The sequence below is a fragment of the Acetobacter sp. DsW_059 genome, from assembly GCF_002153695.1.
Classification (GTDB): domain Bacteria; phylum Pseudomonadota; class Alphaproteobacteria; order Acetobacterales; family Acetobacteraceae; genus Acetobacter; species Acetobacter thailandicus.
Map to the genome: position 1 here is coordinate 1 of NZ_JOPI01000009.1, position 56,939 is coordinate 56,939.

Annotated in this window: 54 protein-coding genes (1 of these 54 running past the window's edge); 18 read left to right on the top strand and 36 right to left on the bottom strand. The window is 52.3% G+C overall.

Annotation, left to right across the window (positions count from 1 at the left end; genetic code table 11):
• Positions 1–310: 310 nt before the first annotated feature.
• The 7 genes from HK25_RS01870 to HK25_RS01900 are packed head-to-tail and all read right to left on the bottom strand — an operon-like array spanning position 311 to position 7,700.
• Positions 311–799, bottom strand: a complete 489-nt coding sequence (locus HK25_RS01870; RefSeq protein WP_198943202.1) for a flavin reductase — start codon at positions 797–799, stop codon at positions 311–313.
• Positions 790–1,686 carry a bifunctional 5,10-methylenetetrahydrofolate dehydrogenase/5,10-methenyltetrahydrofolate cyclohydrolase gene (locus HK25_RS01875; protein ID WP_233127593.1) on the bottom strand — a complete coding sequence of 299 codons (897 nt, stop codon included), beginning with the start codon at positions 1,684–1,686 and terminating at the stop codon, positions 790–792. The genes HK25_RS01870 and HK25_RS01875 overlap by 10 nt, the downstream gene beginning before the upstream one ends.
• Positions 1,686–2,564, bottom strand: a complete 879-nt coding sequence (gene purU / locus HK25_RS01880) for a formyltetrahydrofolate deformylase (protein ID WP_086553465.1) — start codon at positions 2,562–2,564, stop codon at positions 1,686–1,688. Before purU ends, HK25_RS01875 begins: the two co-directional genes overlap by 1 nt.
• Complete coding sequence (locus HK25_RS01885) at positions 2,561–3,148, bottom strand: sarcosine oxidase subunit gamma (RefSeq protein WP_086553464.1); 588 nt, start codon at positions 3,146–3,148, stop codon at positions 2,561–2,563. The genes purU and HK25_RS01885 overlap by 4 nt, the downstream gene beginning before the upstream one ends.
• Entirely contained in the window at positions 3,141–6,155 is a 3,015-nt protein-coding gene (locus HK25_RS01890) for a sarcosine oxidase subunit alpha family protein (RefSeq protein ID WP_086635125.1), read from the bottom strand. The genes HK25_RS01885 and HK25_RS01890 overlap by 8 nt, the downstream gene beginning before the upstream one ends.
• A complete protein-coding gene (locus HK25_RS01895; protein WP_086553462.1) occupies positions 6,152–6,430 on the bottom strand; it encodes a sarcosine oxidase subunit delta in 279 nt (92 codons plus the stop codon). Before HK25_RS01895 ends, HK25_RS01890 begins: the two co-directional genes overlap by 4 nt.
• A gap of 10 nt (positions 6,431–6,440) precedes the next feature.
• Positions 6,441–7,700 carry a sarcosine oxidase subunit beta family protein gene (locus HK25_RS01900; RefSeq protein ID WP_086553461.1) on the bottom strand — a complete coding sequence of 420 codons (1,260 nt, stop codon included), beginning with the start codon at positions 7,698–7,700 and terminating at the stop codon, positions 6,441–6,443.
• Between the two features lie 81 nt (positions 7,701–7,781).
• Here HK25_RS01900 and HK25_RS01905 point away from each other — a divergent pair, with 81 nt between their 5' ends.
• The 6 genes from HK25_RS01905 (at position 7,782) to glnT (ending at position 13,928) form a co-directional block, all read left to right on the top strand.
• Positions 7,782–8,750 carry a LysR family transcriptional regulator gene (locus tag HK25_RS01905; protein WP_086553493.1) on the top strand — a complete coding sequence of 323 codons (969 nt, stop codon included), beginning with the start codon at positions 7,782–7,784 and terminating at the stop codon, positions 8,748–8,750.
• 59 nt (positions 8,751–8,809) lie between these two features.
• Positions 8,810–9,478, top strand: coding sequence for an XRE family transcriptional regulator (locus tag HK25_RS01910; RefSeq protein WP_086635126.1), 669 nt, complete (start codon positions 8,810–8,812; stop codon positions 9,476–9,478).
• A gap of 124 nt (positions 9,479–9,602) precedes the next feature.
• The gene (locus HK25_RS01915) at positions 9,603–10,499 is read left to right on the top strand and encodes a glutamine amidotransferase family protein (protein ID WP_086635127.1); all 897 of its coding nucleotides are present in this window, start codon (positions 9,603–9,605) and stop codon (positions 10,497–10,499) included.
• The gene (locus HK25_RS01920; protein ID WP_086635128.1) at positions 10,496–11,191 is read left to right on the top strand and encodes a protein glxC; all 696 of its coding nucleotides are present in this window, start codon (positions 10,496–10,498) and stop codon (positions 11,189–11,191) included. The genes HK25_RS01915 and HK25_RS01920 overlap by 4 nt, the downstream gene beginning before the upstream one ends.
• Before the next feature lie 7 nt (positions 11,192–11,198).
• The gene (locus tag HK25_RS01925) at positions 11,199–12,536 is read left to right on the top strand and encodes an FMN-binding glutamate synthase family protein (RefSeq protein WP_086553457.1); all 1,338 of its coding nucleotides are present in this window, start codon (positions 11,199–11,201) and stop codon (positions 12,534–12,536) included.
• Between the two features lie 75 nt (positions 12,537–12,611).
• On the top strand, positions 12,612–13,928 hold the full coding sequence (gene glnT / locus HK25_RS01930) for a type III glutamate--ammonia ligase (protein ID WP_086553456.1): 1,317 nt from the start codon (positions 12,612–12,614) through the stop codon (positions 13,926–13,928).
• A gap of 88 nt (positions 13,929–14,016) precedes the next feature.
• Here the strand turns inward: glnT and HK25_RS01935 are convergent, their stop codons facing one another.
• Positions 14,017–14,757: a GntR family transcriptional regulator gene (locus HK25_RS01935; RefSeq protein WP_158092771.1), complete on the bottom strand. Its 741-nt coding sequence runs from the start codon at positions 14,755–14,757 to the stop codon at positions 14,017–14,019.
• Between the two features lie 199 nt (positions 14,758–14,956).
• On the opposite strand from HK25_RS01935, the gene HK25_RS01940 reads away from it, so the two are divergent.
• The 7 genes from HK25_RS01940 (at position 14,957) to HK25_RS01970 (ending at position 22,340) form a co-directional block, all read left to right on the top strand.
• A complete protein-coding gene (locus tag HK25_RS01940) occupies positions 14,957–15,544 on the top strand; it encodes an amino acid synthesis family protein (RefSeq protein WP_086635166.1) in 588 nt (195 codons plus the stop codon).
• Complete coding sequence (locus HK25_RS01945) at positions 15,537–16,361, top strand: alpha/beta fold hydrolase (RefSeq protein WP_086553454.1); 825 nt, start codon at positions 15,537–15,539, stop codon at positions 16,359–16,361. Before HK25_RS01940 ends, HK25_RS01945 begins: the two co-directional genes overlap by 8 nt.
• A 66-nt stretch (positions 16,362–16,427) precedes the next feature.
• The gene (locus HK25_RS01950; RefSeq protein WP_086553453.1) at positions 16,428–17,465 is read left to right on the top strand and encodes an LLM class flavin-dependent oxidoreductase; all 1,038 of its coding nucleotides are present in this window, start codon (positions 16,428–16,430) and stop codon (positions 17,463–17,465) included.
• Positions 17,466–17,476: 11 nt separating this feature from the next.
• Positions 17,477–18,949 (top strand): aldehyde dehydrogenase, encoded by a 1,473-nt coding sequence (locus HK25_RS01955; protein ID WP_198945931.1) that lies wholly within the window; start codon positions 17,477–17,479, stop codon positions 18,947–18,949.
• 8 nt (positions 18,950–18,957) lie between these two features.
• Positions 18,958–19,281: an NIPSNAP family protein gene (locus tag HK25_RS01960; protein ID WP_086553451.1), complete on the top strand. Its 324-nt coding sequence runs from the start codon at positions 18,958–18,960 to the stop codon at positions 19,279–19,281.
• Positions 19,278–20,693: a cytosine permease gene (locus HK25_RS01965; RefSeq protein ID WP_086553450.1), complete on the top strand. Its 1,416-nt coding sequence runs from the start codon at positions 19,278–19,280 to the stop codon at positions 20,691–20,693. The genes HK25_RS01960 and HK25_RS01965 overlap by 4 nt, the downstream gene beginning before the upstream one ends.
• Positions 20,694–21,125: 432 nt before the next feature.
• On the top strand, positions 21,126–22,340 hold the full coding sequence (locus HK25_RS01970) for an acetyl-CoA C-acyltransferase (protein WP_233127597.1): 1,215 nt from the start codon (positions 21,126–21,128) through the stop codon (positions 22,338–22,340).
• Positions 22,341–22,441: 101 nt separating this feature from the next.
• Here the strand turns inward: HK25_RS01970 and HK25_RS01975 are convergent, their stop codons facing one another.
• From HK25_RS01975 to HK25_RS02035, 13 genes are all read right to left on the bottom strand, one after another.
• Positions 22,442–23,377, bottom strand: coding sequence for an AEC family transporter (locus HK25_RS01975; RefSeq protein ID WP_086553449.1), 936 nt, complete (start codon positions 23,375–23,377; stop codon positions 22,442–22,444).
• Entirely contained in the window at positions 23,371–24,270 is a 900-nt protein-coding gene (gene citG, locus HK25_RS01980) for a triphosphoribosyl-dephospho-CoA synthase CitG (RefSeq protein WP_086635130.1), read from the bottom strand. Before citG ends, HK25_RS01975 begins: the two co-directional genes overlap by 7 nt.
• Positions 24,267–24,800 (bottom strand): citrate lyase holo-[acyl-carrier protein] synthase, encoded by a 534-nt coding sequence (gene citX / locus HK25_RS01985; protein ID WP_086635131.1) that lies wholly within the window; start codon positions 24,798–24,800, stop codon positions 24,267–24,269. Before citX ends, citG begins: the two co-directional genes overlap by 4 nt.
• A 24-nt stretch (positions 24,801–24,824) precedes the next feature.
• Entirely contained in the window at positions 24,825–26,342 is a 1,518-nt protein-coding gene (gene citF, locus HK25_RS01990; RefSeq protein WP_086553446.1) for a citrate lyase subunit alpha, read from the bottom strand.
• A gap of 11 nt (positions 26,343–26,353) precedes the next feature.
• Positions 26,354–27,220 carry an aldolase/citrate lyase family protein gene (locus tag HK25_RS01995; protein ID WP_086553445.1) on the bottom strand — a complete coding sequence of 289 codons (867 nt, stop codon included), beginning with the start codon at positions 27,218–27,220 and terminating at the stop codon, positions 26,354–26,356.
• Positions 27,217–27,513 carry a citrate lyase acyl carrier protein gene (gene citD, locus HK25_RS02000; RefSeq protein WP_086635132.1) on the bottom strand — a complete coding sequence of 99 codons (297 nt, stop codon included), beginning with the start codon at positions 27,511–27,513 and terminating at the stop codon, positions 27,217–27,219. The genes HK25_RS01995 and citD overlap by 4 nt, the downstream gene beginning before the upstream one ends.
• Positions 27,514–27,533: 20 nt before the next feature.
• The gene (citC, locus tag HK25_RS02005; protein ID WP_086635133.1) at positions 27,534–28,571 is read right to left on the bottom strand and encodes a [citrate (pro-3S)-lyase] ligase; all 1,038 of its coding nucleotides are present in this window, start codon (positions 28,569–28,571) and stop codon (positions 27,534–27,536) included.
• 17 nt (positions 28,572–28,588) lie between these two features.
• Positions 28,589–29,014 carry a lipocalin-like domain-containing protein gene (locus HK25_RS02010; RefSeq protein WP_233127598.1) on the bottom strand — a complete coding sequence of 142 codons (426 nt, stop codon included), beginning with the start codon at positions 29,012–29,014 and terminating at the stop codon, positions 28,589–28,591.
• A gap of 270 nt (positions 29,015–29,284) precedes the next feature.
• Complete coding sequence (locus tag HK25_RS02015; protein ID WP_086635134.1) at positions 29,285–30,718, bottom strand: FAD-binding oxidoreductase; 1,434 nt, start codon at positions 30,716–30,718, stop codon at positions 29,285–29,287.
• Positions 30,719–30,804: 86 nt separating this feature from the next.
• Entirely contained in the window at positions 30,805–31,338 is a 534-nt protein-coding gene (locus tag HK25_RS02020; RefSeq protein ID WP_086553441.1) for a hypothetical protein, read from the bottom strand.
• On the bottom strand, positions 31,335–32,324 hold the full coding sequence (locus HK25_RS02025; RefSeq protein ID WP_086635135.1) for an L-threonylcarbamoyladenylate synthase: 990 nt from the start codon (positions 32,322–32,324) through the stop codon (positions 31,335–31,337). The genes HK25_RS02020 and HK25_RS02025 overlap by 4 nt, the downstream gene beginning before the upstream one ends.
• A 40-nt stretch (positions 32,325–32,364) precedes the next feature.
• Complete coding sequence (locus tag HK25_RS02030) at positions 32,365–33,144, bottom strand: 3'(2'),5'-bisphosphate nucleotidase CysQ (protein WP_086635168.1); 780 nt, start codon at positions 33,142–33,144, stop codon at positions 32,365–32,367.
• Between the two features lie 65 nt (positions 33,145–33,209).
• Complete coding sequence (locus HK25_RS02035; RefSeq protein ID WP_086635136.1) at positions 33,210–33,452, bottom strand: hypothetical protein; 243 nt, start codon at positions 33,450–33,452, stop codon at positions 33,210–33,212.
• A gap of 39 nt (positions 33,453–33,491) precedes the next feature.
• Here HK25_RS02035 and HK25_RS02040 point away from each other — a divergent pair, with 39 nt between their 5' ends.
• A complete protein-coding gene (locus tag HK25_RS02040; RefSeq protein WP_086553438.1) occupies positions 33,492–34,955 on the top strand; it encodes a leucyl aminopeptidase in 1,464 nt (487 codons plus the stop codon).
• 40 nt (positions 34,956–34,995) lie between these two features.
• On the opposite strand, the gene HK25_RS02045 is transcribed toward HK25_RS02040, so the two are convergent.
• The gene (locus HK25_RS02045; protein WP_086635137.1) at positions 34,996–35,442 is read right to left on the bottom strand and encodes a DNA polymerase III subunit chi; all 447 of its coding nucleotides are present in this window, start codon (positions 35,440–35,442) and stop codon (positions 34,996–34,998) included.
• 197 nt (positions 35,443–35,639) lie between these two features.
• Here HK25_RS02045 and HK25_RS02050 point away from each other — a divergent pair, with 197 nt between their 5' ends.
• The 4 genes from HK25_RS02050 to HK25_RS02065 all read left to right on the top strand — a co-directional run bounded on the left by HK25_RS02050 (position 35,640) and on the right by HK25_RS02065 (position 39,855).
• Complete coding sequence (locus HK25_RS02050) at positions 35,640–36,569, top strand: DMT family transporter (RefSeq protein WP_233127600.1); 930 nt, start codon at positions 35,640–35,642, stop codon at positions 36,567–36,569.
• 164 nt (positions 36,570–36,733) lie between these two features.
• The gene (locus HK25_RS02055) at positions 36,734–37,591 is read left to right on the top strand and encodes an aldo/keto reductase (RefSeq protein ID WP_086635138.1); all 858 of its coding nucleotides are present in this window, start codon (positions 36,734–36,736) and stop codon (positions 37,589–37,591) included.
• A gap of 318 nt (positions 37,592–37,909) precedes the next feature.
• Complete coding sequence (locus HK25_RS02060) at positions 37,910–39,244, top strand: lytic transglycosylase domain-containing protein (RefSeq protein ID WP_086635169.1); 1,335 nt, start codon at positions 37,910–37,912, stop codon at positions 39,242–39,244.
• Between the two features lie 185 nt (positions 39,245–39,429).
• Positions 39,430–39,855 (top strand): organic hydroperoxide resistance protein, encoded by a 426-nt coding sequence (locus tag HK25_RS02065; RefSeq protein WP_086553486.1) that lies wholly within the window; start codon positions 39,430–39,432, stop codon positions 39,853–39,855.
• A 36-nt stretch (positions 39,856–39,891) separates the two neighbouring features.
• On the opposite strand, the gene HK25_RS02070 is transcribed toward HK25_RS02065, so the two are convergent.
• From HK25_RS02070 to pqqA, 14 genes are all read right to left on the bottom strand, one after another.
• A complete protein-coding gene (locus HK25_RS02070) occupies positions 39,892–41,577 on the bottom strand; it encodes a Na+/H+ antiporter (protein WP_086553435.1) in 1,686 nt (561 codons plus the stop codon).
• Positions 41,578–41,606: 29 nt separating this feature from the next.
• A complete protein-coding gene (glsA, locus tag HK25_RS02075; protein WP_086635139.1) occupies positions 41,607–42,671 on the bottom strand; it encodes a glutaminase A in 1,065 nt (354 codons plus the stop codon).
• 96 nt (positions 42,672–42,767) lie between these two features.
• A complete protein-coding gene (locus HK25_RS02080; RefSeq protein ID WP_086635140.1) occupies positions 42,768–44,330 on the bottom strand; it encodes a TolC family protein in 1,563 nt (520 codons plus the stop codon).
• A complete protein-coding gene (locus HK25_RS02085) occupies positions 44,327–46,135 on the bottom strand; it encodes an FUSC family protein (protein ID WP_233127601.1) in 1,809 nt (602 codons plus the stop codon). Before HK25_RS02085 ends, HK25_RS02080 begins: the two co-directional genes overlap by 4 nt.
• Complete coding sequence (gene mdtN / locus HK25_RS02090; protein WP_086635141.1) at positions 46,116–47,174, bottom strand: multidrug transporter subunit MdtN; 1,059 nt, start codon at positions 47,172–47,174, stop codon at positions 46,116–46,118. The genes HK25_RS02085 and mdtN overlap by 20 nt, the downstream gene beginning before the upstream one ends.
• Entirely contained in the window at positions 47,171–47,494 is a 324-nt protein-coding gene (locus HK25_RS02095) for a YtcA family lipoprotein (protein WP_086635142.1), read from the bottom strand. Before HK25_RS02095 ends, mdtN begins: the two co-directional genes overlap by 4 nt.
• Positions 47,495–47,745: 251 nt before the next feature.
• Complete coding sequence (gene aspT, locus HK25_RS02100; protein WP_086635143.1) at positions 47,746–49,434, bottom strand: aspartate-alanine antiporter; 1,689 nt, start codon at positions 49,432–49,434, stop codon at positions 47,746–47,748.
• 101 nt (positions 49,435–49,535) lie between these two features.
• Positions 49,536–52,262 carry a decarboxylase gene (locus HK25_RS02105; RefSeq protein ID WP_086635144.1) on the bottom strand — a complete coding sequence of 909 codons (2,727 nt, stop codon included), beginning with the start codon at positions 52,260–52,262 and terminating at the stop codon, positions 49,536–49,538.
• 84 nt (positions 52,263–52,346) lie between these two features.
• Complete coding sequence (locus HK25_RS02110) at positions 52,347–53,444, bottom strand: hypothetical protein (RefSeq protein WP_086553428.1); 1,098 nt, start codon at positions 53,442–53,444, stop codon at positions 52,347–52,349.
• A gap of 305 nt (positions 53,445–53,749) precedes the next feature.
• Positions 53,750–54,853, bottom strand: coding sequence for a pyrroloquinoline quinone biosynthesis protein PqqE (gene pqqE, locus HK25_RS02115; RefSeq protein WP_086635145.1), 1,104 nt, complete (start codon positions 54,851–54,853; stop codon positions 53,750–53,752).
• Positions 54,850–55,143 (bottom strand): pyrroloquinoline quinone biosynthesis peptide chaperone PqqD, encoded by a 294-nt coding sequence (gene pqqD / locus HK25_RS02120; RefSeq protein ID WP_086635146.1) that lies wholly within the window; start codon positions 55,141–55,143, stop codon positions 54,850–54,852. The genes pqqE and pqqD overlap by 4 nt, the downstream gene beginning before the upstream one ends.
• Entirely contained in the window at positions 55,140–55,877 is a 738-nt protein-coding gene (gene pqqC / locus HK25_RS02125; protein ID WP_086553425.1) for a pyrroloquinoline-quinone synthase PqqC, read from the bottom strand. Before pqqC ends, pqqD begins: the two co-directional genes overlap by 4 nt.
• Positions 55,874–56,785 carry a pyrroloquinoline quinone biosynthesis protein PqqB gene (pqqB, locus tag HK25_RS02130; protein ID WP_086635147.1) on the bottom strand — a complete coding sequence of 304 codons (912 nt, stop codon included), beginning with the start codon at positions 56,783–56,785 and terminating at the stop codon, positions 55,874–55,876. The genes pqqC and pqqB overlap by 4 nt, the downstream gene beginning before the upstream one ends.
• Before the next feature lie 80 nt (positions 56,786–56,865).
• On the bottom strand, positions 56,866–56,939 hold the 3' portion of the coding sequence (gene pqqA / locus HK25_RS02135) for a pyrroloquinoline quinone precursor peptide PqqA (RefSeq protein ID WP_086553423.1). It continues 7 nt past the right edge of the window; the window shows 74 of its 81 coding nt (coding positions 8–81); its start codon lies off the right edge, out of view; the stop codon is at positions 56,866–56,868.

Genomic DNA, 56,939 nt, shown 5'->3' on the forward strand with positions numbered 1-56,939 from the left:
GTCCGCAATCCATATCGCTGCAAGCTTCATCTTCTATCTCAAAGAATGAGTCCTGAGCCTAGTTATATTTTACAGATGCGTAACTGGCAGACATGAGGTGCTGCGACAATGGCAGAGGTTGCAGTTTTGTTTATTTTAACAAAAAAAAGAGGAACTGTTTCCTGAAAGTCACAACTTAGTGAGGGGAGGTTTTAGAAACACTCTTCTGATTACGTGGTAAAAAATATAAGACCATCAGAAGATTAATGGTGTGCAAATAACGTACAAACATAAAAGCTCCACCAGCTGATGGCGGAGCTTTCAGTGTTGTTCAGGCTGCACCCAGGGCGTGGTATTCCCGGCGGAAATAGACCAGAGCCTTACAGTCAGCTTTGATAGTAATGTCTTTAACTTTGCAGAAAAGAACGCTGTGCGTGCCGATTTCTGAAATACTGTCGATAGTGCAGTCAAAGGAAACAACTGAATCCTCAAGCACCGGTGCGCCAGTTTTACCTGTATGCCAGGTTGTGTGAGCAAAACGGGTTTCCTGATCTGCCTTGCTGGCAAACAGGCCCGAGAGTTCCTGGTGCGTGGTGTTGAGCACATTCACGCAAATGACACCATTCTGAACAAATGTCTGATGCGAGCGGCTGTTGCGGTTAATGCACACCAGCAGAGTGGGGGGTGTGTCAGTGACTGAGCATACGGCAGAGACCGTCATGCCGGCTCTGCCAGCTTCGCCGTCAGTGGTGATAATGCTGACGGCTGCGCCAACATGTGACATAGCTTCACGAAAGAGCGCCTGTTCTGTCATGATGATGCCTCCTTGTCTGTAAGGGCTCTGGCAGCCTGTAAGGTGTTTTTAAGCAGGCAGGCGATGGTCATAGGGCCAACGCCACCTGGTACGGGTGTGATGGCTGCAGCATGCCCGGCTACTTCATCAAAGGCAACATCACCGGTAATTTTAGGGCCATCGGGGGTGTCAATGCGGTTAATGCCCACATCAATTACCACGGCACCAGGTTTTACCCAGTCTTTACGCACCAGATGTGCGTGGCCTGCGGCAACAACCAGAATATCGGCCCGCCTTGCCTCTGCTGCGACATCCCGTGTTTTTAGATGTGTCATGACCACGGTGCACCCTTCATTGAGCAGCAGCCGCCCCATGGGGCGCCCCACAATGTTAGAGCACCCGATAATAACGGCATGCAGCCCGGCAAAAGAGGAGATGACCCGCTTAAGAAGGATGAGGCATCCTGCCGGTGTGCACGGAATAAGCCCGTTTGTGCGGCCAACAGCGAGTTTGCCCGCATTAACGGTGTGAAAGCCGTCTACATCTTTATCAGGAGAGATCGTGTCGAGCACGGCATCGCGGTTAATATGTGCGGGCAGGGGCAGCTGCACCAGAATACCGTGCACTTCAGGGTCAGCATTCAGTTGCCTGATGAGGGTCAGAAGCTCTTCCTCGTTTGTCTCAGCAGGCAGGGTGTGGCTGAAAGACTTCATGCCGGCAGCTTCTGTTTTGCGCACTTTGCTGCGCACATAAATGGCGCTTGCAGGGTCGCTTCCGACAAGAACCACAGCAAGACCGGGAATAACCCCCTGGCTCCGCAGAGCCAGGGTCTCGGCTGCAACCTGCTGCGTCAGCGCAGCGGCTTCGGCTTTACCATCAATGATGGTCGGGGCCAGGGGAGTGATCATGTTCATCAGTCGTTAAAAACGATGGTTTTTTTACCGTTAATGAGCGAACGCCGCTCAATATGTGAACGCACTGCACGGGCCAGCACACGCCGCTCAATATCACGCCCTTTACGAATAAGGTCGTCTGGCGTGTCAGCATGAGAGATACGCTCAACATCCTGCTCAATAATCGGGCCTTCATCGAGGTCACTGGTAACGTAGTGGGCCGTGGCTCCGATCAGCTTCACGCCGCGCTCAAATGCCTGGTGGTAGGGGCGTGCGCCCTTAAAGCCAGGCAGGAAAGAGTGGTGAATGTTAATGCATTTACCCGACAGCTTTGCAGAAAACTCGTTGGAGAGAATTTGCATATAGCGTGCCAGAATAGCCAGCTCAGCGCCGCTTTTCTCGAAAATATCCCAGATGCGTGCTTCCTGCTCCGCCTTGGTGTCTTTTGTGATCGGCAGATGATGGAAAGGCACACCATAAAACTCGATATCTTTATAGGTCTCGAGCGGATGGTTTGAGATAATGCCAACCGGCTCAATGGCCAGCTCCCCGATGCGCCAGCGATACAGCAGGTCAACCAGGCAGTGGTCGAATTTAGAGACGAGGATAAGCACCTTCTGGGGCTTGTCCATATTTGTCAGGGTCCATTCCATTTTGAATGTTTCTGACAAAGGTGCCATTTCGGCTTCAATGCTGTTCTGAATTGTCTCTGACTTTGGAATGTCAAAGACAATACGCATGAAGAACTGCCCGCCTTCAGTATAGTCGAACTGCTGGGCTTCGGTGATATTGCCGCCTATATCAAACAGCTTTTTGCTGATGGCAGCAACAATACCAGGCCGGTTAGGGCAGCTGAGAGTGAGGATGAAGGTGAAGTTGGTATGGGAAAAGCGAATCATGGACACACTCGTTCCGAAGTCGGGATGCCACCGTTCATAGCGGCAAAAATGTCATGGTGAAGGCTCTGTGCCAGGCTGCGAAAAACGGTAAAGTCGTATGCAGTCGCGTCTGTATGACGGGTCAGAATGACCGGCACATGCCCGGCGAGGGTCAGGGCAGTTTGTCCTGGTACGAAAACTGAAGGGTGCAGATCGAGTGCGACCAGTTTGGCCACAATGCTCTCTGCCCCTTTACCTGAGAGGGTCAGGGTAACGCGGCTGTCGCTCTGGTTTGTCAGGGCGGCAAGTGACTGACAGGCCGTGCTGAGCGTGGCCAGCAGGTCTGTCCCCTCAGGGGCGCTGCACAGCCACTGGTTATGGGCTGCGCGGGTAAATAACAGGCCATCAGGGCCGGCAACAGTTATAAAGTCTTCAGGCAGAGTAACCTTAAAGGCTTTTTTCAGGGCGGCGTTCAGCTCACCCAGGCGGCCGGCAAACGGGCCGATGCTGACCGTCACCCGCTGTGGCGCGAGGGAGAGCATCATCCCGTTGACCCTGTAAGCCTCCTGAGGCAGAGCCGAAGTAGCAAGAAGACGATCAGGCATGGAGACGCTTCCCTTCGGGGTCAACAAAAACAGGAGAGACAATTTCCGCTTCTGTGACAGTGCCACTCAGCGGGTTGTGCACGGCAATAATCTCACCATGGCGCGAAGGCCCTTCAGACAGGAAGCCCAGAGCGATCCAGCTGTTGCAGGTGGGCGACCATGCGGAGGAGGAGATCCACCCCTGGTCGTATTCTGCACTGGCAGGGCTGCCTTTTGGCAGCAGGTGCGAGCCTGCTACCAGTGCGTCTGTTGCGACAACAGGGCGCAGGCCAACCAGTGTGGGGCGTCGTGGGTCTGTCAGTGCAGGGCGGGCCGCCATGGCTTTGCCAATAAACTCTTTTTTGGATGAGAGCATACGCCCCATACCAAGGTCATGAGCTGTGGTCTGGCCATTGAGTTCAGGCCCGGCAGGGTGGCCTTTTTCAATACGCATCACACCCAGGGCCTCTGTGCCATAGGGGGCAATGCCATAAGGGGCACCCACTTCCATCAGCCTGCGGGCCAGCGCATCGCCAAAGCGTGCGGGCACTGCCAGCTCATAGGCCAGCTCACCGGAGAAAGAGAGCCTGAACAGCCTGGCCTGCTGCCCGCCGCAGATGGTTATTTCTGCTGCGGCCATATAGCCAAACGCTTCGTTGGAGATGTCAAACGCGGGGTCGACCAGCTGGCGGATAACCTCGCGTGAGTTCGGGCCGGCTATAGCAATCTGTGCCCATTCGTCTGTCACTGAGATAAACTGCACATCCAGCTCAGGCCAGAGCACCTGATGGCAGAACTCAAGGTGCTGCATAGCAGGGCCGGCATTGGCGGTGGTTGTGGTCATGACATAATGGGTGGGGCTGAGGCGTGCAGTTGTGCCGTCATCAAAGGCAAAACCATCTTCCCTGAGCATCAGGCCATAGCGGGCCCGGCCAACGGCCAGTTTCTGCCAGGCATTAACATAAAGCTTCTCAAGGAAGCTGGCTGCATCAGGCCCCTGAATGTCAATTTTACCTAAAGTCGTAACATCACAAAACCCGACGGCATTACGCACAGTGTTGACTTCACGGTTTACCGTTTCAAGCCAGTGCGTTTCCCCCGCGCGTGGATACCACTGCGCACGCTGCCACAGCCCGTTAGAGGTAAAGACAGCATTCTGCTCCGTTGCCCACTGGTGGGTGGGGGGCAGGCGGGTGGGTTTAAAGTGCTTTTCACGGTTGGGGCCGGCAATAGCCCCCAGGGTGACGGGCTGTGCCGGCGGCCTGATGAGGGTTGTGCCGGTTTCAGGAATAGTCCGGTCAGTAAACTCAGCCAGCATTGCCAGGGCGTTTACATTCGAGGTTTTACCCTGATCGGTTGCCATACCCAGTGTGGTGTAACGTTTCAGGTGCTCAACAGAGCGGAACCCTTCCTGCGCGGCCTGTTTAACGTCTTTAGCGGTCACATCATTCTGAAAATCGATGAATGCTTTACCAGCTTTTTGCGGCACGGTCTGATCAATACCTGACCAGGTGGGGTGAATGGCATAGGTCTCATCCACTCCGGCAGAGGGCAGTTCAGTTGTACCCGCACTGTCAAACCCACAGGCAGCAGCAGCCTTGCGGCCAGCTTCGGCCCCTTCATGCAGGGTGTCACGCGTGGTGAGTGTGCCGGCTACCATACCTGCAATATGCAGGTCGTGTGCTTTAATGGAGGGCACAAAAGCAGCGATCTGCTCATTATAGACAGGGCGTGTGCCATGATGCGTTGTCAGCGCCAGGTCGGGGTTCCACCCGCCGGAGACAGCAATCAGGTCACAGGCAAAGCGCTGGTCTTTGCCGGCTTTGTTACCAATAACGGCAGCCGCAACACCAAGGCGACCCAGCGTGTTGCTGATGCGCCCGCCAGGGAAGAGGAAAGCCCCTGTTTGCTGTGCCAGGCTTTGTGCGAGAGGTGAGGGCACAGGGCGGGCATCAACAATAGCCACAATGTCAGCACCGGCCTGGTAAAGGTCGGTAACGGTGCGCAGGCCGTCATCATTGTTGGTATAGATTACAGCTTTGCGGCCGGGTGCTACACCATAGCGGTTAATATAGGTGCGGACAGAACCGGCAAGCATCACGCCGGGGCGGTCATTGTTGGGGAACACGACAGGGCGTTCAATAGCCCCGGTGGCCACAACACACTGTTTTGCCACAATGCGCCAGTAGCGCTGGCGGGGCTGGTTTTCTTCTGGCTGAGGCAGGTGGTCTGCAACGCGTTCGATCACACCGAATGTGCCGCCGTCATAGCGGCCAAACACACAGCTGCGGGTCATAAGGCGCACGTTGGGCATAGCGCGCAGACGCGCAGTCACCTCTTCGCCCCACTGCCATGCGGGTTTGTTATCAAGTGTAATATTTTCTGCGCGCAGGCGGCCGCCGGTCAGATAATCCTGCTCGCACAGAATAACCCGTGCACCGGTTTCAGCAGCGCTCAGAGCTGCGGCAAGACCGGCCGGGCCGCTGCCCACAACCAGCACATCGCAAAAAGCATTAGCCTGTTCATAGTGGTCGGGGTCTGCTTCTTTGGCAGCACGGCCAAGACCAGCCGCATTGCGGATCATGGGCTCGTAGACTTTTTCCCAGAAGCAGGCCGGCCACATAAAGGTTTTATAGTAAAACCCTGCGGTGAAAACAGGTGAGAGCAGGCCGTTTACCCCCAGCGCATCAAACGCCAGGCTGGGCCAGCGGTTCTGGCTGGCAGCTGAAAGACCATGAAAAACTTCAGTCACCGTAGCGCGGCTGTTGGGCTCGCGGCGTGCGCCGGTACGCAGTTCCATCAGAGCATTTGGCTCTTCCGGCCCGGCAGAGAGAATGCCACGCGGGCGGTGATATTTAAATGACCGGCCTGTCAGCCTGACATTATTTGCCAGCAGGGCTGAGGCCAGGGTGTCTCCTTCATAAGCCGTATAGGCGCGGCCATCAAACGTGAAGGTGAGCGCTTTGCTCGTATCGACCCCGTTCGCGCGTGTGCGCTTTGGCGGGGAAAGCTTTGAGGGAGTGTTCATGATCCGGACTTCTCTTCTGACAGAGCCTCGGTGGCCAGCCTCGTGCTGTGAATCTCATGCGTGATGGTGTTACGCTCAGCCACAATCCAGGAGCGGCAGCCATTACCATGATACCAGAGCTCTTTGTGCAGGCCGGCGGGGTTGTCGCGCAGGTACACATAGTCAACCCAGGCGTCATGAGGGGCGTCGGGTGCAGGGCGGCGCACGGTGGCATCACCTCGGTAGGTGAATTCTTCCAGACCGCGTGAGCCGCAATGAGGGCAGGTGATACGCATGGCGAGAACCTCAGTGCAGGTTGGGCTGTGCGCCCATACCTTTTTCGTCAATAACCGCGCCACGACCAAAACGGTCGAGACGGAAGGCGGTGGCGACCTCATGCGGTTCATCACGCGCGAGGAGGTGTGCAAAGCACAGCCCTGATGCCGGGGTGGCCTTAAAGCCACCATAGCACCAGCCGGCATTAAGATAGAGCTGTTCGACAGGCGTTTTGTCGATGATGGGGCTGCCATCCATCGACATATCCATCAGTCCGCCCCAGTGGCGCAGCAGGCGCACACGCCCGATGCGGGGCATAAGGGCCATGCCGCCGGAGATAACATCCTCAACCACAGGCAGGTTGCCGCGCTGAGCGTAGGAGTTATAGCCGTCAATATCACCACCAAACACCAGGCCACCTTTGTCAGACTGACTGACATAAAAATGACCGGCACCAAAGGTGACCACACAGTCGATAAAGGGCTTCAGTCCCTCACTGACAAACGCCTGGAGAACGTGGCTTTCGATCGGCAGGCGCAGCCCGGCCATAGCAGCCACGCGTGAGGAGTTACCTGCACAGGCGAGGCCAACCTTACCTGCACCAATAAACCCGCGTGAGGTCTCAACCCCGGTTGTGCGCCCGTTTTCGATGCGGATACCGGTCACTTCGCAGTTTTCAATAATGTCTACACCGAGCTGGTCAGCAGCACGGGCATAGCCCCAGGCGACGGCATCATGCCGCACCGTGCCGCCGCGCTGTTGCAGCAGGCCACCCTGAATGGGAAAGCGTGCATTATCAAAATTGAGAAAAGGCAGTTTCTCTCTGACAGCCGCCGCGTCGAGTATGTCTGCATCAACTCCGTGCAGGCGCATGGAGTTGCCGCGCCGGATATAGGCATTACGCTGCGCATCATTATGGAAGAGGTTGAGGATACCGCGCTGGCTGACCATCGCGTTATAATTGATATCCTGCTCGAGCCCTTCCCACAGCTTCATGGCGCATTCATAGAAAGGCACATTGCCTGGCAGCAGATAGTTCGAGCGCACAATAGTTGTATTGCGCCCTACATTGCCGCCGCCAATCCAGCCTTTCTCCACCACGGCGATACGGCGCATGCCGTAGCGTTTTGCAAGGTAGTAGGCTGTCGCCAGACCATGCCCGCCACCGCCCACGATGACGACATCGTAGGAGGATTGAGGAGATGCTTTGCGCCAGGCCGGTTTCCAGCCTGTATTACCGCGAAGGGTTTCACGCAAAAGAGAAAAAAGTGAGTAATGCTTACTGGACATTTTGACTCTTCATCCGGTTAATGAGGTCAGCATAAGGTGGCCATAGCTGGCGATAGTATAAATATTACTTATGGTGTGAGTATGGCAATCAAACCTCTTCCCTTCGATGTTAATGCGCTTCGGGCGTTTCTTGCTGTTTGTGAAAATGGCAGTATGGCTGCGGCAGGTCGCCATCTTGGTATCACGCAGCCGGCCGTGTCACAAACCATTGCTGACCTTGAGGCCGGCATAGGCTCTGTCCTGTTTGACCGCGCTGTGCGACCACTGGCGCTGACCGCGGCCGGCACAGTGTTACGACAGTTTGCTGAAAATCTTATTTCTGACATGGCACAGATTTCAGGCCGCCTGCGTGAAATGCAGCGCGGGCGTGTGTCGCATCTGCGTATTGGTATTGTCGATTCTCTCTCGCGCGCTGTGATGCAGGAGACGGCGTCTTTTATGCACGGGCGGGTTGAGCATCTTGTGGTGCTGGCCGGGCTGACCGAATCTCATGCAACAGCACTGCTGACGCGTAAAATCGATTTTATCCTGGGTGTTGATGACCTTGAGGATGTCGCAGGGCTTGAGCGCTGGCCCCTGTTTGAGGAGCCTTATTTTCTGGTCTGCCCTGACACAGTTAAAGCGCCAAAAAACCGCGATGAACTTGAAAAAACACTGACATCACTGCCGTTTATTCGTTTTACCCTGCGGTCGCGCTCAGGTGCTGAGATTGAACGGTTTTTGCGGCGTGTGCGTATTGAACTGCCCGCCGGGCAGGAGTTCGATCTGCCACAGGGTGTGCTGGCCGGGTGTCGCAATGGCGGGGTGGCAATTTCGACACCGCTTTGCCTGAGCGAGGCAGGCTACGAGCCTGGTATGGGGCTGGCAGTGCACCCGCTGCCTCTGGGGGCCTTTCGCCGGCGGTTAACGCTTGTGGCGCGTCGTCGTGAATTTGGCCGCCTGCCGCTCGATTTTGCCGAGACTCTGCGTGCTGTGCTGAAAGAGGAGTGCCTGCCCCTGTTAAGGCAGCGTTTTGCCGCGTTTGCTGATGAGATGACTGTACTGACCTGAGAAAATGGCGGAATCTGCTGTTTTATGCAGCATTTTTTATACAATATGGAGTAAGTGTTTTGGCCGGACCGCGCACAGTATTTGCTGCCGAGCAGGATGCAGCATCTGAAGACCTGCAAACAGGGTCTACCGCAGCCCCGATACGGGAGCTGACGCTTGAGGAATCGCTGGGTGCGCAGATCAGGCTGATGCGCCGCAAGCTCGAGCTGACAGGGGCAGACCTGGCCAGTGCTGCGGGCATTTCTCTTGGTATGTTGTCAAAAATTGAAAACGGGCAGATTTCACCCTCTCTGGCAACGCTTCAGGCTGTGTGCCGTGCGCTGAATGTGCAGCTGAGTCAGCTTTTTGCAACGTTTGAGGAGCAGCGTGACTGCTCTTTTGTCAAAGCAGGCCGGGGTGTGGTGATAGAGCGGCGCGGCACAAAAGCCGGGCACGAATATGAGCTGTTAGGTCATTTGCTGGGCGGGCCAAACGTGGTTGAGCCTTATATGATTACCCTGCACGAAGAGGCAAAGCCGTATAGCAGTTTCCGTCATAACGGAGTCGAACTGATTTACATGCTGAGCGGGCGAGTCATCTACCGTCACGGAGATGAACGATATGACATGTCAGCCGGTGATACACTTCTTTTTGATAGTCAGGCACCACATGGACCTGAAGAATTATTAGAAAAACCAATGCGTTACCTGTCTATTATCATTTATCCCCGCGACACAGAAAACGAGTGAGAGGCGGCATATACCGACCTCAGAAGACTTTCCTAAGAAGAAAGTAATATTCTTTTCCGTTGACTTATGGAGAGGATGGTGAGCTTTATAAGGTCATCATTTCCTTTCGTCGCGGAGAAGTACGATGTGCGGCATTGTTGGATTATTTCTTAAAAATCCCAGGCTTCAGCCTCAGCTCGGCGCTCTGACAGCGCAGATGCTTAAAACCATGACAGAACGTGGCCCCGACAGCGCAGGTTTTGCTGTTTATGGTGGTGCACAGCATGGTCAGTCTAAAATTACGGTACGCGGCCTTGAAGAAAGCCAGCGTAAGGATTTTGAGGCTGGTGTTCTTGCAGTTTCACAAAAAGCAACTTTTGTTTTTCGTGACGACCACGCCATTATCACCTGCTCTGACGAGGCTGAGCCAGCTGTGCGCGCCTTTGTTGAAGGTTTTGGCCACGGTGTTGTGTTTGTCTCCAGCGGTGACAGCATTGAGCTGTATAAAGGCGTTGGTCTGCCTGAAGATGTGGCAGCACGCTTCGGTCTTTCAGAAATGACCGGCACTCATGCTATTGGTCACACACGTATGGCAACTGAATCAGCTGTTACAACGGCTGGTGCGCATCCGTTCTCAACCGGCCCTGACCAGTGTCTGGTGCATAATGGCTCACTGTCAAACCACAACACCCTGCGTCGTCAGCTGGTGCGTGATGGCCTGAGCTTTGAAACCGAAAACGACTCAGAAGTTGCAGCCGGTTATCTTTCATGGCGTCTGTCAAAAGGTGAACGCCTTGACGAAGCACTGACAGCTTCTCTTTCTGACCTCGATGGTTTTTACACTTTTGTGGTTGGCACACGTGATGGTTTTGCTGTGCTGCGCGACCCGGTCGCCTGTAAGCCTGCTGTTATGGCTGAGACAGAAGATTACGTTGCTTTTGCCTCTGAATATCGTGCTTTTGCCGGTCTGCCAGGTATTGAAAAAGCAACCGTTTTTGAGCCTGAACCACAGCGCGTTTACCACTGGGAGCATGCAGCATGAGCGCGACCCTGGAAAAACAGGTTATTGACCTGCACACCTCTACCGTTCGTGTCCTGAACTCAACCCTTCAGTCAGAAGATGCAACAGGCGCATGGACTATCCTTCACCCTGAAGGACGCCATTCCCTGGCAGTTGGTCTGACCGCACCGCTTGATGTCACGATTGACGGGCAGGCTGGTTATTATGCAGCCGGTATGAACCAGCGTGCTAATGTTGTCATTAAAGGTAATGCCGGCCCGGGTGTTGCTGAAAACATGATGAGCGGTTCAGTGCATGTTGAAGGCAACGCCAGTATGGCTGCCGGTGCAACGGCACAGGGCGGACTGCTGGTGATCGACGGGGATGCCGGTGCACGTTGCGGTATTTCTATGAAAGGTGTCAGCATCGTTGTTCGCGGTTCTGTCGGGCATATGAGCGGCTTTATGGCGCAGTCTGGCAATCTCGTTGTGTGTGGCGATGCGGGCGAAGCCCTGGGTGACAGCCTGTATGAAGCCCGTCTGTTTGTGCGTGGCACAGTGAAAAGCCTTGGTGCAGACTGCGAAGAAAAGAAAATGACAGATGAAGATCTGGCTATTCTGAAAGACCTGCTGAAAGAAGCCGGCATTACAGACTATCCGGCTGAGAGCTTCCGTCGTTATGGCTCAGCCCGCCGTCTGTATAACTTCAATGTCGATAACGCTTCAGCCTACTGAGGTTATAATGTCACAGAATAAAAACTCTCCTCCGCGCACAGCACCACGCTTTTCAGCAACGTTTGACGTTAACACCATTTCTGAAATCCAGCGCGCTGCTGCCACGGGTATTTATGATATTCGTGGTGCAGGCACAAAGCGTAAGCTGCCTCATTTTGATGATCTGCTGTTTCTGGGTGCGTCTGTTTCACGTTATCCGCTTGAAGGCTACCGTGAGCGCTGTGACACAGATGTTGTGCTTGGCACGCGTTTTGCCAAAAAGCCAATTCGCCTGAAAACACCTGTCACTATTGCGGGTATGTCTTTCGGCGCATTGTCCGCTCAGGCAAAAGAAGCTCTGGGCCGTGGTGCAAGTGCTGTTGGCACATCAACCACCACAGGTGACGGCGGTATGACACCTGAAGAGCGTGGTCATTCCTCAACACTGGTTTATCAGTATCTGCCATCACGTTATGGTATGAACCCTGATGATCTGCGTCGTGCTGATGCGATTGAGGTTGTTGTGGGGCAGGGGGCAAAACCAGGCGGCGGCGGTATGCTGCTGGGGCAGAAAATTTCTCCGCGCGTTGCAAAAATGCGTAACCTGCCAGAAGGTATTGACCAGCGCTCAGCCTGCCGTCACCCTGACTGGACCGGCCCTGATGATCTTGAAATCAAGATCGAAGAGCTGCGTGAAATCACCAACTGGGAAAAGCCGATTTACGTTAAGGTTGGTGCAAGCCGCCCTTATTATGACGTATCTCTGGCTGTTAAAGCCGGTGCAGACGTGATTGTGCTTGACGGTATGCAGGGCGGCACGGCTGCCACGCAGGAAGTCTTTATTGAGCATGTCGGCCTGCCCATTCTCTCTGCTATCCGTTCAGCCGTTCAGGCATTGCAGGACCTCGGCCTGCACCGTCAGGTTCAGCTGATTGTCTCAGGTGGTATCCGCAGCGGTGCTGACATGGCCAAAGCACTGGCCCTGGGGGCTGATGCTGTTGCTATTGGCACGGCAGCTCTTATTGCTCTTGGCGATCAGAGCCCCGATCTTGCTGCTGAATATGCAAAACTGGGCACAGTGCCCGGCGCTTATGACGACTGGCAGGAAGGCCGTGACCCGGCTGGCATCACCACGCAGGACCCGGAGCTTGCCGCACGTCTTGACCCCATTCTGGGCGGGCGTCGTATTGCGAACTATCTGTCAGTGATGACAATGGAAGCACAGGCCATTGCTCGTGCCTGTGGCAAAAGCCACCTTCATAACCTTGAGCCGGAAGACCTCGTCTCTCTGACGATGGAAGCCGCCGCTATGACCAAAATCCCACTGGCAGGCACCGACTGGTACCCTGGCAAAGGCGGTTTTTGATTTAAAGCGTATCCCTGGCGCTGATGCGCGTCAGGGATTTTTTGTTTTCAGGTTATGACTGACAGGATTCAAGACATGTCTCAGACCACTACCGTTCCTGATCTTGCCTCGATCGCTGCTGAGCGTGGAATTAAGTATTTTCTGATTTCCTATACAGACCTTCTGGGTGTGCAGAGAGCAAAGCTGGTGCCGGCTGCAGCTATTGCCGGTATGCAAAAAAACGGCGCAGGTTTTGCCGGGTTTGCTGCGAGCTTTGTGCTCTCCCCCGCTGACCCTGACCTCGTTGCTGTGCCTGATGCTTCAACACTTATTCAGCTGCCATGGAAGCCCGAAGTAGGCTGGCTGGCTTCTGACCTGAAAATGCACGGCGAGTATATTGACCAGGGGCCGCGTAACACCCTTAAACGCATGGTCAAACGCGCTGCCGATGCAGGTTTTTCAGTTAAAACCGGCGTAGAGTGTGAATTCTTTCTGGTTACCCCCGACGGGAAAGCGGTATCTGACGAGCACGATAACGCAGCCAAGTGTTGTTATGATGCTTCAGCACTGATGCGCCGTTATGAGGTCATTAAAGAAATTTGTGACGCGATGCTCGACCTCGGCTGGGAGCCCTACCAGAACGACCATGAGGACGCGAATGGCCAGTTTGAAATGAACTGGATTTTTGACGACGCCCTGATTACGGCTGACCGTCATGTCTTCTTTAAATTTATGGCCCGCTCCATCGCTGAAAAGCATGGTCTGCGCGCAACCTTTATGCCTAAGCCCTTTATGAACCTGACGGGCAGCGGCTGCCACGCCCATATTTCATTGTGGGATGGTAAAACAAACGTCTGTTATGATGCGAATGACAAACTTGGTTTGTCTGATAAAGGATATCACTTTGTTGGTGGCCTGATTCATCATGCGGATGCTCTGTGTGCGTTCCTCAATCCGGTTGTAAACTCCTACAAGCGTATTAACGCACCGCGCACAGTGTCAGGTGCAACGTGGTCTCCTAACTCAGTCACTTATTCGGGCGATAACAGAACGCACATGGTACGCGTACCTGGTAAAGGTCGTTTTGAAATGCGTCTGCCAGATGGTGCAGCTAACCCTTATCTGCTTCAGGCTTCTTTGCTGGCAGCAGGTCTGAATGGCATTGAGCAGAAGATCCACCCCGGCGAGCCGCTCGATATCAACATGTATACCGAAGGCCACCTGGTTAAAGACGCGAAAAAACTGCCTCTGAACCTGCTTGATGCGATGCGCGCACTCGATGCAGATAAAGGTTTGCGCAGTGTTATTGGCGATGGTGTTGTTGACCCTTACCTGCAGCTTAAACAGGGTGAGTGGGATGCACATTGCAGCCATCTCTCTGAGTGGGAGAGAGCTGTAACGCTTGACTGCTAATCTATTTGTTACGTTTTCGTAATTATTGAGATTACAAAAGGCCGTCTCTGTTTGTTTATGCAACAGGGGCGGCTTTTTTTTGTAATTTTCAGGGGTTTTTCTTATTTGCCAGCGGAGAAGACGGGCCGAGTCTGGAGAGGGCAATGCGCCCCGCACTCTGCACATGCCGGGAGGAGGCGAGAGAGGCCGCTGCGGCATCTTTGTTTTTAATAGCCTCTAAAATAGCATGCATTTCTGCCAGGCCCGTTGTCTGCCTGTCGGCTGAAGCAATCGTTATGGCACGATAGACACTGATGCGCCCTTTGAGTTTTTGCACAAGTTCCCAGGCAACATCACATTGTGCGGCAAGAAACATCTGCCGGTAAAAAGAATCGGTTTGCTCAATAACCGAGACGAAATTTTGTTTTTTATAAGAAATTTCTATATTTTTCAGAAATTTTGAAAGTTCTTTTATCTGTGTCGTGCTGGCACGGCTGGCGCAGTGTGCTGCGGCTGTGCCTTCGAGCAGGGCACGCAGTTCATAAATCTGTTCAAGTTCCTCACGGGTGGGCTGTCTGACAATAGGGCCACGATTATCTTTGCTGACCAGCCCCTCTCCCTCAAGCTCACGCAGTACCTCTCGGATAATTGATCTGCTCACATTGAGTTTTTCACAAAGGGTTCTTTCAACAAGCCTGTCACCCGGACGCAGCTCAAGGCGCAGAATGGCTTCGCGCAAATGCTCGGCTGCTATCTCGCGTAATGTGCGCTGAATGCGAGGCACAGGCTTGATAAATGGCTCATCAGGCAAGGGGGGAGGCGCAAATGCGAGGTCTGTTTCTGTATTCATTTCGGGTGCCATGGTTATCATATTTACTTATGAAAAGCATAAATAAATCTGTTGATTATGTGATTTATCAGCTTTCCTAAATTTTAGTCGAATATATCTCAAAGAAGGTTGCTTTTTTATCGTCGATACTATGGTATACCATATTATTGTGAACCAGTAACGAATTCTGGTGCCAGTCATCAAAACACAGGGGAGTGCGATAATGCTGTCATTACGCAAAGTGGTTCGTTATTCAGAGACGACCTTTATCGAAGGCGGGCGTTCTGCCCCAAAGCCACTGCAGATGTTCGGTGCGGCTGCAGTGCTGACCAACCCATGGCATGGCCGTGGTTATGTTGAAGACCTTAAACCTGAAATTCATGCCATTGCCCCTGAGCTTGGCAAGCTGCTGACTGCTGAGATCATTGCTATGGCAGGCAGCGGTGATGCGGTTGAGGCATATGGCAAAGCAGCCATTGTGGGCACTGCCGGTGAAGTTGAACATGCTTCTGCTTTGATCCATACGTTACGATTTGGCAATCATTTCCGCGCAGCTGTTGGTGCTAAGTCATACCTGGCCTTTACCAACACACGTGGCGGGCCAAATGCCCCTATTTCTATTCCGCTGATGGATAAAGCTGATGAGGGCCGCCGCTCACATTATCTGACCCTTCAGTTTGCTATTAACGACAGCCCGGCACCTGACGAGATCGTTGTCGCCCTTGGCGCTTCAATTGGTGGTCGTCCGCATCATCGTATCGGTGACCGTTATGCTGATCTTAAAGAGTTAGGCAGCACAAATGGCTGAAACATTCTTCCTTAAGGATGGTACATGCTGTCAGGCAGAGCGGTCTGAAGTTCAGGGTGCATTGCCTGTGGTGTTCATCCACGGAGTAGGAATGTCTCATCGTTTCTGGGCTCCGCAGATGAAGGCTTTTGCCGGTCAGCGGAGCTGTGTTGCCTATGACATGCTTGGTCATGGGGAAAGTCCTCTGCCGCCTGAGAAGGCAAAGCTGGAGGACTACGCCACTCAGCTCGATCGTGTGCTTGATGCAAACGGGTTTGAGAAGGCGATTATCGTCGGCCATTCTATGGGTGCGCTTGTTACATTGCAGTATGCCCTGACCAAACCAGAGCGTGCTGCGGGTATTGTGCCCATGAATGCAGTTTTTCAGCGCAGTGCAGCCCAGAAAGCGGCTGTGCTGAAACGACTGGCCGAACTCAATAGTGGCGAGGCCCGCCTTGATGTGTCTGTCACCTTAAAGCGCTGGTTTGGTGATGTGCCGGCTCCTGAGGCGACAGAGGCCTTTACGGCACTCAAACAGGCTTTGGAGCAGGTTAATCCGGTTGGCTATTCAAGAAGTTACGCACTTTTTGCGACTTCTGATGAGGTGCATGCCGCTGGTCTTAAACATCTTGCTATGCCGGCCTGTTTTCTGACCGGTGAGTTCGACCCGAATTCTACCCCGGCTATGTCAGAGGCTATGGCACGTCTTGCCCCGCAGGGTTACGCCGTCTCTCTGCCAGGGGAGCGCCATATGATGAGCTTTATCTCTCCGGCTGCGACCGATGCCGTTCTTTCACAATTTTTCGCTCAGGTGGATGCCGCGTCCATGACTGACTGATTGCACATACTCCTCTTTTCATAAGACGGACGAAAATGAGCAATCCCATTAAGGAGATTGGAGTTTATGAAGTTTTCACTCTTTGTGCATATGGAGCGCACGGCTCCTGAAAAGTCGCATAGTGAGCTGTTCAGCGAACTCGAAACGCTGGTGAAAATCGCTGAAGACGGCGGAATGGAAACAGCGTGGATTGGTGAACATCATTGTATGGAGTTCACTATTGCACCCAACCCTTTTATTAATATTGCTTATCTTGGTGCAAAAACGAAGCGTATAAGGCTGGGTACGGGCACGGTTGTTGCGCCTTTCTGGCATCCGCTCCGTCTGGCAGGTGAGGCCGCTCTGGCTGACCTTGCGTGCCAGGGCCGGCTTGACCTTGGCATTGCACGCGGTGCTTACCAGTTTGAATATGAACGCCTCTCTCCCGGTCTTGATGCTATGGAAGCCGGCAAAAAGATGCGCGAAATGGTGCCGCTTCTGCCCGCTTTGTGGAAAGGTGACGTGACGCATGAGGGTGAATTCTGGCGTTTCCCCTCTTCTACGTCAGTGCCAAAACCTGTTCAGTCCGAGCTGCCGGTATGGGTTGCCGCGCGTGACCCCAATTCTCATGCATTTGCCGTGGCCAATGGCTGCAATGTGCAGGTGACCCCGCTTGCCGCAGGTGATGAAGAAGTTGAATCGCTCATGGAGCGTTTTAACCAGGCCTGTCAGAACAGCCCCGATGTGCCCCGCCCTGACATTATGCTGCTGATGCATGGTTATGTGGCTGAAAATGAAAAAGACACAGAAGCAGCTGTCAAAGACCTTGCTAAATTCTATTGTTATTTCGAATCATGGTTTCAGAATAAAGCCCCGATTAAAAATGGTTTTATCGAAGCACTGAGCGAAGAGCATATTGCCTCTCACCCTCGCTATACACCAGAGAATATGAAGAAAAATCTGGTTGTGGGCACCCCTGATGAGGTGATTGAGCGCATTCGCGGATATGAAAAAATGGGCTATGACCAGTTCAGCTTCTGGATTGACAGCCTGATGCCGTTCGAGCGCAAAAAAGCCTCTCTTGAGCGGTTTGTGCGCGACGTGATGCCTGCATTTGCAGCATAAGGGCTGACCTGATGAAGACGTTTCATTATTATATTGACGGGCGGTTTGAAGATGGGGAGGCACGCTTTGACAGTGTTGACCCTTCAACCGGTGAAGTCTGGGCAAATATGCCAGAGGCCCGCACGGCTGATACCGACCGGGCTGTTAAAGCTGCTGACCGTGCGTTAAATGACGCGGCCTGGCGTGGTCTTACCGCTGCGGCACGTGGCAAACTGCTTTATCGCCTTGGTGACCTGATAGAGCAGCATGCTTCTGATCTTGCTGATCTGGAGACGCAGGATACCGGCAAAATTGTGCGCGAGACAAAAGCGCAGATTGCTTATGTTGCTGAATATTACAGATATTTTGCAGGTCTTGCTGATAAAATTGAAGGGCGTGTGGTTCCTGTCGATAAAAAAGACATGGATGCCACAACGCATAATGAGCCTATCGGGGTTGTTGCTGCTATTGTCCCGTGGAACTCGCAGCTTTTTCTCTCAGCTGTTAAAATTGCACCCGCAATTGCAGCAGGCTGCACGGTTGTGCTCAAAGCATCAGAAGAAGCCCCGGCACCGCTTCTGGCTTTTGCAAAGCTGGTGCATGAAGCAGGCTTTCCGCCCGGTGTTATTAACATTATCACCGGCTTTGGTGCAGAGTGCGGGCGTGTTCTGACGTCTCACCCGCTGGTGGCACGCGTAGCTTTTACCGGCGGACCAGAAACAGCCCGTCATGTCGTGCGTAATACAGCAGATAACTTTGCTCACCTGACTCTTGAGCTGGGTGGAAAATCTCCTGTCATGGTCTTTGATGATGCAGACCTGGACAGTGCAGCTAATGCGATTATTGCCAGTATTTTTGCAGCAACCGGGCAAAGCTGTGTAGCGGGTTCACGTCTGCTTATTCAGCGTGGCGTTTATGATGACCTGCTGGCGCGCATTGTCGAAAAAGCAAAGCGTATTCGCATTGGTGTGCCGTCAGATTTTGCGACAGAGATGGGCCCCCTTGCGACACGTCAGCAGCGCGATAAAATTGAGCGCGTGGTGGCAGAAAGCCTCGAAGCCGGTGCCACACTGATTACTGGTGGGGCTGTGCCGCAGGATATGCCACAAAAGGGCAATTACTATCTGCCCACTATTCTTGATTGTCGCAACACGTCAGCACCAGCCCTGACAGAAGAGCTTTTTGGTCCTGTTCTGGCGGTTTCCGTGTTCGATGATGAAGATGATGCAGTTGCACAGGCGAATTCAACTCGTTTCGGTCTCGCATCGGGTTTGTTTACGCGTGATATTGGTCGTACCAGTCGTATGGTCAAACGTATCAGAGCAGGCATTGTCTGGGTCAATACCTACAGGGTTATTGCTCCTTCTATGCCTTTTGGCGGGTACGGCGATACCGGCTACGGCCGGGAGGGAGGCGTTGCCTCCATTTATGACTACCTTCGTACGAAATCAGTGTGGATCTACACATCGGATGAGCCAATCGGTGACCCCTTTGTCATGAGGTGAGGTGTAGCATGTTTTATGAAATTCGGACTTACAGGCTCAGGACCGGATCACTACCAGCTTACATCAAAGATGTAACAGAAGAAGGCATTGCCATTCAGAAGAAACATCTTGGAACACTTATCGGCTATTATTTTTCTGAAATAGGCCAGCTTAATCAGATTGTTCATATATGGGCCTTTACTTCTCTTGATGACCGTGAAAAGCGCCGGGATACCCTGGCGCGAGACCCGCAATGGGCGGCGTTCATACCACGTCTTCAGGCGCATATAGAGACGATGGATAATAAGATTATGAAAGGCATGCCTTTTCTCGAAAGTGAGGTGAAGTCATGACCGAAGCAGCTCATGATCTTTCAGATAACAGTGCGCTTATCGAAGAAAACAGTGCCTCTTATGTGCCACTCAGTGCACGCCATGGCCGGGTTTCAGACCTTTTTACCCTGTGGTTTACAACCAACATTGCCCCTTTGCCGATTGTAACCGGGGCTTCAATCGCAGTGACCTCCCATTTGTCGTTATTCTGGGTCGCCAGTGCTATTTTCAGCGGGCATTTTCTGGGCGGCTGTGTTCTGGCAGCCTGTTCAGCGCAGGGGCCACGTATGGGGCTGCCCCAGATGATTCAGAGCCGTGGCCAGTTTGGGCGCTATGGTGCTTTGCTGATTGTTTTAATTTCTTCTCTTCTCTATCTTGGGTTTTTTACATCCAATACAGCTCTTGGCGGGCGGGCTCTGCATGGTCTGATACCGCAGATTGACCCTGGTTATGGTGCAGCCATTGCAGCGCTTGCTGCGGTTGCTATTGGTATATTTGGTTATAATACCATTCATTTTCTCAACCGTGTTGGTATGTGGTTTATGGGGGCAGCTATCCTCATCGCTTTTGTTGAGGCGGTGCATAGTCTGCCTGATACGGTCTGGACAATCGGGCCATGCAATCTTTTCGGGTGGTTTCTATGCTTTTCCACGGCTTTAGTCTGGAACACATCTTACGCCTGCTATACGTCTGATTACTCACGCTATCTTCCTGAGACAGTCGGGCTGAAACGTCCCTTTATTTCCAGCCTTGCCGGTGCAGCTATTGGTGCATCAGTGACATTTGTTTTCGGGGCAGTGCTGGCAGCAAGCAGTTATGCGTCGTCTGACCCGATGTCAGCCGTGGCTGCTCTTGGCGGTAGTCTTGGTTCAGTTCTGCTGTGTCTGTTTGTGCTTAATATTATCAGTCATAATGCGCTGAATGTGTATGGTGGTGTGCTCACACTGATTACAATTATTCAGACATTCTCTGCCTCGTGGCAGCCTAAGCGTATGGCCCGGGTGATTATGTCAGCTGTTGTGCTGACAGGCTGCCTGACTGTAGCGACTGTGTTTGAAAAAAACATTGTTTCTACTTTTATTAATATCGTGGTTGCTTTGCTCAGTGTGCTGGTCCCCTGGGTGACAGTGAATATTCTCGACTTTTATGTTGTTAAAAAAGGATCATACGATATTGATTCCTTTTTCCGTGCAGATGGCGGCATTTACGGTTTGTTTGATGTGCCTGCCTGTCTGGCTTTTCTTGCGGGCGTCGTTGTGCAGCTGCCAGTGACCAGTAATGCGTTTTTCTCTGGCCCGCTGGCACATCTCTTTAACGGTATTGATATTGGTTGCTTTATCGCACCGCCGGTAACGGCTCTGGTGTTTCTTACATTAAAACGTAAACACATCGGTGAAGCGCGCGAGCGACTGGCAGCAACACAGCTGTCATAATTTTTCAGGTTTTATCCTGAGTTGACGGGTCAGGGAACATGCTGTCTCTGGCCTGTCAGCGTTTCATCAGCCTGGTGCACAGCCGTATATTTTCAGGCTTTCGGCCATCAGGGCCGAGGGTATCAGAGGCCTGAGAGCTTCTCACCTCGCAGCATATCTCTGCATTAAAATCAAACAGACAGAGTGCGTTATTGTTACGCTCCTGATTTTATGCGCAAGAGAAAATAATAAAATGTTCTTGTTTTTAATAATAATTATAAAAAATTATGTTTATACTAACATAAATAATTATATAAATAATACTTATAGTTGTTTTATTTATAATTTTATTTTCGTTATTTATTTTGAAAATTATATTATAGATTTTACTATAGTGCAGGGGCACCGGTAAGGGCTGTTTACACAGCTACGTGCTCCTCTGGTGTAAGTGTGATGGATAATGTGATGGCCCAGGCTTTTATTTGTGACTATGTGCGTACACCTGTCGGATGTTTTGGGGGCGCATTATCCTGTGTCAGAGTTGATGAGCTTGCGTCTGTTCCGCTCGCAGCTCTTACCGCTCGTAATAAGACAGTCGACTGGGCGGCCGTTGATGATGTGATTACAGGCTGTGCCAGTCAGACGGGTGAAAGCAGCCGTAATATTGCCCGCCTGGCTTTGCTGCTGGCAGGTTTACCTGTGGAGGTGAGTGGCACGACAGTGAACCGGCTGTCTGGCTCAGGGATGGAGGCTGTCATGGCTGCAGCCCGGGCGATTAAGGCGGGAGAGGCTGAGCTGATTATTGCCGGTGGTGTTGATAGTATGAGCCGTGCAGCTCTTTTGCTCCCGGAGGCAGATATTATATTTCCGCGCAGCGAAAAACACGACATCAGTCTGGCTTCGCGTTTTCTTAATCCGAAAATCAGGCAGATGTACGGAGATTTTATTTCTTCTGTTACCGCTGATAAAGTTGCTCTTCATTATCATATCCCCCGCGCGGATCAGGACGGCTTTGCTGTCAGAAGCCAGATTAAGGCAGCTGTGGCACAGACAACGGGGCGCCTGCTTAAAGAAACAGTATCTGTCACAGTGCGACAAAAAGGCGGGGGGGCTCATGTCATCGTCAAAGATGAAATGCCGCATCCGGTCAGTCAGGATTTTTTGTCGGGGCTGAAACCTGTTAACAGCTGCGAGGGCGCAACCGTTACCGAAGGGAACTCAGCAGCTTTAAGTGATGGTGCATGTGCTTTACTGATTGCGTCAGAACATGCTGTAGAAAAATATGCTCTTACCCCTCTGGCGCGCATAACCGGAGCTGTTGCTGCGGGTGCTTCTCTCCGGGCGGGAGGAGCCGGCGGCGCTGGTGCCGCAAAAAAACTTCTGAAGCGGCTGGGCTGGAATCCTACCGAGCTTGATCTTTTAGAAATTAATGAAGAATTTGCCTCTCAGGCGCTGGCGATATTGCGCGTTATGGGGATCGCAGATGATGATTTGCGGGTTAACCCCAATGGTGGCGCGATTGCTATGGGGCATTCGCCAGGCATGTCAGGTGCCAGACTTGTCGGCACTGCTGCCTTAGAGCTTTCTTTGATGGCTGGTAAACTGGCTCTGGCAGCGACAGAAACTGATGACGGGCAGGGAATTGCTGTCGGGCTTGAGCGGGTCTGATCAGTTGCTAACTGCGCAATATGACCAGAAGTCAGATAAGATTTTTTATAATCAGGGTAGTTTGGCCCCTGTCACTGGTGTGACAGGGGCTGCACAGCGTTTTACTCCGCTGTCAGTGCGATCAGGGCACCCATCGTAAATACGGACGCGACCGTTGAGAAAAAGACCGTTGAAGCAGCCTCTCTCTCTCCTTTTTTGATCTGGCTTGAGAGCATAACAATGACAGAAGCAGAAGGCATAGCAAATGTCAGGACAACTTCACGCAGATAGAACGGTGACAGATGTGCTGCGATAGCCAGTCCCCATGCGACAACCGGTGCGATAATGTTACGGATGGTAACAGAGGTCAGCACCATAGAGTTCAGAACAGGTTTCATGAGGCAGAGCAGAATACCTGCGGCGAACATGGCTGCACCGCCGGTTGTTTTGCCCAGCATAACAAACGATGTGGTGAGCAGGTGAGGGATATGGAAACCCGAGAGAACCCACACAAAGGCAGCCAGAGGGGCAAGAACCACAGGCTGTTTGCCGGCCTGTACCAGGTGTGACATCCAGTTGTCTGACTGTCCCATGGTTTCGGGATTGTCGCTGGCAAGCAGGAAGTAAAGGATAGGGATGAGCACAACGTTAATTGTCAGGCTGGCCAGTGATACGGCAAGCGCGCTCTGGCCACCAAAGAGAAACCCAAGCACGGCTGAGCCGACAAAAGGCACGGAAGGGTTACCCACAGCCATAGCCTGAAGGGCAGCGAGGGAGACCGAGCGTTTAAAGACAAAGCGTGAGAACCAGTAAGTCAGCAGGAAGCTGAGAATCATCCAGGCAATAATAATGGAGGCAAAACGGCCTGAATTCAGAATCTGGTCACGATTAATGCGGGCAATGCCAACAAAAAGGTCCATAGGCAAGGCAAATTTCAGGACCATACGGTTAATAGCGGTTGCCTGGTCCCGGTTAAACATCCCAAGGTAAGCGCCAAGATATCCGAGCATCATTGACAAAACTACGGGAAAAATTGCCCCGCAAATAGTCTCTAACATACGCTTTCTCTTTCAGCTGATGCGCCCTCTCCTTTAGAGAATGCGACCTGTATATAGTAAAGGAATAACATAACAGACAGAAGGTCGGCACTTCCGCCGGGGCTTATGCCCTGGCTGGTAAAAGCAGCATTAAGAGCTTCTGTCTGATGTCTGAGGTCAAAATCTCCTTCTTCCTTCAGGGCGAACAAAATCTTCTGCGCCTGCTGCTGAACAAATTTCAGGCCAGATAGTCCCGCTCTCGAAATGACATTGGTGTCTTCATTGTATGACATCAACGTGAGCAGGGAAATCAGCTCTGCGTGATCAGCGGGCATTCCCTGTGTTAAAGCCGCGGTATAAGCGGGCAGAGCATAGCGGCGTACTGTCGCAAACCCCCCTTCTGCCTCGCCCCGTGCACCGCTGAGGCCATATGTCAGATAAATTTTTTCACCGGCAGTTAAAGTATTGTTACGTTTTGCCTGCCCCAGATCTTTCTCTGTCAGGTTGTGACAAATGGCTGATACTTCAGCGCATAAGGTAGCAACATTTACAGTGTGGTGTTTTGCTGTAAGGCGGCCTGCGGCCCCGCATAAAAGGCCAAGGGCAAACACTGCGCCCTTATGTGTGTTAACGCCCCCCGTGGCTTTGAACATAGCCTGTTCACAGGCTATGCCGGTTTTGCGTAATGCCTGAAGTGCCAGGGGAGGGGGGAGGTTTGCAGTAACAGAACCCTGCTCATAAAACAGTTTAAAAAAAGGGCTGATAGCATCAATGCTGAGCAGAAACAGGGCGTAATCCATGTCGGTATGGGCACCGTTATTATAACGGTCAACCAGGCCGGGTTTGGGTGAGAGGCTGACCTCTCTTAAAAGGGCATAACGTGCCAGGTCAGATATAGTGGCTGCATTTATCACATGTGCCTCTCTTTTCTGTAGAGTTCGAAAAGACTTTTAATTTTATCTTTAAGCTGGCTCAGTGTATGAGCCCGGCTGCGGGCGCAGCCCAGTGCCTCATTGTTGCATACAAGGCAGCGCCTGGGTGGCAGGCCGAATTGCTGCCGCGAGAGTATGGTCATATCCGGCAGTATAACATCCAGGTCCCATAACCGCCCGATGGGGTGTGTTTCTTCAAGCTGTACAACAGCGTTTTTTATATCGCTGGCAGAAGAGCCGCTGATGACAAAAAAAGCTTCAGGCCCGGCAGGGCTGTGATAAGCCTCTTCGTGCACAATTTTCCAGGGGGGGCTGCTGAAGACCTCGCGCAATGTCTGCTGTGCGACATCAAGAACGTCGCGGTATAAAGCGGTTGATTTATTGGGCCCCGGGGCCACAACCGTTGCAGATATCAGGGGGAGGTTAAACTGGTTTAAAAGCTCATGCTGCCTGCGCACACGGTCCTCCCGTGCGCGCAAAACAGTATGAAAAGTATCAAGGCCCTGTGACATAGCATAAAGGCCCTTTTCTGTTCGTTATGGCGCAACCTGGCGCACAACATCCATCACGCTGCCATCGCGGTAGCGCACGACGGCGACCACTTTGTCAGTATAAGCGATGGGGTCAGGTTTACCGGCCCGTGCAATAGCCAGATCTCTCAGCTCTTCGATAGTTGTTACCGGCAGTTTTGCATCGCGCAGGCGTTTTTCAAGATCAGGGTTGTTGGGGTTCACGGCAATGCCGTGGTCGGTGACAACCACATCAATTGTCTGCCCCGGGGTAACAACCGTGTTCACGCTGTCAACGATACAGGGCATGCGGGCCCGCAGCAGCGGTGTGACAATAACTGTCAGGTTTGCTGCTGCAGCAACGTCACAATGCCCGCCTGAAGCGCCGCGCATTATACCGTCAGAGCCGGTCAGCACGTTGACGTTGAAGTCTGTATCCACTTCAAGTGCGCTGAGCAGCACAACATCAACACGGTCAACAAATGCCCCTTTTGATGTGGCATTTGCATATTCGTTAGCCGAAATCTCTGTATGAGCTGTGTTGTCTCTGAGTGAGTGAGCAGCAACAGTGTCGAACGACTGCACATCGGCAATCGCTTCAATCATGCCCTTATTGAGCAGGTCAACGATCGGCCCGGTAATACCACCAAGGGCGAAGCTTGCCTTGATGTTTTTCTCGACCATCTTTTCACCAAGGAAGATCGTCGTTGCCGTTGCTGCACCGCCTGAACCGGTCTGCAATGAGAAGTTGCTCTTGAAAAAACCTGAGTTTTCAATAACCGAGGCTGCAATACGTGCCAGCATCAGGTCGCGGGGGTTCTTGGTCAGACGGGCCGCACCAACACTGATCAGAGAAGGGTCGCCCACTTCATCAACCGTAACAACTGCATCGACCTGATCCTGCGACAGGCTGGTGGGGTAGTTAGGGTAGTCAATCAGTTCCTGTGTCAGCACCACAACATAGCGGGCAAACTGGGCATCAACCTTGGCATAGCCCAGAGAGCCGCAGCTCAGAGCGCCATGGCTGCCGTTTGCATTGCCAAACTCGTCAGCTGATGCAACCCCAAGGAAAGCCACATCGATCGAGAGCTCGCCTGTCTGCAGCAGATGCACACGGCCACCGTGTGAGTGAATCTGGACCGGAGTGTCCATCACACCATTAGAGATGGCTTCACCCAGCTCACCACGCAGACCAGATGTAAAGATTTTGGTAATGACACCTGAACGGATATACTCAAGCAGCCCGTCATGGCAGTTAAGCAGAGAGCTGGGAGCAATAGTCAGGTTTTTAAAGCCCATTTCAGCAATGGTCTTCATCACCTGCATAACGACCTTGTCACCTTCACGAAAAGCGTGGTGGAAGGAGACGGTGTCACCGTCCTTCAGGCCGGAAGCTTTAATGGCTTCCTCAAGGGAAGGGATCAGCTTGCGGTGATATTTCTGGTTTGTATTCGCCAGCTGAGGGGATTTTGCATACACACCTTCAAATTCGGGAAGGTTGTGCTGTGCGGCATAATCCTGAGCGCGTTTTTTATCGTATGACATAGGATCCTCCCTCAGGCGTTTTCAGCAAGCAGAATAACGCGTTGTGCTTCGTGAATAACGGGCGGGTCAATCATCTTGCCGTTAAGGGAGACAACGCCCAGTCCTTTCTCCTGTGCCTCTTTTGCGGCCTGAAGAACCTGGCGGGCATGGTCGATATCTTTCTGCGCGGGGGCGTAGGCTTTGTGCAGAAGGTCGATCTGTCGTGGGTGAATGAGTGACTTGCCGTTATAGCCAAGGTTTTTGGCAATCTCTACTTCACGCAGAAAGCCTGCATCATCATTGACATCACCATAGGCAACGTCGAAGGCATCAATCTTTGCTGCCCGCGCCGCATGCAGCACGGCTGCACGGGCATAAAACAGTTCAGGCTCGCTGCCTGCACTGCGTGAGGTCTGCATATCAACCAGATAGTCAAACCCGGCCAGGGCAATAGCCACCATACGGGGGGTTGAGCGTGCAATAGCAACCGAGTTTACAACACCACAGGCCGATTCAATAGCGGCCATAATTTTGGTGTCGCCTGCTTTGCGGCCACAGTCTTTTTCGATTTTCTCAATGCGCTGTTCGATTTCTTTAACGTCATCGACACTTTCTGTTTTTGGCAGGCGCACAATCTGCACACCGCCGCGCACAGCCATGTCCAGGTCGTCTTCCCAGAAAGGTGTATCAACGCCGTTGATCCGCACAACGGTTTCAATGCCGTCATACAGGTTCGTCTGTAATGTGTTAAACACCAGGTGGCGGGCTGTGTCTTTTTCGGTCAGACTGACAGCATCCTCAAGGTCAAACATGACAGAGTCAGGTTTGTAAATGTAGGAGTTAGACAGCATCCCGGCATTAGAGCCGGGAATGAACATCATGCTTCGACGCAGCTTCATGACTGCCCCCCGAATTTCACGTTTTTTTCATCAGCTGCACGATAGACAGCCGCTTCAACACGAGCTCTTATAACGCAGTCGAGTGCGCCCTGGTCTCTGACGTCGACTCTGGCACCTGTTACCCCACATTTCGCCAGAGTTTCGCTGATCGCTTTTCTGATGGCGTTGCCATATTGCTTTTCGACCTTGCTCTGTAATGAGAGCTTAATGTCGTCAGCATCGTTGGGGCTCACAACAACAAGGACGTCACTGGACTCCAGAGTGCCGGCCATGCCCTTTTGTATGACTTTCACAACGATATCTCCTTCTCCGTTTAGGATTGAGTGTGTGTACGTCTGATAAATTCAAATGTAGATGGAGGAACCAGTTCTTTGATTGCTTCAAAGTTACCGGCTTTGATAAGCTCTCTGACGCGCGATGCTGAGATAACAGCAGTACCACATGTCTTTCTTTCCAGTTCTTTCAGTTCAACCGGCTTACTGTCGCAGGGGTATGTGCTCAGAAATTTTCTGAGGACAACATTGTACATAGCTGTTGTTTTATCGAGCGGCTCTGTACCGACATAGCGCACACTGACATTAAGAGCAGGGGCGATATAACGACGGAACATAAGAGCATCGACCGCAGAGGCCTGTTCGTTCACTGCGGCGCGGTCTTTAAGAAAATAGCCCGGAAAAGTGGCGTGAGAGATGATGTAGTCTGACCCTTCGTGAACAATCACGTTTTTAAGGTCAGCAACACCCTTGCGCACCAGTGTCAGACGATCCTGGTATGAGAAGAGAGAAACATCTTCCTTCACCAGAAAAATATGCACTATGTCACAGTCTTTACTGGCCTGTTCGACCAGATAACGGTGCCCGTTGGTAAACGGGTTAGCATTAAGCACAATGCTGCCGGTCAGCGCTCCTTCTTTTCTGAAGGCGCGGAGTGCTTCGATATAGTGTTCGAAAGCAGCCTGGTCATAATGCAGAAAGGCTACAGCACCCGGGATTTCTACAAGCGTTGAAAATCCCCATCCACGGAACAGGCGGATGTTACTATATTTGGTATAAAGAAACAGGTCATCATATCCTGCCGTAAGGCCACATTTGATGACTTCGGTTGCAAGCTTCAGACTCAGGCCTGCATCGCGGAACTCTTCGCTGGTGCAGACACATTTTATCACGTTCTGGTCCAGGCCCGCACAGCCCGCAAGCCGGGGGTCTGCGGTAGTGTGTGCCAGAACAAAAGTATCAATATTTTCATCCGTCTGCAGATCACGGGCCGCAAGAAACGGCCTGATTTCTGCCAGGGCAGACTGAAGCCCGGCCCCTTTAACAACTGAGAGTGTGATGTCGTCAGATGAAGTCATAGCGCGTGCTACGAACGTTATTTGGCGCGCTGGAATTTAATGATACTGCGTGACATCTGATCCTTTGCCCAGTTTGGCATTTTACGCCAGGGAGTTACAACCTGAATAGTGTCACCAAGCAGTGTCACGGTGCGGCGCTGTTCGCTGCCCACCCACTCAGGTGCCCATGCTGTCTGCACTTTTGTAACCCACTGATTACCTTCAATCCGGTAACGGCCGATGTAAGCCACCAGTGTGTTCATAAGTTTAGCGCGGTCCTGGTCTGTCTGAGCAGGGGTGCGCCCGGTGCCTTCAAGGTTGAAGGCAACCCAGCCATCATTGGTGAAAATAACACGCCCGCGGGGATGATCTCCCATAGCGTCAATAAACTCACCGGTTGACTGCAGTTCAACCTGGTATGAAACGAGTTCCCACGTTCCAATAATTGATTCGGCTAGCGCCATGGCTGCTTCCTTGTCGGATTTCACTGATGCGCTCATACTAACCTTCAATGTTGTTGAATGTCTGTTTATTTCGTCAACAAACATAGTCACAACAGAGTGTTTTGCTACGCACATCAGAGGTAAATGACCTTTGCGTTAAACGCAACAATGCTGCCATGACCCCATCAGGGGTGAGGGAGACTGCCCGTAGCAGGGCATTTTTCCGGCGTTATTCTCCCTCAGGTCAGGGAGAACAGGCCGGGGAATGTTTGTTTTTATTTATATTTCGCCTCAGGCAGCCGGAAAAATTTTGCCAGGGTTCATCAGGTTGTGCGGGTCCAGAGCGGCTTTAATTTTTTCCATGGTCGCGAGTTCAGCCCCGCCACGCCATGACGGCATCATGTATGTTTTAAGCTGGCCAACGCCGTGCTCTGCTGAGAATGAGCCGTCATATTTGCGTACAATTTCAGCCACTGTGTCCATAATCGCGTGGTCCTGGCTCAGAAAAGCCTGCGAGTCTCCGCCTTCAGGCTGCACCAGGTTAAAGTGAATGTTGCCATCACCAATATGACCAAAGGGTGCAACACGAATACCAGGGATCAGGGCTTCACAGCTCTGCGTGGCTTCGGTGATAAAAGCAGGAATAGCGGAAAGCGGGACAGAAACATCGTTTTTAACCGAAGCCCCTGCGCGTTTTTGTGCTTCAGCATGTTCTTCGCGAATCATCCAGAGTGACTGACGCTGGGTTTCACTTTCAGCAAGCACAGCATCTGAAATCAGCTCTTCTTCAAAAGCCTGTTCAAGCACACTCTCCATCAGGGTGCGCAGGCTGTCATCACTACGTGTGCTGGCCAGTTCAACCAGGACATAAGCCGGTGCAGGTTCAGACAGAGGCAGCGTGCAGTTATCGATCAGTGTTGTTACCAGGTTCATGCTGGTGCCTGACATATACTCAAAAGCCAGAACGGCTGACGGGTCATGTTTACGAAAAGCAGCAAAAAGCGCCAGGGCCTGTTCAGGGCTTTGCACGGCACACAGCGCCGTCTCACGCGAGCGGGGGCTGGGCTGCAGCTGTATAATAGCGGTGGTAATCAGCCCCAGGGTGCCTTCTGCTCCGACAAAAAGCTGACGCAGCGGGTAACCGGTATTATCTTTGCGCAGTCTGCGCATCAGGTTGAGTGTGTTGCCGTCGGGTAAAACAACTTCGAGGCCCAGCGTCAGCTCGCGGGCATTGCCATAGCGCACCGTGTTGTTGCCACCTGCATTTGTGGCGATAACACCACCAATATCAGCTGACCCTTCAGAGGATATAGAGAGTGGCAGCATCAGCCCCTCGCGGGCTGCGGCCTCCTGAGCGGCTTTAAGAGTGACACCGGCTTCAACTGTCATTGTCAGGTCGCCGTGGTCAATGTGGCGAATGCGGTTCATGCGTGTGGTTGATATAATAACGGCTCTGCCACTGTCGTCAGGGGTGGCGCCACCGACCATGCTGGTATTACCGCCCTGAGGCACCATAGGCACACCATGCTCTGCACACAGAGCAACAGCTTTTGCACACTCTTCGGTCGAGGCGGGGCGCAAAACAGCAGCACACCGGCCCTGATAGAGCATCCGCCAGTCTGTGCAGTATGATGCTGTATCATCTGTTCCGGTCAGCAAACCTGCCGGGCCGAGCAGATCTTTCAGGGCGGTATGCAGAGAGGGAGGCAGAGATGAGTCAGACATAGTTTAACCTTGTCGAAGAGCAGTGAATCCAGAGAAATATAAAAAAGCCGGGTCATAATGCGCAAAAGAGGCGTTGCGGCAATCAGTCAGTAGAGATAGCGGGCATTATCTGTGACAACATGCGTTGCTGTATGAAGGAGGACGTGAAGGATCTCGGCTGTGGCGGCTCCGACGATAAGACCAGCACCAAAAAGAGCAAAGATCATCACCCTGCTGGGGTAGTGCCTTCTGGTAATCTGCTCCGCCAGCTCCATCTCAGTTTCTTTTCGCAGGCTTATGGCATATTGCAGCTGCGCGTGCAGCTTGTGCGTATAATTGCGTGTGGCTGTCAGCTCTTCGCTGGTTTCATTGAGCGTGGTGCGCATCTGCCCCAGGCGGGCAAGATACTCTTCTGACTTATCCTGGGTTTGTGCTTTCGTATTTTTAAAACTGCTACGCCATGAAGGATCGTCAGTGATAGTCTGAAACAGGTTTTTAAGTGCTCCGCCCGTAATTTTATTACGTCTTGCCCGCGCCTTAATGGCATCAAGGGCAGAGGCTGACTGCCCCTGTTCCTCATCAAGAATCAGCGCGAGAATGTCAGAGAGCGTTTTAAGCTCCTTTGGGTCAAACGCTGTCATGCCTGGGGTTGTCCGGGGCGGGGGGCTGCTGCGCGGCGCAGGCGGTCCTGTATGGCAAGGCCGATGCCGCTGACCGGAACAGGCTGCACAGCAAGAGCAGTAAAGCCGTGCTGCGCGCCCAGTGTATCAAGATAGCGCAGGCCCTGAAAGAGGCGGGCAGCAGCTTCTTCAAGGTTGCCTGTTTCACTCAGGTTCCATACCGCCCCCGCCCCGGTGAGCGGGGTCGGGCCAAAAGCCAGCAGAGCCTCATGTTTTTCAACACTGGTTGCGTTCAGCCGCACTGGCAGAGCGGGGGCGTAGTGCGAGAGCATGCGCCCGGGGGAAAGGGGGGCTGCGTCAGCTTCACTCTGAGGAAAGGCGAGGGGGCCACAGATTTTTTCGAGTGCTTCAGCCGGAATGCCACCATGGCGTAAAAGCACAGGGCTGCCAGGGGCAGTCAGGTCAAGTACGGTGCTTTCAAGACCGACGGCACAGGGGCCGGTATCAAGAACCGCATCAATTCTGCCATCAAGTTCGTCAAAGACATGTTCAGCTGCTGAGGGGCTGATCCGCCCTGAGCGGTTGGCAGAGGGGGCCGCCACCGGCCGGCCGGTAAGCGCCAGGAGTGAAAGCACATGCTCGCCACGCGGCACACGCACCGCCAGGGTGCTGAGGCCATCAGCCGCCAGATCAGAGATGGTGCTGCCCGGTGCCCGTGGCAAAATGAGCGTTAATGGGCCAGGCCAGAACGTTTCAGCAAGGAGATGAGCCAGCGGGCTGGCGATAACCTGAGAAAAAGCCGCTTCGGCGGAGGGAAAATGGCTGATGAGCGGGTTAAACCTGGGGCGGTTTTTGGCCTGAAAGATACGCGATACAGCTTCAGGTTGTGTGGCATCTCCGCCCAGGCCGTACACGGTTTCCGTGCCAAAGGCGACAAGCCCGCCCTGACGCAGAATGTGCGCAGCAGTTTCGAGGCCGGCCTGGTTCGCTGTAAGACGTTTTGTCATGCTTTATTTAAAGTGCTGTGTCTGAAATGTCTGAAATAAATTATGAAGAGACAGTTGTGCCGGTGCAAAAAAACTCAGGGTTCTTCCAGCCCCGTTTACCATAGAGCAGAGGGCTGCCGTCGGCCAGTGTAACATGTCCGCCTGCCGCTTCAACAATAGCCTGAGGGGCTGCGGTGTCCCACTCCATTGTCGGGCCAAGGCGGGGGTAAAGGTCTGTTACGCCCTCAGCAACGCGGGCAAATTTCACAGCTGATCCCAGGTTGCGCACAGAGGCGACTTTGCGCCCGCCCAGATAGTCTGCCAGGCGCGGGTCATCAGCATAATGGCGCGATGCCATGACATGCAGCCCCTCAGCCGGGGGCAGGCGTGTGTGTATGGCGTGTGTGCCGGTTTTGTCTTTACGCTGTGCAGGCAGGCCGACGCCACCTGTATAAAGCTGGTCATAGGCAGGCAGGGCCATTGCGCCCAGGTGGGCCCGCCCGTCACGTACCAGACCAATATTGACGGTAAAGTCGTCACGCCCGGCAGCAAATTCACGTGTGCCGTCCAGCGGGTCCACCAGCCAGTATACGGGGGAGACCTCACCATGCAGGCCTGAAGCCACCTCTTCCTCTGCGATAACCGGGATATCAGGATACGCCGCACGCAACCCCCTGAGGATATGGCGCTCGGCGGCATGGTCTGCTTCGGTCACGACAGAGGTGTCAGCCTTTGTCTGAATTTCGAAGCCGCGGGCACGGATTGTGCGGATAATGTCGGCGGCTTCTTCAGCAAGCTGTGCAGCCAGAGCCAGGAGGTGTGCGTCAGTGTGCGTGTTCATGCCAGCGGTTATACGGCAAATTAACCGAACCGTCATGCCCTCAATTCGGCAGGAATATCTGATTATCAGGCAGCCTGGGTTGTATGAGCCTCAGTCAGAGCGGGGTCGCAGCTTTCATGGTTTCTGTCTGGCTGAAGAGGGTGCGGGCATTCTGCAAACAATATTGCATCCTTTGCACAGGCTGTTTCGCTGTCAGGTAAACGGGTTGGGGTATGCGCTGAAGCGGGCCGTCTTTTTTGCATCAGGGGCTGTTTGCGGGCGATAACAGTTTTTACAGGTACCTTGTCAGTCGTGCCGATCATCTCCATGTTGGGGCTACCGTTATGCGTTATGAGGACCTTAATTTTATGTTGAATATTTCATTTTCTTCCGAGGCAATCGCGCCTGGTGGTTCGCTTGTTCTGCTGGTGGCAGAAGGGCAGACGACATCTCCGCTGTTTAAAACCGTTGATGACATGACCGGTGGCGTTCTCACCCGGGCAGCAGAGGCAGAAGAATTTACCGGCAAAGAAGGTAAGATTGTTACCGTGCTGGCGCCTGGCGGTAAGTTTGACCGTGTTGTACTGGCCGGTGTGGGTAAAGCTGAAGCTTTTGATGCTCTTAAAGCTGAGCAGGCAGGCAGCCTGGCAGCATCAGCTCTCAGAAAAACCGAGAAAATTACCATTGCTACCGGTGAGCTGCCTCATGCTGCTGACGTTGCTTTAGGGGCAACCTATGGTGCCTATCATTTCTCTGTTTACCTTAACCCGGTTGAAAGCCGTAAGGCTCACGCGCTCAGCAGCGTGACAGTTATTACAGCTGATGCAGAGAAGGTGCAGAAAAAATGGGCTGCCCGCGCGGCTGTTGCTCATGGTGTGGCACTGACACGTGACCTTGTGACAGAACCAGCTAACGTACTGACACCCGAGGAGTTCACCGCACGCATTCAGGGTCTTCGTCACCTTGGGCTTGAGGTTGAAGTGCTCGATGTGCCGGCTATGGAGCGCCTTGGCTTTGGTGCGCTTCTGGGCGTGGCGCAGGGCAGTGCAAATGCTCCCCGCACCGTTATTATCCGCTGGAACGGCGGTAAAAAAGGCGATGCCCCTCTCTCCTTCATTGGTAAGGGCGTAACCTTTGACTCAGGTGGTATCTCTATCAAACCTGCCGCCGGCATGGATGAGATGAAGGGAGATATGGCAGGGGCTGCGACCGTTGTTGGTCTGATGGCGGCTCTGGCAGAGCGTAAAGCTGCGGTTAATGCCGTTGGTGTTGTTGGCCTGGTTGAAAACATGGTGTCAGGCAATGCCCAGCGCCCTGGTGACATTGTGCGCAGTGCTTCAGGTAAAACGATTGAAGTGCTGAACACTGATGCCGAAGGTCGCCTGGTTCTGGCTGATCTGCTCTGGTATGCTGAAGAGCATGTGAAACCAGCTTTCATGATCGACCTTGCAACACTGACCGGTGCCATTGTGGTGGGCCTGGGTACAGAATATGCCGGTCTGTTCTCAAACAATGATGAGCTGGCTGCTGAGCTGACTGATGCGGGGCTGAAGTCAGGTGATAAAGTCTGGCGTATGCCTTTGCATAAAGAGTATGATGCGCTGATTAAATCTGACATCGCGGATATGAAAAACATCGGCGGACGTGCAGGTGGCGCGATTACGGCAGCGCAGTTTCTTGGCCGTTTTGTTGAGAAAACCCCCTGGGCACATCTTGATATCGCTGGCACATCATGGCTCGATAAGGGCAAGTTTGGCCAGGCTAAGGGCGCAACCGGTTTTGGTGTGAGCCTGCTGAACACTCTGGTTCACAAATATTACGAAAAGAACTGATACATCTCGTCAGTTCATATTATGTGCTGAGCCTTCTGGCTCAGCGCATTTGTTTCCAGCCTTTATCCTGCTGCTGCCAGTAGGCGAGTTCGTGCCCTGCGTCTTTCAGCGTTTTCCAGCGTATGCGGGCTGCAGCAACCGCGTCTTCATCATGACCGTCAAACAGATCGAAAATGCGCTCAAAGGGCGTGGTTTCTGTACAGGTGCGGTTTTCAAGCAAAAATAGAAATTTTGCGGCATTGGGCACATCGTCTTCGGTCGTCAGCCATATCGGTTGCAGGTCGGGCCTTAAAATGCCGGCTTTGCCATGGGGCAGCCATGTGGGGGTAAAGACAGCCCACAAAGCTTTATCGAGCATTTCGAGAAAAGGCTTACTGCTGCACCACACGGCCGCTTTATTATGACTGGCAAGCGTGCGCGATAAAAGCTGAGGCAAGGCCTCTGCTGCGCTGGTGCGTGTCAGGTGATAAAAGCCAACTTTCGTCATAAATCTTTTGCTGCCCTGTCTGATAAAGACCTGTGAGTCTTCTCATGCCACGTGTGGGCCTGATGAAACAGGGGATTGTGCTGAAATAAATCGCATGAAAAGCCCGCGCTCTTCTGGTAGGCAGGCGAGCAGTGAAAAGAAAGGGGAACGTCGGCTTATGTTCCCCTCAGGGAGTGAGCTGATGTCCGGAGTGTTGTATGCAGCCTGAAAATGGCGTTTCTGCCGCGCCTGTCATGGGAGGGCGTGAATGGATCATGCTCGCTGTTCTGGCCTTTTTGTGGGGTGCTTCCTTCTTCTTTTTCAAGATTATGGTTGCGGCTCATCTGCCTGTCTTTCTGATTGTTTTCGGGCGTGTGTTCATAGCCGCACTTATTCTTAATATCTGGCTGATGATAAAGCGTGACATGCTGCCGCATTCGTGGGCTATGTGGCGCGATTTTATTATTCTGGGTATTTTTAATAATGCAGTGCCTTTTGCGCTGATAGTGTGTGGCGAGCAAAGGCTCTCAAGCGGCCTGGCCAGTATTCTGAATGCGACAACACCGGTTTTTACAATTATTGTGGCTCATTTTTATACAGAGACAGAAAAATTATCTCTGCCTAAAATTGCTGGTATTGCGGCTGGTTTTGCCGGGGTGATGATCCTTGTCGGCGGTGACCTCTTTAGCGCGCCGGGTGGTCACAGCCTGGTGGGTGAACTGGCAAGCCTTGGTGCGGCTGTAAGTTATGCTATTGGCGGTGTGTTTGGTAAACGCTTCAGTGCGATACCGCCCCTTAAAATTGCAACCGGGCAGATCACGAGTGCGGCCCTCGTTTTGCTGCCGCTTGTTTTGTTATTTGATCATCCGTGGCAGCTGCCCATGCCGGGCCTGGATGTATGGGGTGCTTTGATCGGCATTTCATTTTTCAGCACTGTTATTGGTTATATTCTGTTCTTCCATATTCTGGCAGTTGCAGGTGCAACAAACGTCTTGCTTGTGACATTTCTTGTGCCGGTCACAGCTCTTTTACTGGGCTGGGGAATACTGGGGGAGGTTATTACCGCACGCTCGTTACTGGGTATGGCTGTTATTGGTCTTGGTCTTGCCTCTATTGATGGCCGTATTTTCAAATATTTAAAAAAATGAGCAGAGTTATTGTCTTCCGGTCTGTTATTGCGGGCCGGAATTCAGCGATTATTATGTGTTAGTCAAAGAGCCTCCCTGAAAAAACCTGAAAAGTACCCTATACAGCAGCATTTCCGGCGTTATCGTGACAGGATACATTCCTGAAGAGCAAAAGAGAGAGCGTCATGACCCGGACAGTCACACTTTCTGACGGCACTGTACTCCCCGCCCTTGGTATGGGCACATGGAATATGGGGGGTATTCAGGGTGAGCAGATGGACCGCGAGCGCGAAAGTCTGGGTTATGGTCTTAAAGCTGGTCTGAGTGTGGTTGATACCGCCGAGATGTATGGCCACGGCCGTTCTGAAAGTCTTGTGGGTGAGGTGCTGCACTATAACAAAGCTGACCGTTTTGTTGTTACCAAAGTCCTGCCTGAAAATGCGTCTTTTGAACGTATGGAGGCAGCCTGCACAACCTCCCTTCGCCGCCTTGGCCTGCGCTGTGTTGACCTGTATCTGCTGCACTGGCGTGGTACGGTGCCTCTGCGCGAGACGGTTGAAGCCTTTCGCCGGCTCAGAGAAAAGGGGCTTATTAAGCGCTGGGGTGTTTCAAACTTTGACGTTGATGACCTGATGGAGCTTGAGCGTTACATCCGCCCGGGTGAGTGCGCCGTTAACCAGATTTTATATAATCTGGAGCATCGTGGTGTGGAGTATGACCTGCTCGATGCCGGCCGTTTTCGTAATATTGTGACAATGGCATACTCTCCCCTGGGGCAGGGGATGGCTCTGCTGCAGCACCCGGCTTTGCAAAAAATTGCTGCACGGCATACCACATCAGCAGGGCCGGTAACCCCGGCACAGATTGCACTGGCCTGGGTGCTGAGGCAGCGTAACATTCTCGCTATTCCTAAAGCGTCTTCTCTTGCGCATCTGAAAGCTAATATCGCAGCGCAGGAGATTAATCTGACCCAGGATGACCTTGCTGAGCTGGATGCCGCTTTTCCTCCGCCGGTCAGGAAAATGCCTCTGGATATGATTTAAACACCGGCGTGCCCCGCCAAAAACCACATACCCAGCCTTATGCCTCAGGGGGGGGCACAGGACATCTGGGGGGCAGGGCTGTTTATCTGGTAAAAGTATAAATCATTATTTATTGTAAAATAATAAATAATATTTTTCTTTTTGGTGTGTATTTTATATAAATAAACGAATATGGCATAATTTTTATAGGTGCCCGGTCTTACTTATGCTGTAAAATAGTCTGAATATCATATCGGGTTATGTCGGAGTGTAAGGCATATACATATGAAATATCGCGCTTATTTTTCAGAGTCTGGCAGTGTTTTCGGGTGCAGATTTATGCTCCGGCTTGCTCTGATTGTAAGTGCCGGGCTGTGGGCTACAGGCTCTGACAGCGCTGATGCAGCTTCATATCGCCTTTATCGCTCTGTTTCACAGGCCTGGGCAGCGAGAGGGTTTGAAATTAATCCGCCACGTGCAACCAAATCATATAGTACACCCGGCCCGGCGAGTGACCCGTGGGGGCCTTATATACAGGAGGCGGCGCAGCGTTTCTCATTACCTGAGAAGTGGATCCGTGCCGTTATGCATCAGGAATCAGGTGGGCAGCAGTATCTCAATGGCGGGCTGACAACATCAGATGCCGGGGCAATGGGGCTGATGCAGCTTATGCCGGGCACATATTCTGATATGCGGGACCAGTACGGTCTGGGCAGTGACCCTTATGACCCGCATGACAACATTCAGGCTGGCACGGCCTATATCCGCCTGATGTATGATAAATTTGGTGCTCCGGGCTTTCTTGCTGCCTATAATGCCGGGCCTGACAGAGTGACAGCTTACCTGAATAATGGTGATCCGCTGCCTGATGAAACAGTGAATTATGTAGCTTCTATCACTCCCAATCTGGGGAGTGATGTTGTTTTGCGCGGCCCTTGGGCTTCGGTTGCCGGGCCGACAACACAGGCCGATGCCATCAGTGGCCCGCCGGAGGTTTACTATACTAATGCAGTGTTAACACGCACGGCTGATGGCTGCCTGCGTGATGCTAATGCCGCTTATGACCCTGCCGCACCATGCCTGGTTGAGCGTGACACTCCACACCCGAACCCCGCGCCTGATGAAGAAGACACTGCGCCGGCAGTCGTAGCTGCCCCGGCAATGGTGGCCTCTGTGTCGCAGACAAATCTTGACGCTCCGGCAATAAAACCCGCAGCAAAGCAGCCTGTCCGTGCCGTTATCTACCGGCCGGTTGCACCGGCTGCCATGCAGGTTGCAGAGGTATCTTATGGTGCGAGTGCGCACAGGTCACCCGCGCCACATATGCTGACGTTACCGGCCGGTGCATTGCATAAAAGTGCCACACCGCCCGCCATGCGCTCTGGTGTCACCACACTACCAGCACATAATGCGCTGACTGCCGGTGTGCAGGGCCACAGGGTGCAGATAGGGGCTTTCGCCTCTTATGCTGATGCAAAGCGGAGTGCTGAAAAAGGTGCGAGAGTTCTGGCATCCCGTTCAGTGGTGGCTACTCCTTCGGTTATGCCTGTCTCAGTCGCCGGGAAGTCTTTTTACCGTGCACAGCTGATTGCAAATAATGGCCATCAGGCCAGGGGGCTCTGCCAGGTTTTACAGGCAAAATCTATGCCCTGCATTCAGGTGAAGGACGGATAATATAATGTAAAAATGGCCTGTCATGCCACACCAGGGCAGGTCGCACGATCTTGACAATGAGGCGGCTTGTTTTGTCAGCCCTCAGGCCTGTATCCTGCTGTCAGCGGTACTATCTGTGTTTTTAAACTCAGATACCTCTATGTGCAGGCGCTATGCACTCAATTCTGTTTGAAAAGAGAAAAGCTATGTCAGTCAAAGTTCTTTATAGTACAGAGGCACGGGCAACAGGTGGCCGCGAAGGTCATGCTGAAACGACAGATGGTGCATTTAAGGTTGATTTATCAACACCGAAAGAACTCGGTGGGGCCGGTGGGGCAGGGAATAATCCTGAGCAGCTGTTTGCTGCAGGTTATGCGGCCTGTTTCCTGGGCGCGATGAAGGCTGTTGCCGCTAAAGACGGTGATAAAGTACCGGCAGATGCGTCAGTAACATCTCAGGTGGGTATCGGTCCGCGCGACGAAGGCGGCTTTGGCATTACAGTTGCCCTGGCTGTGTCATTACCTGGTGTTGAGCGTAAGGCAGCTGAGGCACTGGTTGAAAAAGCCCACCATGTCTGCCCGTATTCTAACGCAACACGCGGCAATGTTGACGTAAAACTGAGTGTTGTCTGAGACTGTTTTTATGGCCAGGGCTGAGTAAAGCCCTGGTTAAGGTGTGCTTGCGTGAGGCAGCGCCTTTGCCTCGTTATGCAGCTCCTGTTCGTGGATATCCATTTCACGAACAAAAATGCTTTCTGTCGAGTTATTGATTTTTCCTTTGCGAAGCAGCCGGTGAAGCGTATCGCGCTGCGCACGAATAATCATCAGGCGTAATGCCAGTTCTGCACGACGGTTGCGCAGTGAGAATTCATGTTCTTTGTCAGGGTTAGACTGCTGGCTGTCGAGTGACTGCAGCTGCTCCTGATATTCATGTAAAAGCAGAGGAACGGCTGTATCGTGAGCCAGCTGCATATCCGGCGTGATTTTATTAGCACTATCGCTGTTTCGGGTTGCTTCACGTTGCAGGAGTGTAATTGCTGTCGTTACCAGCGTCGCACGGGTATCGTCTATTTCCTGTTGAGCGGCATTGCCGGATTCTCCCTGGGCGGGAAGGATTTTGAGCATATAAGGCAGGGAGAAACTGGCGAGCAGGAGTGAGGTAACAATAACGCCTGCGGCAATGGTGATAATCAACGCCCGTTCAGGAAATTCCGTGTCTCCCGGCAGAGAAAGCACTGCGGCCAGAGTGATCGTTCCCCGCGTGCCTGACAGTGCCAGCACCAGTTTTTCGGGCCATGAAAGCACAGCGTAAATGCGTTGCCGCAGATGTGCGACAAGGTGCTGACAGCCATCAGACAGGACAACCCATATAAACCGGATCAGGCTCATGGTGACCTGTAGCGCTATGATGGCAAGAGGAATTTCCCACGGGGAAAATCCACCATCGAGCCTGACCTGCTGAGCATGCACGATAAGTGAGGGCAGCTGGAGACCAAGCAGTAAAAAAACAATGCCATTGAGCGTGAAACCTGCAATCTCCCAGACCGCTGTTGTCTGTAGCCTGGTTTCAATACGGGTTTTGTTCATAATCCCGCTCATACGCATGGTCATGCCGGCACTAACAACGGCCAGAATACCCGATGTTTCGATGTGTTCAGCAATGAGATAGATGGCGAATGGTGCCATCAGAGTTTGCAGTGTGTAGCTTGAGGGGTCGTTCAGGCCGGCCCTGAGGAGAAACGCTTCAAGCCGGCTCAGCAGGAAACCAATGACAATGCCAGTGACAATACCGCCTGCAGCAACCCATACAAAATTGGCAGAAGCTGTTTTGAGTGAGAACAGCCCGGTTGTTGTTGCTGCAACGGCAAACTTAAAACACACCAGACCAGAGGCATCGTTAAGAAGGGCTTCTCCCTGCAACAGATTTAACAGGCGGGGAGGTACGCTCCCGCCGCGCAGAATACCTGAGACGGAAATAGCATCAGTGGGAGAGAGCGCACCCGCCAGCGCAAATGCTGCTGCCAGGGGTATGGCAGGCATCAGCCAGTGCAGAATCATGCCGCCACCTGCTGTGCTGACAATCACCAGACCGATGGCCATAGCAAAAATGGTGTTTCGCAGTTCACCAAACTCACGCATGGGAATGCAGTAGGCGTCAGCAAACAAAAGTGGCGAAATAAACAAAAGTAAAAACAGTTCACTGTCGAGGCCGACATTGAGCCCGGCAAGGCTGGCGCCGGCACCTACAGTAATCTGTATCAAAGGCATTGGTACACGCAGTCTGAGCATGCGTGCAGTCACTCCGGTGAGCCCCGTAATGGCGATGAGAGAAAGGGCTAAGAGCGTTTCCTGCATAAGAGAACCAATGCGTTTCTGGTGAAAGATTAATTTGTGTTTATCTGGAATATACTCACCTTCAGATCATGTGCAACAGACTGAATAGCCAGCTGGCCACGTACGCTGTTACCCGCTGTATCAAGAGCTGAAGAGTAAACTGCGATAGCCATTTTGCCCGGCACAACCGCTACAATACCGCCGCCGACACCACTTTTTGCTGGCAGGCCAACATTATACAGCCACTCGCCCGAGGTATTATAAAGGCCGGCCGTCGCCATAACTGCCAGAACACGCGCGCTGGTTGTGGCATCAGTAACTTTTTTATGAGTCACAGGGTTGGTGCCACCGCTGGCCAGTGTGGCTCCCATAACGGCCAGGTCCTGTGCTGAGACATTATAGGAGCATTCGCGCGTATACAGGTCGATTGTCTCAGTCGGGTCAGCATAGAGGTAGTTATAGCTTTGCAGCAGAATGGCTATTGCCAGATTGTGCTGATTATCAGCCATTTCAGAGGTGTATACGTCTTTGTTTAACGCCAGCTGACGCCCGGCAAAGGCAGAGGCTGTACTGAGCACACTCTCCCATTTCGCTTCGGGTGAATGACCTTCAACAAGGCTGGCTGTGGCAATGGCACCGGCATTTACCAGCGGGTTGCCGGGCGGAGGGCTGCCTGTGAGTTTGTCGTTATTGAGTTCAACAGCCAGAGCAGAGTTAAAAGGCAGACCGGTCGCATTGACCCCGATCTTTTTTTGAATAACGTCTGTTCCCTGTGCTTTGAGCACATGAGCCAGAGTGAAGACCTTAGCGATTGATTCAACCGGAAAGAGATAATCGGCATCACCGGCTTTAAAGATTTTACCGTCAGTGGTGACCACCGCAATGCCATATAATTTTGTGTCTGCTTTGGCCAGATAGGGGATATATGAGGCATTTGCACCGTCTGATACCGCTTTATAGCGGGTATAGGCCCGGTCAACAGCCTGCTGAATAGTGAGGGTATGTGCCGCAGGCGACGCCTCGCGGGCAGAGGCTGTATGGGGCGGGTTCAAAAACGCATAAGAGGTGACTGACAGTGTGACCAGGCAGGTCAGCAGAGCATGTGGTTTTGTCATCAGATCAGCTTTCTTTTGTCCTCTGAGGGAGACAGAGTGAAAGTGTCAGTCTGCCCTCATGCAGGTAACGCGTTAAATGACAGTTTGTAGGTAATTTTACCCAAGAGAACCTGTGCTGAAGGCAAGGCTTGCTGCGGCAATCAGTGCTGCATAATAAGCATCTGAACGGCTGATGGTTGAATCGAGCAGACCATTCCGGGCCATTTCGGCCTGTGTGACAGAGCCTGCACCATGCGTATAGGCCGTAAATGATGCATCAAAGCTTGTTTGTGAGGCGGTGTAGAGTCTGGTCGCGGCATTGTAAGCACTCAGGCTTGTGTGCAGAGCATTTTCTGCCGTGACAATTTGCTTGATCGACTCATTAACGGTCTGTTTCAGGGTGGCATTAGCACTTTCTTCCTGGTTATGCGCACGTTTAAGAAGAGCAGCTTTAAGACCACCATCAAAAATGGGGATGCTGACCCCCCCCAGTATCAGTGAGCTGAACCGGTTACCTGACAGGTTGAGTGTCGCATCATCACCGGCACCGGGAACAGAGCTTAGTCTCATATTCCCGGTAGAATATGATATATTACCTGTTGCAAAAATGCTCGGCAGAAAAGCGTCACGAGCTGCAGCTATCCGGTGACGTGCTGCACGGGCTGCTGCATAGGCAGCCAGAACATCAGGGCGGCGTGCGACAGCGGCTTTAACCATATTATCGCTCATGCGTACATCATCGAGTGAAAGTGGGCGGCCTGAGACATCTTCAAATGTAATATGAGAGTCAGCTGAAACACCAGCGGCTGTCAGCAGGCTGACATAGGTGTTTTCACTTTCACCTTCAGCCTGAACCAGGCGCAGCTCAACCTGAGCTGTAGCCTGCTGTGCCTGTGTGACATCAACAATAGTGCCCTGATCATGTCTTAGCCGGGCTTCAGCGGCCTGCTGTATATGGCGGGCATTTTCGAGTGCTATGCGGAGCAGTTTAATGCGTGAAGCGGCTGCCGCATGTGTGTAGAAGGCAATTGTAACGCCGTACATTACCTTCTGATGTGTCGCAGTAAAGATAACATTAGAGGCGAGCTGTAACTCACGGGCTGAACGTACGAGAGCTTCACGGCGGCCAAAGTCAAATAAAAGCCATTTCAGGCTCAGTGTCTGTACTTCTGCTGTGCCATGGTTGTGCCTGCGTGGCGAGCCGTCAGCATCCAGCTCATAGCCATCTCCATCAATTGACGCATTTGTTGTGTCACTTCTGCTCCGTGACCAGCCGCCGACAACAGCCGCTGAGAGGTAAGGCAGGTATGTGCTTTTGATAATGCCCACAGCAAGAGCAGCGTTACGAGCGGCTTCCCACGATTTTTTGGTTTCAGGGTTGGCGGACTGGGCTACATCAATCAGGTCGGGCAGCGAGTAAGGTTTGCCGGTTCGCGGTGGCAGAACGGATGAGGTGCCGGCTGCAAGTGCTTTAAAGTCAGAGGGCAGGACATAACCAGAAGGGAGTGCAAGCCCTTTTTTGTGCTGTCTGCCTGCCGCCACAACAGCGCCGCCGGAGGCGACATTGGGTGACCAGGGACTGTCATAGCGTGCTGGTGCGGTTGAAAGTTCAGATGTGGCACAGCCTGTCAGTGTCAGAGCTATGGCAGTCAGAACACGCAGGGAGCAGCGGGATTTCATGGTGTCAGGCTTTCCATAGTCTCGATACGGTGTGAGATGGCTGACAGGTTTTGTCCTTCAATGATTTTCGTACACATCTTGTCGGCATCATGAAAGGCCGCCTTAAAAGCGTACAGATTTGTCATTTCTGCACGTATATTGGCGGGTTCAGCTTCGGCAAACTCGACTGAGAGCTCACCTTCTGCAATGGCTGGCTGTAAAATCATGAGGCAATCTGTCTGTGTTTTCAGGTCTGGTGCAGCCTGAAGTTTTTTAAGGATACCGGTAACCTTATAAAGCTGCCCTGCAATGCTTTTATAAGCACTTGTGGGCCAGAAACTGGTGTACATGGCATAAGTCATAAAATTACCAATAAGAATACCAATTACGCGGTCACGTGCGGTGTCCATGTCACTTGTTGGTCCAAATGAGCTGAGGTCACTCAGGTCAAAAGCAAGTGCTATCTGAAAGCCGGCATAGGCAATGCGCTCATCACCGCTTTTGATCCATGCTGCAAGCAGAGAGACCACAAATACCATGATAAGGAATGCCGTTATTCCGTTCATATGTGGTAAAAGATAAATAATTGATAAAATACCTATCGCCCCGCCTATGGTGGCACCAATGATACGGAGTGTAAGTTTGGAGATCATGGCTCCCATTGTCGGCTGTGCAACAATGAAGCAGGTGATAATGCAGGTATGAATACCAGGCCAGGTCACCGACCGAAAGAGTACATAACTGCACATAACTGCAGCCGTACCTTTGAGAGAAAACCGGACATGTTCGGGGTTGGTAAAAGCATCAGCGCTAAAGAAACCGGTTTTTTCTTTTTTGGCTTTAGGTTTGCCGGTGGCAGATACTGTGTCGACCTGCGTGAAAATAGCCAGCAGCTCAGACAGCGACTGATAGGCCGCATACTCGTTGTCTATAACTGAGACATCACGGCATGAGGGGCATTTATCTTTTTCAAGAATTTCTGCCATTTGTGTCATCGTTTCGATGAGCTTAGCCGGTAGTTCTGGTCGTTCAGCATGGCAGGACTCAGCTCTGGCAATAGCAAGAATTGTAACAGAACAGCGTGCAGCCTGTGACAGGCAGGCGAGCTCATGCTTGTCCCATATGCGCTCCAGTCCCGACAATTTGGCCATTTTAAGCATGGGAGCCGCACCGCTGCGCAGCAGAGAAGTCGCATGTGCCAGAGTATTTTTGTCAGGGTGTTCGCTAAGCAGTTTAATGCTCAGGCGCATACGTGCGGCAATTTCCAGCGTTAAAAAATGGTGCGGTGAGGGGCAGATCAGCATACCCAGGATGATCAGAACAGCTCCCGGAACCAGGGTAAATAAATACGTATAGAGCAGCGCACGTGTAATCAGTTCACCAATAGGGATGTTCTCAAGAACAACCAGACCAAATACTGTAATCAGGCCGAGAAGATAAGCTATTGGCTTCAGTTTACTTGCCGAAGACAGAAAGAAAAAACAAAAAGATAAAACCGTGATGCATGAAACGAAAACGACCGGGCCATCAAGGGTAAATGTGACCATTACAAAAATCAGGCAAAGCAGCAGCCCGACCAAAATATTAATAAGTATGGCAACAATGACATTTGTTACCCGGTCTTTTTGCCATACCGCCATGGTGACAAGAGCTGTCACCCCGAGGTCTGGTACCTGCCATATTTCGCCGACCAGGGTAGATGCCGTACACCCTGCTGCCATACGCAGTGCATAACCCAGTCTGCCAGGTGCCGGGTCACATATCAGTTGCCACACACTTCTGGCTGTAAGTGGCGGGGAGAAAATTTTAATGACAGGAGGAGCCATGGCGAATCTCGACCGAGGCAGTTGCCCCCATACGAATAAGTAGAGAGGGTGGGTTCACAAGCTTAACACGAACGGGGAAGCGTTGCGCAACATGGACCCAGTCCATCTGGCGGGGTATGTAAGGTAAAGACCGGCTGAGATCGATACCATCTCCTGACATGACGCCCCAGCCTATGCTTGCGACCCGCCCTTCAAGAGGTACGCTGTGGTCGATCATAGAATAGACGGTTGCACAGTCTCCCGGTTTGATAGCCCGCAGGTAAAGCTCGCGTATGTTGGCGATGGCATACCACTGGTCATCAACGATCAGCGTAAATAATACCTGGGAGGGTGCCAGCACTTCGCCCGCCTTAACGGTCAGGCTGGTAATATAGCCGCTTTCAGGTGCGTAAACATGTGTCTGACGAAGCTGATAGCGGGCCTGCGCCAGCACGGCCTCGTTGACAGCAACAGCTGCTGTCGGGGTGTCAAGGTTACCAATGGCAACGTCTGATGCTTCTGACTGTTTGCGTGCCTGAATGACAGAAATATTCGTGTCATTTTGTGTCACACGGGCCTGGTCATATTGCTGCCAGGGGATGAAGGCACGTTTCGCCAGAGGTTCAAGGCGCGCGGTCGTGCGGTCAGCCAGAGCATTGTTTCTCTCAGCTCTGTTCAGCTGGTCGTGGGCTATAGCAGCCTGCGCCTGCCTTACAGCCAGCATACGCTGCTGGTCAGCGAGGCTGGCTTTTGAGAGGGCAACACTGGCTTCAGCCTGGCGTACAGCCAGCTGATAGGGCTCAGGGTCAATGACATACAGCAGGTCGCCTTTATTGACATGCTGGTTGATGACAGCATGCAGTTCTGTCATACGCCCGCCGACAACAGCGGCCACATGCACGACTTCAGCGGCAATTGTAGCACTGTTACTGGTTGGATAGTTATCATCGCGACCGGCAACATACAGAGTAACAGCTGTTGCTGCGGCAATGGAGATGAGAGCAACAAGGACACCCGTATATTTTTTTAGCGGGCTCTGAGGAGGAGTTTCAGTATTCATGGGCCAAAAACAACCAGCCAGAAGACAAGGGCGATGATGGTGCCCAGCGATACGTAAGTAAACAAACGAAAGCTGAGCCAGGCATCAATGCCAATGAGAAGAAAAAGGATGCGCAGACTGAGGGCAGAGCACACACCGATCAGGGTACACAGCATCCAGGATGGAAAATAAGCCCCGACAATCGGGAAGGAGGGAGCAATATTAAAACTGCAGCCGCTTAAAAAAAACGGTATCAGTGCAGGAGTAATATTACTGGCCGTGAAGGAATATCTGTGCGTAAATTTCTTTTTCAGAAGGGAACGAAAAGGCACCAGAAGCATGGATTTTAAAGTTACCTTTCGTGAGATTATTTTAGTAATCTGATTGATTTTGTTCACTTTATCAAACCATAAAACAGAGGCTATTCCAATAAATTTCTCTAAAGCAGATTAATAATTTTATATGAACAGCCTGTTGTTTTATGTTAGAAAAAAATTGTCTTTTTTATCGTAAGAAAACATAATATAAATTTTGCCGGCAATCAATGTTACGGTTGCCGGCATGAACTTTGTGTATACTTTGCGTGTTGTTACTACGTCAGCAGGAGTACAATCACAAGCCCCCACATCGTCAGTAATGTGTTGCTGACAGCATATGGCACAGTATAGCCAAGCATTGGCACATTACTTTTAGCGACGTCAGCAATCATCGCAACAGAGGCTGTGCTGGTACGTGCACCACCACAGCAGCCAAGGTTGATGGCCGGGTCAAAGCGGAAAATATACTTGCCAATGAGTGGTGCCAGAAGCATCGGAAAGGCTGTGGCAAAAACACCCCAGAAAAAGACACTCAGGCCTGCTTCCTTTAATCCTGTGATGAAGGTTGGGCCAGCAGAAATGCCCACAACAGCAATAAAGATGTTGAGCCCGACCGTGTTCATAAACCAGACAGAAGCAGCGGGAATGTTACCCAGTTTAGGTGTAACACTGCGCAGCCATCCCAGAATAAGGCCGGCAATCAGTGCACCGCCTGAGGCTGAGAGCGTGATGGGGATACCAGCAACGGGCAGGACTATGGAACCAAGCAGGCCGCCGACAAAAATGCCAGCCCCCACCATGACCATGCTTGTGACGTTGGTCGGGCGGTCAGCATAGCCAACAGCATTAATCAGCGTATCGACATTACGGCGTGTGCCTGTCACGGAGATAATATCTCCGCGGTTAATAACGGTTTGAGGCAGAGCAGGGATTTCAACGCTCATAGAGCCACGGCGGATCGAGTTAATATAAATACCGTGGGCATATGGTGCGCGTGCCAGGTCAATAAGCTTGCTGCTGTTAATCTGTTTGCTGGTAACAATGACATTGACGGTTTCAACCGGTATATCAATCAGCTCGCGGTCAGCCACTTCTTCAGCGTGGTTTGACCAGTAGACCAGAGCCTCATGAGAGCCGGAGACGGCAACAATATCACCCTGCTGTAAAACGGTGTTATCATCAAACGTGATGATTTTGCCGTTACGGCGAAGGTTTTCAAGAAAGAGACGTTCTTCACTCTCCTGCTCAGCCTCAGCTACGGTTTTGCCTGCAATAAGCCCTGCTGTTTCCAGCTTGTAGGCACGTACAATATATTCGTGCCAGGCGGTTTCAGCATGGTCATCATCAGGCTTAATGCTCATTTCGCGTTCATAACGCTGACATTCCTGCGTCAGGTTGATGCCGAGCAGCTTCGGGCCAAGAAAAGCCAGCATCCAGCCGGTGCCTACAGTGCCGAACAGGTAGGTCACGGCATAGGCAACCGGAATGGCATTAAGCTCTGACTGAATATGCTCAGGAGACAGGTTTGTGCGGTTTATGGCATCTGTCGCAAGGCCGATCGAAGCTGAGATGGTCTGTGACCCGGCAAGCAGGCCTTCGGCCATGCCAGGGCCATAGCCTGACATTACGGCTGCCAGATAGACAGAGCCCAGGCACAGCAGAGAAATAACGACAGCAAACAAAGCCTGAGGCAGGCCGTCATTGGCAATGCCTCTGACAAACTGTGGCCCCACACCGAACCCGACAGCAAACAAAAACAGAATGAAGAAAACAGATTTTACCTGAGGGGAAATGGTAATGCCGAGCTGACCGATCAGAACACCAACGAGCAGAGTGCCCGTAACAGCACCCAGGCTGAAACTTGAAAATTTGAGTGAACCTACCCAAAACCCGATAGCAAGTGTCAGAAAAATTGCCAGCTCCGGAGCTGAACGAAGCGTTTCAGCAATCCAGTGTAAGATCATCTGTAGGCTCTCCTTTTACCTGTAAGATGGCCTGCGTTGAGGAGCACAAAAATATACCTCCCCCGGTGTTATCCGGGGGAGGTATAGCCAGCGCATGAATTTTATTTCTTTTTGTCTTTGCCTGCTGTGCGTTTAAGCAGTTTCAGGCCCAGGTTTTTGTTGAAGCCATGAATTTCTTTGACATCAAGCTTACGCATAAAATCAACAATGCCCTGAGTAATGACCTGCCCGGGCACCATGATGGGGAAGCCAGGAGGGTAGGGAATAACAAAGTTGGCTGAAACCAGCACTGGCCCTGATTTAAGGCGTTTATCAATTTCGGGGTCATCAAGCGGAATGTATTCGCATTCGCTCTCTTTATAGGCATCATAGAACGCGCGGCGGATGTCGCCATGCAGGGTGTCAGCTTTGGGTTTTTCGCGGTAACGATCATCAAAGCGGCTGAAATCAGGCAGTTCTGGCAGGTCTTCAACCAGTTCACGCACTTTCAGTCTGAAAGCTTTTTTATAGTCGTTGGCGTTCTCGGTAATTTTGTTATCGAGATCAAGAGCAATTTCAACCAGAACACGAATGAGCAGCGCTATGTCACTGCGTGTATTGTTGATGTTGGACTGAAGAAGAACGCTGTTACGCGATGTTTTATTAAGCTGAATGTTAAATTTATCAGCCAGGATATTTTTGAAAGTGGTGCCGTCAAACCCGGCATGACCACAGAAGAGTGTCATACGGGTCGGGTCAAGCATAAACTCGTCTTCTTTAATGGCCTCCGCTGCTTTGTCCCAGCTGATATCATGGCTGTTGTAGCAGGTAATGCCTGAAGGACGGTAAGCAGAAGGAATCATCTCAGAGCTGTCGAGCACCTTGAAATATCTGGAGATGACGGGGTGGCTGTTAACCTGCTTTCTGATTTCAAGCGAAATCTGCACAGCGTTGCTGACCAGGCCATATCCTTCCAGCTGCATCTGGCGGCGGGCCACATCGAGTGAGGCAATGATCTGAAGGTTCGGGCTGGTTGAGGCATGGGTGAACACGGCCTCGTGGAACTGAGCCTCGACATGTTCGAAGTCAACATCCCTGACCAGAACGATCGAACCCTGACGCAGGGCAGACATAGATTTATGCACAGAGTTTGTCTGATACACGCGCAGGCGCACAGCCCGCGGGTCTGGCACCAGGCGGGTGTTCAGCAGGGTTTTATCATCTGGTGCGTTCCCCAGTTTTTTCTGCTGGTCTTCCCATGCTTTCAGGGCGGCTGGTTGTTTGAGGCTTTCCGTCAGGACAGCGGCAGCACCCATAGCTGTGCGCTGGCGCAGCAGAGGTGACCAGTGTGCAAAACCAAACCAGGCTTCATCCCACAGGAAGACGAGGTCGGGTTTGATAGCCAGACATTCTTCCATGACCCGGCGGGTGTCATACACATGGCCATCGAAAGTGCAGTTGGTCAGATCAACCATCTTAACACGGTCGAGCTCGCCCTGTGCTTTGAGTTTAAGCAAGGCTGTCTTGATGGTGCGCAGAGGCACAGCGCCATACATAGAGTATTGTGCCAGGGGGAAGGCCTCAACATAGTAAGGCTGAGCCCCTGCCAGCACACAGCCATAATGGTGTGATTTGTGACAGTTGCGGTCGAGAATAACGATATCGCCCGGGGCAAGAAGAGCCTGAAGGACCATCTTGTTACTGGTCGAGGTGCCATTCGTGACAAAGAAAGAGTGATCGGCACCAAAGGCTTTTGCGGCCAGGGCCTGAGCTTCTTTGATGTTACCTGTGGGTTCCAGCAGGCTGTCGAGCCCGCCGGTTGTGGCTGAGCTTTCTGCCAGGAAGAGGTTAGGGCCATAAAACTCGCCCATGTCACTGATCCAGTTGGAGGTAAAGACAGACTTACCCCGGGCAATTGGCAAAGCATGGAATGTGGCTATTGGCCGCTGTGCATACCGTTTCAGATTGTCAAAGAAAGGCGTTTTATAACGGTTGCGGATACCTTCAAGAATGGAAAGATGCAGCTCAAGCGGCTCTTCCATCTGATAGAAGATGCGGTTGATAAAATGGCATTCCGGTTTACCGGCCAGCGCTTCGATATTTCTGTCACTCAGCAGGTAGATATCAAGCTCAGGGCGAATTTTTTTAATGGCCTGAGCAAGGCGCAGTGTCAGAATTTCATCGTCAGAGGCGGAGAGGTCAATAACGGTGTTGAACACATCAAGCAGCGGGTTTTCGTTTGCAGCATGAGCAGCAAACCCTTCGTAAAGAACAACGGCGCTGATATCAGGGTTAATCAGAATAGCTGTCAGAGCATCAGGGGCGTTACCCACAATGACTGTCTGATAAATAAACTCGTCTTCAGGGCGGCGCACACCACGTGCTTCTTCCTGAATATGCTGCCAGCGTGACTGTGCATGAGGCACCACGCTCAGAACTTCAAAATAAGGTTTGTTCTTAATATGCGTCAGGGCCTGAGGCAGGCGGTTAACGGGTTCATCCTCAAGCTCTTCAAGGTTCCATGCGCTGACATCGCGGTGGTATTTCTGTGACACGATGGTTGTCGAAATACGCTGTGCCAGGCGCAGGAATGCCTTGGCATCATCTTCCTCCAGCCATTGTTTCAGGCGGGCCAGCAGGGCTGTGCCAGGATAGGCAAAGAACAGGTCAATTTCTTCAAGTTTTGTCAGGGCAGCACTCAGATCTTTTTTAATGCTGTCTGTTTTTGAAGAGGCTTCAGCCCAGTTCCGTGCAAGGTACAGAACATTCAGCCAGTTGTCAGAGCGCAGAGCTGGCGTTGCCAGTGATGTGCTGATCAGAGAATGATCAGAGGCAGAGTTCGATGTCATGAGAACGATCCTTATTCAGCCGCAAAAAAGAGCTGACCCTGCAGAGTTACGGCATTACGTTCTGCTGGGGCTGTTTAGAAAAGGCTATCTGTTGACCGGAATAGTGACGACAGAACCCGGGTTCTGAGTTGTTTTGGAAAGCTCAGACAGCATTTGCATCATGGTAAATGCCAGTTTGCTGTCAAAGTCTCTTTTATCAATCCAGTAGTAATAGTCGTCATAATGCACAGAGACGAAGTCATGATGTGGTCGTTTGTGCGATGAGTAAACTTTAATAAGAGATTGGTCCTCTTCATTCTGTGAAGTATTATTTCTGCGTGTGCTGCCTGAAGAGATCTCGTCATCGGGAATCTGGATCTGATAGGCAACCTGCCCCAGAATGCTGAGCATGCTGCGGGTTAGCAGTCTGACCTCACCGGGCTGGGCCTCTCCCACACCATAAACAATCTCGACGCGGGAAGAGCGGGAGGAGAAATGGAGAAGCTTTTTTACCTTTTGTTCGATCGCCAGCAGATGGGCGTCATCTGTTGCAGTGAGGCTGAGGTAAACGCGGCTGTGAGGTGGTGTTTTGTCAGTGGCGGATGCTTTATCCTGTTCAAGCTGAATACTGAGCAGCCCGGCTGCCTGTAGCACACGAAGGTCGTGAATCAGCTCAAGGAACTCGGTGGTCTGTGTATTAGCTGCCGCTGTCAGGTCATCGGAATTTTTAGAAAATGGCCTGTTATTGCTCATCATATTGACAGACTGAACTGACAGACGCAGCAGAATATCAATGGGCAGCCCGCCCATAGCCAGCGGGAGCAGGGTTGCAGGGGGAAGCGGGCGAAGGAAGCTGTATGCGTAGGCATCACCCGTAACAGGCTGGAAGGTGAAAGTTGGTGTTTCCTGAAACTGTCCTGCTATTCCGCCATTAGGCCGGATGGGGAAAGTATCAGAGGCAACCCCCAGGAACGAGCTTTGCTGTAGCTGATAGCCTGAGATAACCTGCGTTGTATTCAGCATGCCGGGGGCGTCAGCATAGCGCAGGCGCACGAGGTTGAGCAGAGTTTGTTGTTTGTTCGATTCAATCATCGAATCTGAATATTGCTCAACATCTCTGCCGAGCCTGTGAGAGCCCAGATTATAGCACCCGCTCAGAAAAAGAATACTGCTGCATAGTGCTATTTTCTTAATGCATCTCATCTCGAATCTTTCCGCTTACAGGCTGGCATGGCTGTCACAATGAAAGTCAGAGGCCACATATTACTCATACGCTATTTTATTCTTAACATAACACTGAGCGTGCGGGGAAGATATTGAGATAATATTATGTATATATAAAGGGAGTTTTTTTATTTTTTAGTTACATTTTACAGCATGTGAAAATATTGTTCATGACAAAACAGAGAAGAGTTTTGTTGATATATCAAATTTTTATTAAAAATTATTTATTATTAATTAAGGTGTTCGTATTTTGTGCTCAGGCAGGGCGGGTAATACAGACTTTATTACCCGGTAGTTTTTATATTGCCATATCGCCGGTAAATCAGAGGGGGAGGTGTTTCAGGTCTGTCTGCAATGGCCTGTTGTATGGCCGAATGGCCGGGTGCCTGTTTACAAACAGGGTCGGTGTTGCCTGCATTGCCGGTCAGAGCCAGAGCCTGGCAGCGGCAGCCACCCCAGTCAATTTCTTTCTGACTGCATGAGCGACAGGGGGCGGGCATCCAGTCTGTGCCACGGTATAAAGTGAACAGCGGGGAACGATACCAGATCTCTTCGAGTGAAGAATCTTTGACGGAAGGAAAAGTCAGCCCGGGAATACTTTCAGCAGCGTGACATGGCAGAACAGCACCCGCGGGTGAGATGTTGATAAACTTCTGTCCCCATCCGCCCATGCAGGGTTTGGGCTGGTCGGCATAATAATCAGGGGTTACAAAATCAACGGTAATGCGTGAGCCAAAACGCAGGCGCGCCTGTGCGACAGCCTCTTCAGTTTCTTCAAGCTGTGCACGGGAGGGAAGCAGGGCATCACGGTTTTTCAGGCCCCAGCCATAATATTGTGTGTGAGCAATTTCAACGCGGCGGGCTTTGAGTTGTTCGGCCATGTTCAGCATAGCAGGGACATTGCTGATGTTTTGCCGGTGAATAACAAAGTTAAGAGTAAGAGGCAGACCTGCCTCAGTGACCAGGCGTGCGGCTTCAAGTTTTTTTGCCTGAGCTCCGGCCATGCCACCAATACGCTCGGCTTCGTTCGGGTCAGCATCCTGAAAAGAGAGCTGCACGTGGTCCAGGCCCGCATCATACAGCGGCTTAAGCGTTTCAGTGGTTAGTAAAACGCCTGAGGTAATCAGGTTTGTATAAAGCCCAAGGCGTGACGCGGCCTGCACAAGCTCTGGCAGCCCCTGAAAGGCCATGGGCTCCCCACCGGAAAAATGAACCTGCAACACGCCCATCGCGGCGGCTTCTTCAAACACGCGGATCCAGGTTGCTATGTCCAGCTCGCGGGCGCGGGTTTCAAGTTCAACCGGGTTAGCGCAATAGGGGCATTGCAGCGGGCAGCGATGGGTCAGCTCAGCCAGCAGGCTCATCGGAGGTGGGGGAGTGGCTGTCATACGGTTTGTAATACCTGTTTTTCAGCCAGGTCACGGGTCATACGCAGCACATCAGCCAGAATAACATCATACGGTGCTGTAAATTTTTCATGCAGTATCGTGCTGATATCGCCCAGAGAGCGCTCACCATCAGCCAGCTGCAAAATTTCGGCGGCAATATTATCAACCAGAAAAACACGCTCCGGCGCCTGAATGAACCACCGCTCACGCACGCGGTCGAACTGCAGGCGGGTGCCACGCGCAAAACGCAGCACCGTGCTGGCTGAAAAAGTGCCGTCAGCCTGTGTCATCGGTCGTCCTGCGGGCGGAACGAGCCCGGAGGAATATGCCCGGGGGCAACATAGGCATAATCAAGCTCATCAAGCATTGACCACAGCACGCCACATTTAAATTTAAGGGCATTGATCACAGCCTGCTGCTGTTCGACAGTGCGGGCATGTTCTTTGACATAAGCCAGAGCAAAAGCTGAATCCTGCGGTGCCTGGGTCAGGCGCGGTGCAAAATAAGCCAGTGTTTCTTCAGTGATAAAACTATAGTTGCGCAGCATGCCTGACACGCGTTCACTGATGATGGTGGGTGAAAACAGCTCTGTCAGAGAGGAGGCAATGGCTTCGAGAACTGATTTATCGCGTACGAAGTGCACATAGGCATCAACTGCAAAGCGCGTTCCGGGTAAAAGCCCGTCGAGTGACTGAACATATGCTGTATCGAGGCCCAGCCCCTCAGTCAGTTTAAGCCAGCGGGCCACTCCGCCGGTGCCGGGCTCTGTGCCGTCATGGTCAATCAGCCGGCGGCGCCATTCGCGGCGCAGTTCGGGGGTGGGCAGGCGAGCCAGCAGCGTGGCATCTTTGGCAGGAATACTGGCCTGGTAGTAATAGCGGTTTAAGGCCCATGCCTGAATTTGCCCTCTGGTGAGCCTGCCGCCATGCAACGCTTTATGAAAGGGGTGCAGGTTGTGGTAGCGCTCTGCACCGATAGTACGAAGGGCTGCCTCAAGTTCATCAGGGGTGAGCAGTGTGGTCATAGAGTGAGCCTCATACCGTCATAAGCAATATCCCATCCGGCTTCTTTCGCCTGTTTACGCTCGGGCGAATCAGCCAGAAGGATCGGATTAGAGTTATTGATATGAATAAGAATTTTATGGGGAATGTTCAGGTTCGCGAAGGTGGCAATGGTGCCATCGGGCGTGTCAGCCACAGACATATGCCCCATGCGCCTGCCGGTTTTTTGCCCCAGCCTCATGCGGACCATCTCATCATCAGTCCATAATGTGCCGTCAAAAAATACGACATCGGCTGTTTTAAGGCGTTCACGCAGGGTATCAGTCATCATGGCGCAGCCGGGAATAAACAGAACATGCTGTTTGCCGTCTGAGATATCGAGGCCGATAAATTCACCGTCTGTTTTAATTTCAGCCGGGTTTTCGCCCTGCTCAGCGTAAAGAGGTACTTTGCCGGGCACGGCAAACGGCGTGATGGAAAAACCAGCAGGTGTCAGGGCAACGGGCTGGTCGGAATGCATTTCGTGTCTGGGCACGAGAGTGCGGTCAAGCGCGTTGAAAACAGGGTTGGCAGCAAGCTGCTCAAGTACGGGTGCCGTGGCGTAGAGAGAGAAGGCCTGCTTCTCACGCATTGTCAGCAGCCCGGTTATAGCGTCAATTTCGCCGCTGGTCAGAACAACGCCGCTAATGGGGGTTGAGCGCAGGCCGGTCCGGGGGTGCAGGGCCGGAGTCTGGTTGATCTGAGTGCGCAGGTCAGGCGAAGCATTGAGCACATACCAGTGAACACCATCACCGCTGACGGCAAGTGAGGCCTGAGTGCATGACTGCGCTGTGGGGTCACCCGCACGGGCGCGCTTACAGGCGGGTGCACCGGAATTCCACTGGGGGAATCCTCCTCCGGCAGCAGCGCCAAGAACAATAATGTCGAGCATTAACGACTAAGAAAGCACCCACACGCCAGCCAGGGCTCTTACAGCTCAGCTGAGCCTAAGCGGGCGCATGGGAGCGTATCTTATTTTTTCTGGCCGCAAACGTAGCTGTTAATTTCTGCGCCCAGCGGGATTTCGGTAACCTGAGGAGCTGTCC

What these genes read in the sequence shown, in the direction of transcription:
- purU (WP_086553465.1), bottom strand. Translation starts at nt 2,564, where the DNA reads ATGATTCGCTTTTCCCATACCAACTTCACCTTCATCCTCACTCTCAGC.
- HK25_RS02035 (WP_086635136.1), bottom strand. Translation starts at nt 33,452, where the DNA reads ATGGAGATGATCGGCACGACTGACAAGGTACCTGTAAAAACTGTTATC.
- HK25_RS02040 (WP_086553438.1), top strand. Translation starts at nt 33,492, where the DNA reads ATGTTGAATATTTCATTTTCTTCCGAGGCAATCGCGCCTGGTGGTTCG.
- HK25_RS02020 (WP_086553441.1), bottom strand. Translation starts at nt 31,338, where the DNA reads ATGACAGCGTTTGACCCAAAGGAGCTTAAAACGCTCTCTGACATTCTC.
- HK25_RS02045 (WP_086635137.1), bottom strand. Translation starts at nt 35,442, where the DNA reads ATGACGAAAGTTGGCTTTTATCACCTGACACGCACCAGCGCAGCAGAG.
- HK25_RS01875 (WP_233127593.1), bottom strand. Translation starts at nt 1,686, where the DNA reads ATGAACATGATCACTCCCCTGGCCCCGACCATCATTGATGGTAAAGCC.
- HK25_RS01970 (WP_233127597.1), top strand. Translation starts at nt 21,126, where the DNA reads ATGGATAATGTGATGGCCCAGGCTTTTATTTGTGACTATGTGCGTACA.
- aspT (WP_086635143.1), bottom strand. Translation starts at nt 49,434, where the DNA reads ATGATCTTACACTGGATTGCTGAAACGCTTCGTTCAGCTCCGGAGCTG.
- pqqB (WP_086635147.1), bottom strand. Translation starts at nt 56,785, where the DNA reads ATGCTCGACATTATTGTTCTTGGCGCTGCTGCCGGAGGAGGATTCCCC.
- HK25_RS01935 (WP_158092771.1), bottom strand. Translation starts at nt 14,757, where the DNA reads ATGAATACAGAAACAGACCTCGCATTTGCGCCTCCCCCCTTGCCTGAT.
- HK25_RS02070 (WP_086553435.1), bottom strand. Translation starts at nt 41,577, where the DNA reads ATGCAGGAAACGCTCTTAGCCCTTTCTCTCATCGCCATTACGGGGCTC.
- HK25_RS02065 (WP_086553486.1), top strand. Translation starts at nt 39,430, where the DNA reads ATGTCAGTCAAAGTTCTTTATAGTACAGAGGCACGGGCAACAGGTGGC.
- HK25_RS02060 (WP_086635169.1), top strand. Translation starts at nt 37,910, where the DNA reads ATGCTCCGGCTTGCTCTGATTGTAAGTGCCGGGCTGTGGGCTACAGGC.
- HK25_RS02105 (WP_086635144.1), bottom strand. Translation starts at nt 52,262, where the DNA reads ATGACATCGAACTCTGCCTCTGATCATTCTCTGATCAGCACATCACTG.
- HK25_RS01955 (WP_198945931.1), top strand. Translation starts at nt 17,477, where the DNA reads ATGAAGACGTTTCATTATTATATTGACGGGCGGTTTGAAGATGGGGAG.
- HK25_RS01975 (WP_086553449.1), bottom strand. Translation starts at nt 23,377, where the DNA reads ATGTTAGAGACTATTTGCGGGGCAATTTTTCCCGTAGTTTTGTCAATG.
- pqqE (WP_086635145.1), bottom strand. Translation starts at nt 54,853, where the DNA reads ATGACAGCCACTCCCCCACCTCCGATGAGCCTGCTGGCTGAGCTGACC.
- HK25_RS02010 (WP_233127598.1), bottom strand. Translation starts at nt 29,014, where the DNA reads ATGGCGCTAGCCGAATCAATTATTGGAACGTGGGAACTCGTTTCATAC.
- HK25_RS02110 (WP_086553428.1), bottom strand. Translation starts at nt 53,444, where the DNA reads ATGAGATGCATTAAGAAAATAGCACTATGCAGCAGTATTCTTTTTCTG.
- HK25_RS01965 (WP_086553450.1), top strand. Translation starts at nt 19,278, where the DNA reads ATGACCGAAGCAGCTCATGATCTTTCAGATAACAGTGCGCTTATCGAA.
- pqqC (WP_086553425.1), bottom strand. Translation starts at nt 55,877, where the DNA reads ATGACCACACTGCTCACCCCTGATGAACTTGAGGCAGCCCTTCGTACT.
- HK25_RS01960 (WP_086553451.1), top strand. Translation starts at nt 18,958, where the DNA reads ATGTTTTATGAAATTCGGACTTACAGGCTCAGGACCGGATCACTACCA.
- HK25_RS01890 (WP_086635125.1), bottom strand. Translation starts at nt 6,155, where the DNA reads ATGAACACTCCCTCAAAGCTTTCCCCGCCAAAGCGCACACGCGCGAAC.
- HK25_RS01920 (WP_086635128.1), top strand. Translation starts at nt 10,496, where the DNA reads ATGAGCGCGACCCTGGAAAAACAGGTTATTGACCTGCACACCTCTACC.
- HK25_RS01895 (WP_086553462.1), bottom strand. Translation starts at nt 6,430, where the DNA reads ATGCGTATCACCTGCCCTCATTGCGGCTCACGCGGTCTGGAAGAATTC.
- HK25_RS01885 (WP_086553464.1), bottom strand. Translation starts at nt 3,148, where the DNA reads ATGCCTGATCGTCTTCTTGCTACTTCGGCTCTGCCTCAGGAGGCTTAC.
- HK25_RS02055 (WP_086635138.1), top strand. Translation starts at nt 36,734, where the DNA reads ATGACCCGGACAGTCACACTTTCTGACGGCACTGTACTCCCCGCCCTT.
- citX (WP_086635131.1), bottom strand. Translation starts at nt 24,800, where the DNA reads ATGTCACAGGGCCTTGATACTTTTCATACTGTTTTGCGCGCACGGGAG.
- glnT (WP_086553456.1), top strand. Translation starts at nt 12,612, where the DNA reads ATGTCTCAGACCACTACCGTTCCTGATCTTGCCTCGATCGCTGCTGAG.
- HK25_RS02085 (WP_233127601.1), bottom strand. Translation starts at nt 46,135, where the DNA reads ATGGCTCCTCCTGTCATTAAAATTTTCTCCCCGCCACTTACAGCCAGA.
- citF (WP_086553446.1), bottom strand. Translation starts at nt 26,342, where the DNA reads ATGTCATACGATAAAAAACGCGCTCAGGATTATGCCGCACAGCACAAC.
- HK25_RS02080 (WP_086635140.1), bottom strand. Translation starts at nt 44,330, where the DNA reads ATGAAATCCCGCTGCTCCCTGCGTGTTCTGACTGCCATAGCTCTGACA.
- HK25_RS01915 (WP_086635127.1), top strand. Translation starts at nt 9,603, where the DNA reads ATGTGCGGCATTGTTGGATTATTTCTTAAAAATCCCAGGCTTCAGCCT.
- HK25_RS01950 (WP_086553453.1), top strand. Translation starts at nt 16,428, where the DNA reads ATGAAGTTTTCACTCTTTGTGCATATGGAGCGCACGGCTCCTGAAAAG.
- mdtN (WP_086635141.1), bottom strand. Translation starts at nt 47,174, where the DNA reads ATGAATACTGAAACTCCTCCTCAGAGCCCGCTAAAAAAATATACGGGT.
- HK25_RS01900 (WP_086553461.1), bottom strand. Translation starts at nt 7,700, where the DNA reads ATGTCCAGTAAGCATTACTCACTTTTTTCTCTTTTGCGTGAAACCCTT.
- HK25_RS01905 (WP_086553493.1), top strand. Translation starts at nt 7,782, where the DNA reads ATGGCAATCAAACCTCTTCCCTTCGATGTTAATGCGCTTCGGGCGTTT.
- HK25_RS02050 (WP_233127600.1), top strand. Translation starts at nt 35,640, where the DNA reads ATGCAGCCTGAAAATGGCGTTTCTGCCGCGCCTGTCATGGGAGGGCGT.
- citC (WP_086635133.1), bottom strand. Translation starts at nt 28,571, where the DNA reads ATGACTTCATCTGACGACATCACACTCTCAGTTGTTAAAGGGGCCGGG.
- pqqD (WP_086635146.1), bottom strand. Translation starts at nt 55,143, where the DNA reads ATGACACAGGCTGACGGCACTTTTTCAGCCAGCACGGTGCTGCGTTTT.
- glsA (WP_086635139.1), bottom strand. Translation starts at nt 42,671, where the DNA reads ATGACAAAACCACATGCTCTGCTGACCTGCCTGGTCACACTGTCAGTC.
- HK25_RS02095 (WP_086635142.1), bottom strand. Translation starts at nt 47,494, where the DNA reads ATGCTTCTGGTGCCTTTTCGTTCCCTTCTGAAAAAGAAATTTACGCAC.
- HK25_RS01925 (WP_086553457.1), top strand. Translation starts at nt 11,199, where the DNA reads ATGTCACAGAATAAAAACTCTCCTCCGCGCACAGCACCACGCTTTTCA.
- HK25_RS02030 (WP_086635168.1), bottom strand. Translation starts at nt 33,144, where the DNA reads ATGAACACGCACACTGACGCACACCTCCTGGCTCTGGCTGCACAGCTT.
- HK25_RS01995 (WP_086553445.1), bottom strand. Translation starts at nt 27,220, where the DNA reads ATGAAGCTGCGTCGAAGCATGATGTTCATTCCCGGCTCTAATGCCGGG.
- HK25_RS01945 (WP_086553454.1), top strand. Translation starts at nt 15,537, where the DNA reads ATGGCTGAAACATTCTTCCTTAAGGATGGTACATGCTGTCAGGCAGAG.
- HK25_RS02025 (WP_086635135.1), bottom strand. Translation starts at nt 32,324, where the DNA reads ATGACAAAACGTCTTACAGCGAACCAGGCCGGCCTCGAAACTGCTGCG.
- HK25_RS02015 (WP_086635134.1), bottom strand. Translation starts at nt 30,718, where the DNA reads ATGTCTGACTCATCTCTGCCTCCCTCTCTGCATACCGCCCTGAAAGAT.